Origin of the sequence: Paenibacillus sp. (assembly GCF_035645195.1) — a bacterium.
Lineage (GTDB): Bacteria > Bacillota > Bacilli > Paenibacillales > YIM-B00363 > Paenibacillus_AE.
Genome location: NZ_DASQNA010000017.1, coordinates 57672 through 115342 on the forward strand (window position 1 = coordinate 57672; position 57671 = coordinate 115342).

Here is a 57671-nt window from a genome sequence, read left to right on the forward strand (position 1 = left end):
ATCAGCTACATGCCGCAGCACGACAGCATGTTTCCGTGGCGGACGGTGCTCGATAACGTCATCCTGTCGCAGGAAATCGCCGGCGTGCCGAAAGCCGAAGCGCGAAGGACGGCCGCGGAATGGCTGCATCGCGTCGGCTTGGGCGGCTACGAAGGGGCGCTGCCTCATCAGCTGTCGGGCGGCATGCGGCAGCGGGCGTCGTTCCTGCGCGCGCTGTTAAGCCCGAGGGAGCTCATGTGCTTGGACGAGCCGTTCGGCGCGCTGGACGCGCTGACCCGGCTCGACATGCAGCAGTGGCTGCTTCGCATGTGGGAGGAGACGCGCCGCTCCGTGCTGTTCGTGACGCACAGCATCGAGGAGGCGCTGCTGCTGTCGGATCGCGTCTACGTGCTCGCCGGCCGGCCCGCCGTCGTGGCGGACGTCGTCGACGTGCCGTTCGGGCGGCCGCGGGACGAGACGGTGACGTCCGAGCGGGCGTTCCTCGACTTGAAGAAACGGATTTACGAAACGCTTCGGGGAGGGCGGCTGCACGTATGAGCGCGCCCTATTGCTGGGATACGCATATTCACCTGGAACAGTACGGGGAGCGGGCGGACGCGCTCGTGCGCGAAAGTGCCGCGGCCGGCGTCGAGGCGATAGTCGCCGTCTCGATGGACCTCGCCTCGTGCGAGCGCACCGCCGCCTTGGCCGCCGCGCACCCGGGCGTCGTCCGGCCGGCGTACGGCTTCCATCCGGAGCAGCCGCTGCCGGATGATGCCGCCCTGGACCGTCTGTTCGACTGGATGGAGCGGCTCGCGGCCCGCGGCGAACGGTTCGCCGTCGGCGAGGTCGGGCTGCCGTATTACACCCGCACGGAGGCGGAGCACTCAGGCTCGGCGTTCGACGAAGGGCCGTATGTCAGGTTGCTCGAACGGTTCGTCGCGTTCGCCGCGCGGCGGAACCTCGCGATCGCGCTGCACGCGGTGTACGAGGATGCGCATAAGGCGCTGGACGTGCTGGAGAAGCACGGCGCGCGGCGGGCGCATTTCCATTGGTTCAAGGGCGACGCGGAGGCGGTGCGCCGCATCGTGCGGCTCGGGGCGATGGTATCGTTCACGCCCGACTGCTTGTACGACGACGAGACGCGGTCGCTGCTTCGGGCGTTCCCGCTGTCCGCGATGCTGACGGAGACGGACGGGCCTTGGCCGTTCGAGGGGCCTTACGAGGGCCGCGCCACGCATCCGGCGATGACGCGCGACGTCGTCGCCGCCATCGCCGAGGCGCACGGGATCGCGCCCGAGGAGGCCGCCGCGGCGCTTCGCCGCAACGCCGAGCGTCTGTACGGCGATTCATGAAGCAGGGCTTCCCGCGCCGCTTGGCGGCGCAGGAAGCCCTTTGGTTTTTGCGCGAGCCGGCCGGGCTGGCGGCGGTTTCTCCGGCGCCCGCGGCCGGGAATAGTCGGATTATCTCCGACTAAATCGTCCCAACCAGCGCCCGCGGCGGGAATAGTCGGAGTATCTCCGACTAAATCGCCTCAACCGGCGCCCGCGTCCGGAATAGTCGGAGTTTTTCCGACTAAATCGCCTCAACCGGCGCCCGCGTCCGGAATAGTCGGAGTTTCTCCGACTAAATCGCCTCAACCGGCACCCGCGTCCGGAATAGTCGGAGTTTCTCCGACTAAATCGCCCCAACCGCCGCCCGCGTCCGGAATAGTCGGAGTATCTCCGACTAAATCGCTCCAACCGGCGCCCGCGGCCGGAATAGTCGGAGTCTCTCCGACTAAATCGCCTCAACCGGCGCCCGCGTCCGGAATAGTCGGAGTTTCTCCGACTAAATCGCCCGAACCGCCGCCCGCGTCCGGAATAGTCGGAGTTTCTCCGACTAAATCGCCCGAACCGCCGCCCGCGACCGCAATAGTCGGAGTTTCTCCGACGAAATCGCCCCAACCGGCGCCTGCGGCCGGAATAGTCGGAGTTTCTCCGACTAAATCGCCCGAACCACCGCCCGCGGCCGCCCGTCGAAGTTTCGCTTATTCGTATCGATTATGGGATCGCCCGTAAGAGAACAACGAATGAAACCGGCTGCGCACGCCGTCGATGAACCGGGTCAGCCGGGCCTGCGCCTGCAGCCAATCCTCGGACCATTCCCGAACGGCCTCCTCTCGCGAGGATTGCCACTGCTCCATGGCGCGCCGGCGATATTCGGAATCGAAATCCATAGGCAAGCCCTCCCGTTATAAGAAGTCAGAAAATTCTGTCTTAACTAAAATGATAGCGCTTTCTCCACTATATGTCAATGCGCCGCCGTTGGTGCTTGTCCGTTCCCGACAGAAGCGAGCGAGACGGGCGTCGCAAAGCAAATGTAACCATCTCTCGACCGCGGGCAGGGATATCCCTTCCTCTCGGCGAATAGGATGTGGCGGGAACTTGCAGCCGCCGTGCTTCGTATTATTGGCAATGGAACCGAGAGGAGGACGCCTGCTTGGCTCGATTGGAATATCGGTTGTCGCATGCGACGGACGAATCCCCGCTGTTATACGTTTACAACTATATCGACAAAGACGAAATTTCGATGAGATTTGCCTGCGATTATTACGTCAAAGAAGGCGTCGTTTACGAAAAGCTGAGCGCCGCTTTCGTAAGAGGGCTGTATGTCATATACGTCCGAGTCGCGGCAGAGGAGAATGCGGCCGCGCCGGACGCCGCGGGAGGCTCTGCGCTCGGCCCGGGCATCCGCGTCGAGCTGCGGCACTTCCGGGAGGAGGCTGATGTTTATCCGCTGTTGCACACGTTCCGGTTTGCGGACGACGACGATGCGCTGCTGCTGCTCCAGACGGACGTCGTGGAGTGGAACGGGCGCGAATGGACGAAGTCGTCGACGGAGGTCGACGAGGATCGCGGCGTGTACGTGTATTACGCGATGGCGCCCGAAGCGGCGAGATAGAGAGGGGGAAGCGGCATGGAGAAGCTGGTGACGAAACGGATGGCGGGCTTATTTTTGGCGACGGCGCTGACGGTGTCGGGCTGTTCGTCTTCGGGCGCGCTGGACGACGACGAATGTTTCGACGACGACGCGAACGGATATTGCGACGACAACGGCGACGGCGCGTACGGGATGCACTACGTGAACGGGCGCAAGGCGTATTACCGCGCCGGCGTCGCCGACATCGACATCGACGGCAAGAAGAAAACGTCCGGCATTTCGAAGGGCGTATCCGGCTCGAAGGGCGGCATCGGCAGCTCGACGAGCAGCGGCGGGTGATCGACATGAACGCGACCGTATATGAGAAGCAGCGCGAGCGATTATACGCGCCTCTGCGCGAGACCGGTGAGTTCGTCTGGGAGACGATCGACGGGGACGAATACGCCTTGGCCGATCCGCAGCCGATTTCGCGCAGTCTTCGCCGAACGCTGCAGGAGGCGGCGGAACGATTAGGGCGCGTCTATGCTCGAGTCGTCGCCGTCGTGCGCGAATCCGACGACAAGCTGCTGCGGCAGCTGGGGCTGCCGGAAGCGACGCGCGGCGCGGTCCGCCTGCCGATGCTCGGCGGCGCCGCGACCGTGATCGGGCGGTTCGACTTCGCGGCGACGGACGACGGCGTCAAGATGCTCGAATGGAACAGCGATACGCCGACCAGCGTCGTCGAAGCGTTCCGCGTCAACGGCGCCGTCTGCCGCGCGCTCGGCTTGGCGGATCCGAACGAGGGCATGGCTTCGGGCATCGGCGCCGCCTTCCGCGCGGCCGTAGACGCCTATCGCGACGCGGGCTGGCGCATCGACGCGGACCGCATCGCGTTCGCGGCGCTCGATTGGCACGAGGAAGACGCGGGAACGACGCGCTACCTGCTCGAGGCGGCCGGCATCGGCGGGCGGTTCGTGCCGCTGTCTTCGCTGCGCGTCCACCGCGATCGGCTGTGCGTGCTCGAGGAGGATGGCGTCACGCATACGCCGATCGACCTGCTGTACCGCCTGCACGCGCTGGAGAAGCTGGCGGAGGAGCGCGACCATGACGGGTACCCCACCGGCGCGCACGTGCTCGATTTGGTCGCGCGCCGGAAGCTGGCGCTGATCAATCCGCCGTCCGCCTTCATCGCGCAGACGAAGGCGCTGCAGGCGCTCATCTGGAGCCTGCACGAGCAGCGCACGTTCTTCACCCGCGAAGAACACGACGCGATCGAGGCGTTCATGCTGCCGACGTACATGGACAACGTCTTCCACGGGTCGACTCCGTACGTTTGCAAGCCGATTTTCGGCAGGGAAGGCGGCGCTGTTGTCCTGTACGACGCGAACGGCGAAGCGGCGGAGCGCGACGGCGAATCACTGTATTGGGATCAGCCGTCGGTCTACCAGCGCCGCGTGGAGCTGCCCCCCGTCCGCGTCAGGACGCTGCGGGGCGAAGTCGAAGGGCGGCTGCTGTGGGGCGCCTTCCTCGTCGGCGGACGGCCGTCGGCGATCGTCGCCCGCGTCGGCGGGCGCATTACCGGCAACGCGGCGTTCTATGCGCCTGTTGCGCTGCAGGATTGAAGCGAACCGATACACGGATAAGGAGCGTGAACGAACATGAGTCAGTGGGAATTTATTACGAATTTCTTCCTGTATTTGATCGTGGCGGTGCCGATGATGGGCGTCGGCATCTTGGTGTTCCAATTGACGACGCCCTACAACGAGTTCGCGTTGATTCGCGAGGGTGCGGATCCGAACGACCCGACGAAGCAAGCGGCGGCGAAAGCCGCGGCGCACGACCTGGGCGGCAAAATCATCGGCCTTGCCATCGTGCTCGCGTCGGCGGTGTACCATTCGATCGGGTTGTGGGACCTCGCGCTGTGGGGATTGATCGGCGTAGCGGCCCAGGTCGGCGTGTTTTATTTGTTCGAATGGCTGACGCCGTTCCGGGTCGTCAGCGAAATTCCGAAGGGCAACGTGTCCGTCGGCTTGTTCGCTTCCCGTCTCAGCATCGCTACGGGCGTGCTCCTGGCGGCGCTCATCAGCTATTGACGAACAACGAAAAAAATCTTCAAAATAGGGGTTGAAAAAAATCGAGTTACCGAATATAATAAATTTCGTTGACTCGAAAGATTCGCTGATGTAGCTCAGCTGGTAGAGCAACGCATTCGTAATGCGTAGGTCGGGGGTTCGAATCCCTTCATCAGCACCATCCCATTAAATATGACGCGCGGTTCCCATGGGGGCCGCGTTTTTTGCGCCTATCGAGCGCCGGTCGGAAGGTTCCCGCCCGGCGTTTTTTGATGCAGGGAAAATTTTTTCTTAATTTTCGGCGACTCCGGGGATACTACGGGAAACTTGCGACGTTCGGAGGGAGTCGTCTATGAAGGAGCACCACATTCCGTTAACCGCCGGGGAAATCGCCGCCTTGTGGACGGGGTATATGAGCGACGAGATGAGCCATTGCGTGCTTCGCCACTTCGCGGCCACCGTGGAGGACGCGCAAATTCGATCGGTCGTGGAGTATGCGCTCACGTTAACGGAAGAGCATCTTGCGTTCAAAAGGGAGCGGTTCGATCGCGAGCGGTTTCCGACGCCGAGGGGGTTCGGGGACGGGGACGTCAATCTGGAAGCGCCGCGTCTGTTCTCCGACAAGTTCATGCTGTTTTATTTGCGGCAAATGGGCATCACAGGGCTCTCGGCGTACGGGGTGGCGTGCGGATGCTCGCCGCGGGCGGATGTGCGCGCGTTTTACTCGCATAACGTCCATACGACGTTGGAGCTGTTAAACCGGTCGACGGATTTGCTGCTCGAGAAAGGCATATTCGTGCGCGCTCCGCAGTTCCCGTTTCCCGAAACGCCGGAATTCGTCGAGAACGCGGGATGGCTCTCGGGGTGGTTCGGCGACCGGCGCCCGCTCAACGCCGTCGAGGTGACGCATTTGTGGCTGAACACCCTGACCAACGCCTTGGGCCGATCGTTGATGCTCGGATTCGCGCAGGTGGCGTCCTCGGCCGACATTCGGAAATATTTCATCCGCGGCATGGAAATCTCCCGCAAGCATATCGATGTGTTCAGCTCGCGGCTGGAACAGGATCAGCTGCCGCCGCCGATGACGTACGACGTGGAGGTGACAACCTCGAAAGAGCCGCCGTTTTCCGAAAAGCTGATGCTGTTCCATACCATCTCGCTGTGCGGGGTTGGACTCGCGAACTACGGCGCGGCGATCGGGTCGAGTCCGAGAAGGGATTTGGCGATGGATTACGCAAGGCTGGCGAGCGAAGTCGGAACGTATGCCGACGACGGCGCGGAGCTGATGATCGCGCGAGGGTGGATGGAGAAAATCCCCAGCGTTCCGGAGCGCGAGGCGCTCGTCAACTCCTGACGCCGGTGGGTCACGTTTCGATTCTGCAGTCTCGGTGCGTATGGCGATTGGACCTCATTAAGAAAACTGTGAAATCGCGAAGGTCTCGCGAACTTCGCCCTGCAGTTTCTCGTGATAACGCCGTCTACGGCACCGAGACCCTTAGCGGAATGTTGCTGAGTACACAGAATGGCATGCACGTAAGCGCCTCCAGAACATTTCGGCAACCGCTCCTCAGTGGAATACTGGGAAACGATCGCCGCCAAACATACTCAGTACCTTACCTCTAATTGACGGTGCTATGCCCAGAGTTTTCGCGAGGTACCCAAGTTCCTTATTTTAACAATCCAATTTTTGTCGAATTTTGTATTCAGATTGTGTATTATTACACTAATATACAATTTGTTCTATTAGTACGACTGGTCTTTCCGGACTACTCCAAAGTTCATGTTTATCTACGCGACGATTCTAAATCGTCCCGAAATGAGAGAGTTGGCTGAAAAATTAGGCGTGGATTATGTGCCATTTCTCATCTACGCTCGTCCTGACGTTCGATGTGGATATGATTCCAATGCAAAGCTTCTTAGGAGTCTGGGGCCCCTGCTTTTTACCGCAGCAGAATAGGTTCGCATTCGTCCAGAGTAAGTTTACGGGGTTGACGAACAAGAAAGTCATCGCGGACAGATGAGATAGTCCTCCGGTATTCGCCTCAGGTTGTTTTCTATTTGGTGGCCACAAGTATATTCCGTTCATGGAGCTACTCCAGCAGAAGCGTTGAAAAACAATGTCTTCGGGACAAATACGGGTAGATGTTTCGTGAGAAAGCGTTCAATCCGACGAGCGCGATGAGCGCGTCGAAACATATGTACATACGATCAGCAACCAAATACGTTGCCGTCCGCAGCAACATACTCGGCAGACGGTGCAGCGTGATTCTCAGGTTCGAGGAGCAATCACGGCCGGCGGTTCGGTGAGGGTGACGTGCAATTCGAGATGGTTCGGTACATAATGACGATGCCTGTGGAGTCGTGCAGCTTGTAATTCAAAGCGGTTCATTCACTAAAGGAGGCGAAATTTTCGTGCCCGATATGGGAAAGTCGGTGAAAATAGTAACGCTTGCTGAAAATTGATTCGCCTGTCCGGCTTTACGCCGTAACGGAGATCGGTCAACTCCGCGCATCATATTATGTAAAATAGGAAATTCGAACTCGGAATGGTAATTAAGCACTAGGAAAAAAGGAATAACGGAGGGGCAGGAATCGATCCGGGATGTAATTGACAGCAGTAGTATTGTAGTATTAAACCTTCTGCAAGCATGTGCCTTGAGTTATACTTATAAAGGCGGAATCAACATGAAAGTACGAAAAGCCATCATTCCTGCCCCGGTCTCTGTACAAGATTTTGCCTAGGACAAAAACAATGCCGTTTCGACAACTCTATTAGATTTGAGCACAACTTGTACTACAAAGGGATGATGGACTTGTTGCAGGAAGTGCAAAGGTCCTCAAAAATGATAAACATTCGTTACATTTGCCAGAAGGAAGACCACGCTGTCTGGTGCGCTCGGAGTTTACCGGGGAAGAACCGTTCGTCGTGTTGATGGGTAATGATGTCGTACAAGCGTTAACTATCAGTAGTACATAACGATTTTAGTTAGTGGTTTAGTAGTTGGTTAGGGGTAGCTTCTAATCTACTCTAAAATATTAACTTAACAAGGAAGGAAGCCTAGAGGATGGAGTCGACAAAAGTAAAAAAAAGAATATTTCTCTCTTCCCCACATATGAGTGATGAAGGGTATGAAATGCAATATATAAAGGAAGCTTTCGATACAAACTGGATTGCACCCCTTGGCGAAAACGTAAATGAATTTGAAAGGGAGCTTGCTGAGAAGGTTGGTTCTAAAGCTGCTGCAGCACTGTCTTCAGGAACAGCTGCTATTCATCTAGCTCTTAAGGCGGCAGGAGTCGGAGAAGGGGATATTGTATTCTGTCCAACACTTACTTTCGCTGCCACTGCAAATCCGATCATCTATCAAAATGCTATTCCAGTATTTATCGATAGTGATTATGAAACTTGGAATATGAGCCCAAAAGCATTAGAAGAAGCCTTTGAAAAGTATCCAGAAGTGAAGGCGGTACTGGTCGTTCATTTATACGGTTTGTCAGCAGATATGGACAAAATTATGAAGATTTGTAAGGGACATAACGTTACGGTTATTGAAGATGCTGCTGAGTCTCTGGGTACTTACTATAAAGGTAAGCATACTGGAACTTTCGGTGATTATGGCATCTTTTCTTTTAATGGAAACAAGATTATCACAACTTCCGGGGGTGGAATGCTTGTTTCGGATAATGAGGAAAAAATTGCTAAGGTAAGATATTGGGCCACTCAATCCCGGGATCAAGCAAGACATTTCCAGCATAGTGAATTAGGATTTAATTATCGGATGAGTAACATTGTTGCTGGGATTGGTAGAGGTCAGCTTAAAGTATTAAATCAAAGAATTTCCAAGAAGTACTACATTTTTGAGTTTTATAAAAGAGAACTTGATGGGCTTGAAGGCATTCAATTCATGCCGAGCAATGAATGGGATGAACCAAATTATTGGTTAAGCTCAATAACATTGTCTGGAAAAGTAAGGCCTATTAATATTTTTAAAGCGTTGGATGCTGAAAACATTGAGTCAAGACCAGTATGGAAACCAATGCATATGCAACCTTTCTTTGAGAAATATGACTTTATTGGTGAAGGTGTATCAGAGAAACTGTTCCAGAATGGTGTATGTTTGCCATCTGATACGAAAATGACGGATGAGGACTTAGAAAGAGTCGTTAAGACTATTAAAGGGTTGTGGTTAGATTAAATGAAGAATTCCAAAGGTGGCATTTATAGAAGGTTTGTAAAAAGACCAATGGATCTTATACTCTCTTTAATAGCTATTACTGTTTTGAGTCCGGTATTACTAATAGTTGCATTACTTGTTAGGACGAAGTTAGGTAGCCCTGTGCTATTTAAGCAGAAAAGACCAGGGTTAAATGAAGAGATTTTTATGATGTATAAGTTTAGGACGATGACGGATGAGAGAGACGAGAATGGTGAGTTACTTCCGGATAAAGTTAGGTTGACGAAGTTTGGTAGAATACTACGTTCTACATCCCTTGATGAACTACCGGAACTCTTTAATATTTTAAAGGGTGATATGTCTATTATTGGGCCTAGACCATTATTGGTGCAGTATTTACCGTTGTATAACAATCATCAAAAACGACGTCACGAAGTCAGGCCGGGGCTATCTGGGTTGGCTCAGGTGAGTGGGAGGAATGCGATTAGTTGGGAAGATAAATTTAATCTAGATGTTGAATATGTGGACAATGTAAGTTTTATCGAGGATTGGAAAATAATTTTAACGACGATTAAGAAAGTCTTTGTCAGAGAAGGTATTAGTTCAGAAAATGCATCCACAATGGAGCCTTTTAAGGGGACAAACAAAGAAAGAAGATTGGAACTATGAAAAACAAACTTCTTATTGTAGGTGCTAGTGGACACGGGAAAGTAGTTGCCGATATTGCATTAAAAATGGATAAATGGCAGAACGTTCATTTTTTAGATGATGACACAAGAATTAAATCAGCTATGGGCTTAGAAGTCATTGGAACGTCAGACGATGTTTTTACGCATATAGGTGAGTACGAAATATTTGTCGGTATCGGAAATAATGCTAACAGACAGAAGATTCACGAAATACTTGAAACTTTTGGGGCTAGTATTCCGGTATTAATTCACCCGAATGCAGTTATAGGGTCATTAGTAGATATAGGAATTGGGACTGCTGTTATGGCTGGAGCAATTGTTAACAGCTGTACCAAAATAGGTAAAGGTTGCATCGTTAATACAGGTTGTACAATTGACCATGATAATGATATTGAAGATTTTGTTCATATATCACCAGGAGCCCATTTAGCAGGTACGGTCAAAGTTGGAAAAGGCTCTTGGTTAGGTATTGGCAGTGTAGTTAGTAATAATATAAACATCACCAGCGGATGTAAAGTTGGTGCTGGTTCTGTTGTGGTCAAGGACATAACCGAACCTGGTGTATATGTTGGTGTTCCAGTAAGGAGAATTTAGGATATGAATATCTTATTTTTAACACTATTAGATTTTTCAACGCTTGATGAAAATGGTATATATACAGACCTAATGAGAGAGTTTATAAAAGACAACCATAAAGTGTATATTATTTCGCCAACAGAAAAGAGAAAACAACAACCTACGAGATTAATCGAGAATGGCAGCTATAAGATATTAAAATTACAGATAGGTAACACACAAAAAACTAATGTAATAGTAAAAGGGATTTCGACACTTACTCTTGAGTCTAAATTTCTGAGGGGAATTAAAAATTATTTTTCAGATGTTAAATTTGATTTAGTTATTTATACAACACCTCCAATAACATTGCAAAAGGCAATATATTATGTGAAAAAGAGAGATAAAGCAATAACCTATCTATTATTAAAGGATATATTCCCGCAAAATGCTGTAGATCTTGGAATGCTACGGAAAACTGGGATCGGAGGTTTATTATATAGATATTTTAAATCCAAGGAAAAAAGGCTTTATGAACTATCTGATTATATTGGATGCATGTCTCAAGCGAATGTGGATTTTTTATTAAAACAAAATCCTGAAATCTCTCCTAACATAGTTGAAGTGTGCCCTAATAGTATAGAACCTAAAGTAATAGAGAAAAATCAACAAAAGGTAAATATAGTTAAGGGAAAATATAAGATTCCATATGACCGTACTGTGTTCATCTATGGTGGAAATCTTGGTAAACCACAAGGTATTGATTTCTTAATAGAGTGTTTAAAGGCAAATAAAGATAATGAACAGGTTTATTTTGTAATAGCTGGTTCAGGAACTGAGTTTAATAAGCTAAAGGAGTTTTTTGATAGTGAAAAGCTTAAGAATGCAAAGTTATTTGCTCAACTTCCCAAAGAGGATTATGAAATTCTAGCAAGTTCATGTGATGTTGGACTTATTTTCTTAGATAAACGTTTTACAATACCGAATTTCCCATCAAGAATACTTTCATATATGCAAGCGTCAATGCCTGTATTAGCAGCAACAGATGTGAACACAGATATCGGTCAAGTTATTGAAAAAGGGAAATTTGGCCTTTGGTGTGAGAGTGATAGTGTTGAACAATTTAATTATAAATTACAGCAATTATGCAATATGGAATTAAGAAAAGAAATGGGCGTTAATGCCAGGAGTTATTTGGAAACCAACTATACAAGCAGGGACTCGTATGAAATTATAATGAGTCATTTTAAATAAAACGGCAAGAGAGGTACACACATGTTCAAGGGGAAGACTTTATTAATAACTGGTGGTACTGGATCATTTGGTAATGCGGTAATGAAAAGATTTTTAGATACAGATTTGAAGGAAATTCGCATCTTTTCTCGTGATGAGAAGAAACAGGATGATATGCGAAAACTCTATAAAAACGACAAGTTGAAATTTTACCTTGGTGATGTAAGGGACTTGGCTAGCGTAAAAAATGCTATGCATGGTGTGGACTATATTTTCCATGCTGCTGCGCTCAAGCAAGTCCCTTCTTGTGAGTTTTTTCCGTTGGAAGCAGTTAAAACAAACATTATAGGTACGGATAATGTTTTAACCGCAGGTATTGAATATGGAGTTAAAAAGGTTATCTGTCTCTCAACTGATAAAGCGGCCTATCCAATCAATGCTATGGGTATTTCTAAAGCAATGATGGAAAAGGTATTTGTTGCAAAATCAAAAACTGTATCTTCAGATAGAACTCTAATTTGTGGAACGAGATATGGAAATGTAATGGCATCACGTGGGTCGGTCATTCCTTTATTTATTGAACAAATAAAAAATGGACAACCATTAACCGTTACAGACCCTTCGATGACAAGGTTTTTAATGAGCCTTGAAGAAGCGGTAGAACTAGTTGTGTTTGCTTTTCAAAATGCACAAGCTGGAGATATTATGGTACAGAAATCACCAGCAAGTACAATCGGTGATTTAGCACAAGCAATTAAGGAATTATTTGATGTAGATAATGAAATAAAAATAATTGGTACCCGTCATGGAGAAAAACATTATGAAACGCTACTTACAAAGGAAGAATATGTAGTGGCTGAAGATATGGGTGGTTTCTATCGTGTTCCTGCTGACCAAAGAGACTTGAATTATGATAAATACTTTGAAGATGGTGACAGCAGATTGTCAACATTTGAAGAGTACCATTCTTCTAATACGAAAATATTAACTGTGGAAGAAATTAAAGGGAAATTATTAGAACTAGATTATGTGCAAAGTGCATTAAAGGAATGGAATGTTATGAAATGAACAAAAGGCGGTATTATTTATGAGAATTCTGGTAACAGGTGCAAAGGGCTTTGTTGGGAAGAACCTTGTCGCAGAGCTTAAAAATAGGGGATTTAACGATATATTTGAGTTTACTAGAGAAAGTGATCTTTCAATTCTTGAAAAATATACAAAAGAATGTGATTTTGTCTTTCATTTAGCTGGAGTAAACAGACCGCAAGACGAAGAGGAATTTATGGAAGGTAACTTTGGTTTAACTTCTCAATTACTAGCTCTACTAAAGAAACATGACAATAAAGCTCCTGTTCTTCTTACTTCTTCTATTCAAGCAGAAAAGGATAATCCTTATGGAAGGAGTAAGAAGGCTGGAGAGGATTTATTATTTAAATATTATTATGAAACTGGTACGAAAGTTTATGTATATCGACTACCAAATTTATTTGGTAAGTGGAGTAAGCCAAACTATAATACTGTAGTGGCTACATTCTGTCACAATATCGCTAGAGGGATTGATATTCATATAAACAATCCAGGGGCAGAACTTACTCTTTGCTATATTGATGATGTATTAGAAGAGTTTTTGAGCGCTCTTGCGGGGAAGCCGACTATGCAAGAAGACTTATGTGTAGTACCTATAACACATAATATTAAACTAGGAGAATTGGCCGAACTTATAAAAAGTTTCAAAGAAACTAGAACAAATCTAAGTGTTCCTAATATGGAGGACGCTCTAACTAAAAAGCTCTATAGTACTTATTTGAGTTTTTTACCTGAAGAACAGTTTTCATATGATCTTAAAATGAATAGTGATCACAGAGGCTCTTTTACAGAATTTATGAGAACACCTGAAAGAGGACAAGTTTCTGTAAATGTATCTAAACCTGGCATTACAAAAGGAAACCATTGGCATCATACTAAAAATGAGAAGTTCTTAGTTGTTAGTGGTGAAGGTTTAATTCGCTTTAGGAAGATAGATTCTGATGAAATTATTGAGTATAGAGTAAGTGGAGAAAAGTTAAAGGTTGTAGATGTTCCTACTGGATATACTCATTCCATTGTAAATGTAGGAGATAATGACCTAGTAACAGTAATGTGGGCAAATGAATGCTTTGATCCAGAAAGGCCGGACACATATTTTGTGGAGGTATAATTAATGAAGAAATTAAAAGTCATGACAGTCGTCGGAACTAGACCTGAGATTATAAGGTTGTCAGCTGTTATTAATAAATTTGAAGAATCATCAGCAATTGAGCATACGCTTGTTCATACGGGACAAAATTATGATTACGAATTAAATGAAGTATTTTTTAACGATTTTAATTTGAAAAAACCTGACTATTTTCTCGATGCAGCTACTGGAACAGCGGTAGAAACTATAGGAAATATATTGGTCAAAATAGATCCTATAATGGAAGAAGTAAAACCAGATGCATTTTTAGTGCTAGGAGATACAAATAGCTGTCTATGTGCTATTGCTGCAAAAAGGCGCCAAATTCCGATATTTCATATGGAAGCAGGAAATAGATGCTTTGACCAAAGAGTGCCGGAAGAAATTAATAGAAAGATTGTAGATCATACAGCAGATATTAATTTGACCTACAGTGATATTGCAAGAGAATATCTTCTTAGGGAAGGCTTTCCTGCAGACAGGATTGTTAAAACAGGAAGCCCTATGTTCGAAGTTCTTAATTCTAGAAAAATCGAAATAGAGAATTCTGATGTATTAGAAAGATTAGATTTAGAAGAAGGAAACTATTTTGTAGTATCATCTCATAGAGAAGAAAATATTAATTTAGAAATTAATTTCTTAGATTTGGTTGAAAGTATAAATTCGATTGCAGAAAAATTTAAAATTCCTGTAATTGTGAGCACACATCCTAGAACTAGAAAGATGATTGAGTCTAAAGGAGTAAAATTTAATCCTTTAGTAAGAATTTTGAAGCCATTAGGTTTTAATGACTATGTGAAATTGCAAATTAAGGCGAAGGCGGTTCTAAGTGATAGTGGAACAATTAGCGAAGAATCTTCAATTCTTGGGTTTAGAGCGCTTAATATAAGACAAGCTCATGAAAGACCAGAAGCAATGGAAGAAGCAACTGTAATGATGGTAGGACTAAAGAAAGAAAGGATATTACAGGGATTAGAAATCCTCGATTCACAAAAAACAGGAGAGTTAAGGCTTGTCGCGGATTACAGTATGCCTAATGTATCAGATAAAGTCTTGAGAATTATTTTATCGTATACTGATTATGTGAATAGAGTCGTATGGGGGAAGATTTAGTGAAAGTATTACAAATAAATTCAGTATGCGGAACAGGAAGTACTGGGAGGATAGCGACCGATATCCATAGCTTATTGGAGAAAAATGGATACGAGAGTATCATCGCATTTGGAAGGGGTGTGCCACAAAAATGTGACAATACTATCAAAATTGGTAGTAATCTTGATAATTATAAACATGTAGCAATCACTAGACTATTTGATAAGCATGGTTTTGGATCAAGGAAATCAACACAGGTATTAATTAAAAAAATTAAAGTCCTAAATCCAGATGTTATCCATTTACATAACATCCATGGATATTATATCAATATACAAGTTTTGTTTGATTTCTTAAAAGAGATCAATAAACCTGTTGTTTGGACCTTGCATGATTGTTGGCCGTTTACTGGACATTGTGCGCACTTTGATTATATTAACTGCTCCAAATGGAAAACAGAATGTAACAGATGCCCTCAGAAGAAAGTTTATCCCCGGAGTTTATTAGTAGACAGTTCCAGGGGGAATTTTAAGAGCAAAAGGAACATTTTTACTAAATTGGACAAGTTAACAATAGTAACTCCCTCAATATGGTTAGCTGAACTAGTCGCAGAATCTTTTCTAAAAGAATATTCAGTGAGGGTAATAAATAACGGTATTGACTTGAACATATTTCAGCCGGTTAATAGCGATTTTAGGAAAAAATATAACCTAGAAAATAAATTTGTTATTTTAGGAGTGGCTAATATATGGAGTGCAAAAAAGGGTTTTAATTATTTAGTTGATTTGTCTAAATTATTGACAAAAGATGAAATTATTGTTGTTGTGGGCTTATCTGAGACTCAAGTAAACGAACTTCAAACTAATAATATTATTGGAATTCCTAGAACTAATAATGCGAAAGAGTTGGCTGAAATTTATTCTGCATCGGATGTTTTTGTTAATCCCTCTTTAGAGGAGAATTTTCCAACAGTAAACTTAGAATCAATATCAACAGGTACCCCAATTGTTACCTTTGATGTTGGAGGATCTTCTGAAATTTTTAATAATAATATTGGTTTTTACGTGGAGAAAGGAAATGTAAGGTCCATGTATAACAAAATAAATATAATAAAAAAAGAAGGGAAATCGAAATACATTGATAATTGTATAGAGACATCCAAGAAATATGACTCCTTACTAAAATATTCAGAATATATCCAGCTTTATGAAGAGTTATCATTATAGCGTCTGTTATTTGGTTATAATGTTCTTGATCGTATTTTAAAAAAGCAGGGAATGGTTATCTTGTATATAAAAAAAATATCTTTTTCTAAATTATTAAAAGTTTATTTTTTTCTAATAATAATTGTATATATTACCTATTGTAATATCTCAAATTATAACCTTTCTATGGTTATTTCACCATATTTAGTAGTTATTTTTTCGTTCGTATTCTTTTTAAGAACCCGCCATAAGCCGCACCATTTAATATTAAGTTTTTTTATATTCATTTCAAACCTAAGTATAGTAGTTTCAGAGTATTTTTATAGTGGATTAGTTACAACTCATACATTTGCAAAAAACGAAGAAACATATAGCGTGTTGATTAACATATTGCTTTTGTTTATCGCTGTTATAGCTATTTTTTATAAAAGTAATAAATCTAGTTATGAAAATATAATCCAATTAAAGATTAAAGATAATAATATTATTTTTACTATAATGGTGTGCTTATTATTATTTATAGTAATTACTGGTATAAATAATAGAGGTAGTTTTGATGGTTATAGAGTAGCAATTACATCATATTATAGCTATGGATTAATTGCTATTTTAATTGGTTATGCTAATACAGGGAATTCTATTATTAAAAAAAACATTTTATACTTTTTAGCTTCTCTCTATGTCATTCAGGATTTAATTTATGGCGGAAGAAAAACATTATTTGAACTTGCAGTTTTGATGATAATATTAAAATTTGGTAATAAAATTAAACCCTTAAAAGTATTATTATTTGGGTTAGTTGGCTATGTTTTATATACAGCTGTAGGGGTTTATAGAAGCCATTATGATATTAATATGGTGAGTTTTGATTCAGTACTACAAGTATTAATCGGTAGAAAGTTTGTCTTTGATACACCAGTAGGAGCATACTATGCTTCTGCAACACATGTTTATGCATCTTCAATAATGGACTTTAGTTTCAAAATAAGATCATTTATTGATTTTGTTTTACAGATTATATTTGGTGGTTCTTCTACTGGAATAGGTACATTATCTGCATATATCTCTCGGAATCTTACAGGTAATATGGGTGGAGGGATACTACCTACTCACTTCTTTTTTTGGTTCGGTTGGTTGGGTGTAGTTTTAATAGCATCAATTATTACATTATTGCTTAATCTTTCTCTAAATAATGAGTATAAAAAATACTTGTCATTAGTCTTTACATGTAGTATTACTAACTGGTATTTATACACACCTTTAGTTTTGTTTAGAATGGATATTTTTGCTGTAACAGTAATATACTTTATGACAGTATTTGTTAGTCAGGTTTTTTCTAAAAATCAAATAAGTTCAGTCAAACCATCTGTTAAGTATTAAATAATACTATTTAAATTGATCAAAAGATGACGTACATTAGTTTGTGTAACCAGAAGATGGAGTGTTAACAGACACGAAAAAGGTAGGGTACTCTCGGAAATGTAAATATCTACGAGAGGAAATACCCTACCAAGAATCAAAGTATACACAACTCCGACTTTCTTTAGCAAATGCTGTACTGGTTTTCGTTAAAGACAAGCTTGAGTGTTGCAAATGCGGGCAGAACCTCGCAACTTTCTCACCGTGGAAACCCGGAAACAAACAACACCCGTAACGGCTATTATACCCGGACGTTTGAAACGCAGTTTGGAAAGACCGGCGACCTTCGTGCCCCCGGGATCGCCAAGGCGAGTTCCAAAACGAACTGTTCGAGCCATACCAACTTCGCGACCACAAGTAACATTACAATACGGTACTGCAAGACGTTAATACTGGCAAAGCCAACCGCTTAAGAAGCGCTATTCCGTTCTTTACATTGACGACGGCATTCATTTCAGCTTGCGTCGCGATACCGTGGCGAGCGTTTATATTTATGTTGTTATGGCCACGACGAAGACGGCTACCGACAAATCCACGGCTTCCGCGTTGGAGGTAACGAGAGCGCTCACGGTTGGAAAGAGTTCCTCCAAGAGCTATACCAGCGCGGTGCAAGAGAAATCCTTCTTGGAGTATTCGAAGGCCTAGTCGGACTCGAGGAAGCCTTCCATAGCGTGTACTTGAAAGCCGATGTACAGCGTTGCCTCGTGCACAGATGCGTATTACGTTTCCCAAGATTCGAGTCTGAGGTAAAGGTCGAGTTCATGGGCGATTTTAAAAACGTGTACAATGAACTGTGCTACGAGGAAGCTGTTCGTCAGTTCCAAGCCGTAGAACTGAAATTGTCGAAGCAGTACCCCCGTCTTCCAGCGAGCAGATTTACCGGTACTGCTCACCTTCTAAAAGTATCCGGCAGACATCTGGAAATCGATTTACACCACCAATGCTATCGAACGAACGGTGAAGGAAATCCGTAAGCGACTTTAGTTGTGACGGACTACAACGATCGATGGAGCAAATGGATCATCCGTGGCTTCGGCATGGAAGAGACCAAGACAGTATTCGTATCAATGTACAGCAAGAGGTGCGGGGGCTAAGGAACTGCCCCCGCGCCTTCGCTTGGGCTATACCCGCCAATAAACTAATTTCCACAGAGTCCCTGAATTTTGGATACACAAACTTATTGACGCTACCGATCAACATTAATAGAGGGGGAAGGGATAGGTTGTCCGGAAAAATAGTTATAAATAATAATCAAATATCTAGTGATATTTTAATTAGTGTAATAATGAGTGTATATAATGAAAAAGAATCTGAGCTAAAACTAGCTATAGAGTCTATTCTTAATCAAACATTTAAAATGTTTGAGTTTATCATTATTTTGGATAATCCTACAAATAAGAGTGTTTTAAGATTGTTAAAACACTATAGTATGTATGATAAAAGAATTAATGTATTAGTTAATAAAAAAAATTTAGGACTTGCAAATAGTTTAAACAAAGGGATTAAAATTGCTAAAGGTAAGTATATAGCAAGGATGGACGCAGACGATATATCGGTTTTAAACCGACTTGAAAAACAATTTAACTTCTTAGAAGATAATAAAAATTATGATGTCGTTGCGACAGATAGACTGGATATTAATGAAAGTGGGGAACTGATAGATACAAGTTATTTAGTTGTAAATAGTTTTGATGACATCAAATCAATTCTTCCATTCGGATCAGTAATTACCCACCCTAGCGTACTAATGAGAAAAAGCTTTATCTTATCAATGAATGGCTATAGGAATTTTAAAGCTGCACAAGATTATGATTTATGGCTTAGACTTATAACCTCAGGATATAAAGTTAAAGTTTTACCCGATAAACTTATTTATTACCGTATAAGGAATAGTGGTATTTCTCTAAGTAACCCATATAAGAGGTATTTATATAGTAAGTATGCAAGAAAATTATATTTACAACGAAGAAAAAGTGGGCAGGATGACTATTCTGAAGATAATTTAAGTGAATTTCTATTGCGAAAAAAGTTCTTTAATCAAGATTATACTGATCGTTATAATAAGGCCTACAATTATTTATTTCTAGGTGTAAATAAAATAAAAAAACGAGAGGTAATTAAAGGTATAACTATGATTATATTTGCATTATTTATGCATCGAGAAATGTTTGAAACCTTATATTTAGCATCAAAATTTAGTGCAAAATTAAAAGATATTAGCGCCCATTCTATAAAGAAAAATTGATCCGTTATTTCGTCCATAATAATGGAGTGAATAAAAGGGAGCCCAATTAATGAAAAGAACAGTATTAAGAATTTTAACTTTAATATTTGGTAAGAAGCACTTGCACTATCTTATTAGTACTTTATTAAGAGTGTTACATCACCAAAAAGAAAAAATAAAGTTAAATGATAAAGTTTTATCGTTGGAAAATTTTTCTGTTGACGGATACGATTGCTTTTTTGGATATTATGATTTAAGTTCTATAAATGAAAAAAAGGATAAACTATTAAGTATTGCTGTTGATAAGTCTAAAGAAGGTAAAGTTGGATTCTTTAATATCTTAACTAAGGAGTTTAATCAGATAGCTACAACTAATGCATGGAACTGGCAAATGGGGAGTCGACTTAGATGGTTTGAGGATGATAGAAGTGTTTTATTTAATGATTATATTGATGGGCAATTTGTATCAAGAGTTTGTGAACTAGATGGTACAGAAGTTAAGCGTTTTGATTATCCTTTATTTGATATTGATCACTCTAAATCTTATGGATATTATACAGATTTTTCAATACTTGATTATTTAAGAAACGGTTATGGTTATTCGAATAAGAACATTAATTTCAAACAGTATTATAATACAAATAATAATGGTCTTTTTCAAGTTAACCTAAGTACTGGGAAGTCTACATTACTTATTTCCGTAGATGACATAGTTAATCATAAATCTAATGAAACAATGGAAAGTTGTTACCATTACTTTAATCATATCTCTGTTAATCCTTATAGTGGTGTAATAATGTTCTTTCATATTTGGACAGACTATAAGCTATCTGACTGGAAGTGTAGGATGGTGCTAGTTAAAAATGATGGCGAATTAATCAATATTATAGGTGATTTTGATAAAGTTTCGCATTATACGTGGAAGAATGAAACTGAAATATTGGCTACAGTAGTATCGAAAGGGAAGGTTGAATACAGGTTGTATAACATAAATAAAATCAATCCAATTCATATAAATGAGAGGCTTAATACCGATGGTCACCCAACCTATATTGACAATGATACTTTTATCACGGATACATATCCAAATAAGTTTTCTATGCAAAAATTACTGTGGTGTAATGAAAAAGATCTGACAGACCAGTTACTAGAAATATACCATCAACCTAAAAAAATTAATGCGCTCAGATGTGATTTACATCCAAGATACAAAGATGGACTAGTTAATTTCGATAGTAATGTGCATGGAAGACGTAGTCAATTTTTAATAACAATAGATAAAAATAATAATTAAGATGTTATCATTTTACTAAACTCAAATGTTAATTATTTTGAAATTGATAGGAGAGAGGATTAAATGAATCATATAATATTCGGGGGAAGTTTGGATATCAGGAAGGGTGGAAGTGCAGGGTATTTAGCTAATTTAAAAGTTGGACTAGATAATATAAATGCTACTGAAACTACAATTATATCAAATCAGAATACAAATACTACTAAAATCCCAAGCGGAGCAAAAAGTAGATTTTCACCTCAGAATCTTGACAGTAGAGTAAGGGATTTTTACGAAGCATTCTTTGTGTTCAATTATTTCAGAAGACAAAAACATTTAGATAGATTAACTTCTAATATTACCATTAAAAATGAGGATAAATTACACTTTCATAATATATTTGATTACTACTACTCTGAAAAAAGATTTATGAGTAATAAGAAATATTTAACTACCCACACACCTGAGAGTATAGCTATAGAATATACAAATCGACTTAAAGGACAACATGATACTGAATATGATTTTCATATAATAAAAAATAAAATTAGGAAGATTGAAAAGAAAGTATTACAAAATTGCAAAAATTTTATATACCCTTCTAAAGAGTCACTTGAACCATACTATGAAACGATACCTGATTTTGATAAGTTTATAGATGGGAAAAACATACATTTTAACATGACTGGTTGCAAGGAATTAAAATATAAGACAGATAAAAAAACATTTTTAAAACTGAATAATATCGAGGAAGATGCTTTTATTGTGTCCTTTGTAGGAAGACATAATAAAGTAAAAGGTTATGACGTATTTTGTGAGGCTTTTAATAGAATAAATAAAATAGATAAAAAAATTATATTTATATCCGCAGGTAAAGGGGACATAGATTCACCATCTAATAAACAATTCATTGATTTGGGTTGGACGGATGACCCGGGATCGCTAATTAATGCTTCTGATGTATTTGTATTACCTAATAATCGAACCTTTTTTGACTTAATATTGCTAGAGGTTCTTTCTTTGGGGAAAGCTGTTATTGCTTCCAAAACAGGAGGTAATAAAACAATAGCCCAACTCGAAAATACTGGGCTTGATTTATTTGAAAAGGGAGATATAGATGAGTTAGTTAAAAAGTTAATCCACTATAAAGAAAATAAAAATAAATTAGATGAAATGGGTAAATTTAATAGAGAGCTTTATTTGAAATATTTCACTCTAGAGAAATTTGCCGAAAGATATCAAAAAATTTTAGGAACCTAATACCTAAACAAATATTCCACAAGTAGAGCATTTTATTATTCTAATCTGCTTTACAAAAAAAGGTAGTGTTAAGAAGTATGTGTAAGGAGTTGTAGGAAATCCATCAGTACGTTGGATTCGCCAATTAGATTTAACTTTCTGAACTTTGATCTTGTGGAGAACGTAGCCGAAGCGAAACGCGGGGTTGGTTTTTTATTTCAACACCTCTGGGCGTTTGAAGGATGCGTTCCCCAAACACAATCAGTTTGTTCTTCGCGACAGGATCACTGTAACCCGAATTGAACGGTTTGCAGAACGTTCGTTGTAGTGGATAGAGTCGAAATATACAATTATCTTCAGCAGCATCTATGTTCGTTAAGCTGTTCATTAGCTTGAGGCAATTACAATTTCTTTGTCACCCGCTCTATCGGGTTCGAGGTGTGTATTCCATCATTGACTGTCGCTGGGGACTTGTTAAACGTAAGATAAGCAGTGTACTGCTCTTCCCACGACTTGATTTCCTTGGGGTACAGCTTATTCGTCTTGGCTTTTACTGTGATGTACGCAGCAAATGCTAAGTCGTGCTCATGCGAGTTGTTATCTATTTCAGATTATCCATGAAGTCGGCCTTGTGCTAGGATTTCGGGCAGAAGAGCTACAAAAGTTAATACCGCGAAAGCCTTTACGTGAAGCTTAAGCGCAGCAGCACGCTCGAGCTGGACTGGCGACCGGCGAAGCCCGAGTAGACTTTGGCGAAACAGATTTCTACGACGCTAGCGGGGAAAAACGGATGTACAAGTTCCTCTGAGTCAGCTCTTCCTACAGCAATACCGGTTAAGTGCAGCTCTTCGGCGGAGAAACGGCAGAATGCGTCGCCCATGGCCTGCAAGATTTGTTCCACCGCATCGGTGGCGTTCCGACGCGTCTCATCTTCGATAACGCCGGCGACGTAGGCCAACGCGTCAACGAGAACGTGCGGATGGCGGAGGTGTTTCTGCGTTTGAACGCATTACGCTTACAAATTAGGTACTGCAATCCTTACGCCGGTCACGAGAAAGGCAACGTGGTGAACAAGGTCGGCTACATGCGGCGGAACCTGTTCGTCCCTTTGCCGACCGTAACCGACGCGAGCACTACAAGAAAGGCATCTCCTGACCAAACACTATGAAGACGACAAGAAGACGTTCCTTTACCAGCCCAAGTATCCCTTCGCTGCCTGCCGCTACATGCGTGTAAAGACCGACGGCTACGACAAGTTCTTAATTTAAAGCAAACACTTCTACTCCTCCTCGCAGGAACGGGCCGGACGGGAACTGATCGTGCGGATCGGTGCTCACACGGTCGAGCCGTTGGCGCTTAATGGCGATCCAATTAATACACACATTCGCGTATTCTGCAAGCAACACCGACAACGTCGATATGTGGACGACTGGGGGTACGACTTCGACACGGCCATTCAGGCAATGGAGCAAGCGGTGGAGCTCGGACGGCTGACGAGTGCGAACAGCAACGTGCTTGCTGTTAGGCTGTCTAGTTTCGATCCGGAGGAAGGCAGCAGCGTTAATCTGGGCATCTACGGCAGTTTGCTTGAGCATGTGGAAGGTGCATTGCAATGATCCTGATCCGCGAACGCGAGACGCTCTGAAGATTTCCGCTTCCTGCAAGAAGCTCGTGCTTAGCCAACGTGCGGTAACGCTATGCGAGACGGAAGCTACGCCCAAGCAAGAGGAGTTTCCACACCGTGTGCTCGCCGGAAAATTAAAAGCCGGGAACGAAGCCGCCGCAGCCGACTCATGAGTCGGGCCGGATTTACAAGACGCTCGACGGCTATGATCGGCATAACGTGAAACTGCCATCGTCGCTGCAATGGAGTGATTTGGCGGAAGGTACCTTCATTCAGGGCTGTCGTAACCTCGTGCTTTATGGCCCACCGGAAAGACGCACCTTGCGATTGCGATAGGGATCCGCGCGTGCGAACTCGGCATGACCGTAAAATTTAACACCGTGGCCGAACTTGTGATGCGACTGGCCGAAGCAAAAAGGGCAGGCACGCTCGAGGGGCTCATGATCGAGATTCAATAGACCCAGCTGCTCATTCTGGGCGAATGGGGATATATCCGTGTCTACAAGGAGGAAGTCTCGCAGTTACTCTTCCGCGTCATTGCCGACAGTTACGAGAGCCGTAGCCTTGTCATCACCACCAATCTCGATTTCTCCAAGTGGGGCTCCGTCTTTACCGACGACAGATGGCCGCGGCTATGATCGACCGGTTGGTGCTCGCCATCTGCTCGTATTTGAAGAAGAAAGTTACCGGATAAAGCATGCACTGATGAAAGAACGCTAGGAGGCGACTTTGTTGATCCGACAAGAGGATAGCGATAGTCTCGCTGAAATGGAAGCAGCCATTGAGCGCTTGCGAGAAGAGAACCGGTAACCGAAAGAGCAAAGCGACGCTCTCGGACAAGGAAATTTAGTACTGTACCGAACGCTCATAGGATCAAATTATTGAAGCCAAAACCGAAGAAAAATACCCACGAGAATGGTGGGGAAAAATGCACGATTTTTTCGGGGGAATTTTGTTTGACGAAATACAGCGGTCAGGAAAGTTCCAACGGTACCTTTACCGTCGTGGTGCGCAAGAGGTACTGCTGGTGTGTTCGCTAGGCTGCCAGGGTTGAACGACGCCTATCGATTGAAGTATCCGAAGGCTGATGTACAGTAACCGCCTCTTCCAACCATCCGTCTGGTAGTCATCGAGCAGGGTTCTTTTTTTGGTGACGTCACAGCAATCCCTAGAAGAATATTATACTCTTTTGTGATTGAATAGGCCAAACTTTGATACGAAAGCAATTTTACGTCATCAAAAAAGAAGGACAATGTAGTCATGAGAGCAAAAAAAGCGTTATATTGTACTATTACATCTTTCGCGTTTCAATTTTTGGCAATTATAGTTGGTTTTATACAACCTAGAATCCTAATTGAAGTGTATGGCTCTTCGACAAATGGACTAGTAATGGCAATTGCACAGTTTATTAGATATTTTAGTGTATTAGAGTTAGGATTGGCTGGTGCAGTTATATATAAACTTTATAAGCCATTAGAAGTTGAGGATAACAATGATATTAATAAAATATTGTCATCAACTAAACATTATTATTGGAGAATTGGAATTGTTTATTCAACTTTAGTGATTGGCTTTTCTTCTATATATCCTTTTATTATAAATGCAGAAGAGATTCCAAAAATTACTGTATTTTTGTTAGTATTAATTGTGGGTTGTTCAGGTTCAATTGAATTCTTTTTGTTATCAAAATATCGCGTTTTATTAGTAGCAGATCAAAGAAGTTATGTTATCAATTTAGTTTCAATATTAGTTTTAATCATAAATTCAATAATTATAATTGGTATGGCATTATTAGATTTTAATATTGCATTAGTGCAGTCAACAGCTCTTTCAACTTACTTCATAAGGTTTGCAATAATTTATTTTTATATTAAGAGAAAATATCCAAATGTTAATTATAATTTTAAGGGGCATTATATATCATTTGATAATAGGAACGATGTCTTGATAATGCAAGTGGCCGGACTTTTAATTTGGAACAGTCCATTTTTTATTATTTCAATACTTATAGGAGTAACTGAAGTAAGTATATACGCAATTTATAACTTGGTTTTTAGTGGACTTGATGGAGTATTAAGTTCATTAAATAATGGATTACAGGCTGGTTTTGGCAGGTTGTTAGCTACCCAAAAAAGAAATATTTTTATAAAAGCATATAAAGAATATGAATTAATAAGTTTCACCATTTCTAGCTGGATGTTTTCATGTTCGGCAATTTTAATTCTGCCATTTATAAATGTATATACTAAGGGAATAACAGATGCCAATTATATTAATCCCATTCTAGCATTTTTATTTGTTATTACGTATTTTGTCGGAAAAGGTCTTACAATGCCTTACATGACAATAGTTAATTCTGCTGGCTTATTTAAAGAGGTAAGTAAACCACTCCTAATTACAAGTATAACTAGTATTTTACTCTCGATATTATTTGCGATGTTATATAGAATTGAAGGGATATTAGTTATAACATTTTTTACTGTAACTATTGTTCTCGTGATATTCATAAAAGTTGCTACCACTAAAGTAACAGAAATAGCTATAAGGGCAACTATTTTTAATATTTTAAAAACATTGTCGATCAGTATTATAGGTATAGTAACATTTGATTATATATGTCCATTAGATATATCTAACTATAAAGATTGGGTAATCACGGCGATAATAGCAACATTTTGGATAGGGTTTGTGTTAATTGTTGGAAACCTTCTATTAAATAGAACGGCTTTTTTAGAAGTATTAAAGAGAGTGAAAGCCGTTATGAAAAAATAAGGAGATACGGTGCTGATGCATATCGCAATGGCGAGTGATGATAATTATGTGCAGCATATGGCGGTTGCTATATGTTCTGTATTGGAAAATAATAAAGATACAAATTTGGTCACTTTTCATATTTTGGATAATGGCATTCGTATAGAAAATAAAAAAAGATTATTAAATTTGGTGAATTCATACAAAAGAGAAATTGTCTTTTATGACTTCAGTAATATGGAGGAGAAATTTGGGTTTATAGCTGAATTATCCGAACCTCCATTGCCAATTGTTACTTATGCTAGAATTTTTTTGCCTGAGATTTTACCAAAAAATATATGTAAAGTACTTTATATGGATGTTGATATGGTTTGTGCAGGGTCATTAAAAGAATTATGGAATACTGAATTTAAAGGGAATTTAATAGCAGGAGTTCTAGACACAGCACCACCGGACACAAAACTAAAAGTAGGTTTAGATAAGGATAGTGTTTACGTTAATGCTGGGATGCTAATGATTAATATAGAGCAATGGCGTAGGGAGGAAATAACAAAACAATTAGTAGAATTTATTGAATTACATAAAGGTAAGGTTTTCCATAATGATCAAGGGACAATTAACGGAATTATGTCAAATAGAACATTAGTATTACATCCAAGATATAATGTTTTAACAACCTATTTTATGATATCTTATAAAAAAATGGTAAAAAGATTTAAGTTAGAAAAGTTTTATAGCCCTGGTGAAATAAGGGGTGCTATCGAAAGACCGATTATTATACATTTTGTTGTATTTACTACGACTCGCCCATGGGAAGAGAATTGCAGACATCCTAAACAATCATTATACAAGTATTATCTTAATATGACTGAATGGAAAAATGAAAAGTTAAAAAAGGACAAACGGTCTATTAAAAATAGAATGGTCCATCTTCTTTATGAGAAAACTCCAATTTTTTTATATGATAACATTTTAAAATTGTATCAAAAAATCAAGAATTAGATAAATAGAAAGGAAAGGAAATGAATATGAAAAGCAAATATGATTTCCTCATTGTTGGAGCAGGTTTATTTGGTGCAACTTTTGCTTTTGAGGCAAATAAACGTGGGAAAAAATGTTTGGTCATTGATCGAAGAAATCATATCGGTGGGAATGTTTACTGTGAAAATATTGAAGGAATAAATGTTCACAAGTATGGTGCACATATATTTCATACAAATAGTAAGGAAATTTGGGAATACGTAAATCAATTTGCAGAATTTAATAGATATACGAATTCCCCGATAGCTAATTATAAGGGAGAGATTTTCAATCTTCCATTTAATATGAATACCTTTAATAAACTTTGGGGGGTAGTTACCCCCAAGGAAGCAATGGATAAAATTAACGAACAGAGAGCCGAAGCTGGTATAATAGAACCTAAAAATTTAGAGGAACAAGCTATATCATTAGTTGGCACAGATATTTATGAAAAGTTGATTAAGGGCTATACTGAAAAACAATGGGGAAGAAGTGCTAGTGAGTTGCCTGCATTTATAATTAAGAGATTACCGGTAAGGTTTAATTATGATAATAATTATTTTAATGATAAATATCAAGGTATACCGGAAGGTGGATATAATAAAATTATTGAGAAAATGTTGGAAGGTATTGATGTAAAACTTAATATTGATTTCTTTAGAGAAAGAAATGATCTAGAAACTCAGGCCGAGAAGATTGTATTTACAGGAATGATAGATGAATTCTTTAATTATCAGTTTGGAAAATTGGAATATAGAAGCTTGCAATTTGAAAATGAAATTCATCAAACGGACAATTATCAGGGGAATGCAGTTGTTAATTATACTGATAGCAAAACACCTTACACACGAATAATAGAGCATAAACATTTTGAATTTGGTACACAAGATAAAACAGTTATTACTAAAGAATATCCAGTTGAATGGGCTCCTGGTGATGAACCATACTACCCAATTAACAATGATAAAAATAACCTGATTTACAAAAAGTATAGAGAGTTATCAGAGAAACAAAATAATATTATCTTTGGTGGTAGACTAGCTACGTACAAATATTATGATATGCACCAAGTAATTGGAGCTGCCCTTAAAGCAGTTGAAAAAGAATTTGATACTTCTTTACTTAATGAATAGTTTAGATTTAAGAGAAAACTATTTTCCATAACACCCCTACGAGTTTTTTTAGCTTGTTTTAAGTGATAGAGAAAAAGGCAGGTGCAATTTCCTTGTATAAAATAACAGTTGCAGGTACTGGTTATGTTGGCATAGTGGCAGGTGTATGTTTTGCTGAAGTGGGTCATAAGGTAACTTGTGTTGATATAGATGAAAAAAAAGTAGAATTAATGAGGTCGGGAGTTCCCCCCATTTATGAAACAGGTTTAGAAGATTTAATGAAAAAAAATTATTCTGCTGGAAGGATTGAGTATACAACAGACTTCAAGTCAGCCTACAAAGATGCCGATGCAATTTTTATAGGTGTAGGCACCCCGGAACAACCTGATGGCTCTGCAAATTTATCATACATTGCTACAGTCGCTAGGCAAATTGCTGAATCAGTAGAAAAAGATTGTCTAGTAGTAGTTAAATCGACAGTTCCAGTTGGAACGAATGACAAAGTGGAGCAGTTTATTCAGGACTTCTTAATTAAAGATGTGAAAGTTGAAGTAGCATCAAACCCTGAATTCCTAGCGCAAGGATCTGCAGTACATGATACCCTTCATGCTGAGAGAATCATTGTTGGGACAGAAAGTAAGTGGGCTGAGGAATTATTAACGAAGATCTATGAACCGTTTCATTTACCGATTGTTTCAGTAAATAGAAGATCGGCAGAAATGATAAAATATGCATCCAATGATTTCCTTGCATTAAAAATTTCGTATATGAACGACATAGCTAATCTTTGTGAATTGGTTGGAGCGGATATTCAGGATGTAGCTAAGGGAATGAGCTATGATGAGCGTATTGGAAGTAAGTTCTTAAATGCAGGGGTTGGCTTTGGTGGATCGTGCTTCCCTAAGGATACAAAAGCGCTTGAATATATTGCTAAACAGAACGGTTATGAGCTCAAAACGGTAAAAGCGGCTATTGATGTAAACAAAGAACAAAAAACAATACTTTATAAGAAGGCTAGTAAGAGACTCATCACATTTAATGGTCTTAAGGTTGCGGTGTTAGGATTAACTTTTAAGCCTGGAACGGATGATTTAAGAGAGGCAGCATCTCTTAAGAATGTGCCCTTATTATTAGAACAAGGTGCAGAAATTTATGCTTATGATCCCGTTGGTGCGGAAAAATTCGCCGAAGTTTATCCAGGGGGTAAGAATGGAAAAGGGAGCATCACTTATGTTTCCAACATCGAGAATGCTTTGGAAGGTGCAAATGTCTGTTTTATATTTACCGAGTGGGGGGAAATAAAAAAAGTAATACCTGAAACCTATAAGAAATTAATGCGGACACCATTAGTATATGATGGTAGAAACATATATGCTGTTGAGGATATGCAAGAAGCAGGAGTAGAGTATCACTCAATCGGAAGAAAACCTGCAATTAGAGCAGCTGTTAAGGAGTCGAAGAATCTTGAATTACAAAACTCTTGATCTTAGTAAAACATATATGATTACTGGAGCAGCAGGTTTTATTGGATATCACTTATCTAAAAAACTTTTAGAACAGGGTTGCCAAGTGGTTGGTATTGATAACATCAATGACTACTATGATGTGTACCTTAAACATACTCGTTTAGGGATTTTGGAACCTTACGAGAAGTTTACTTTTATTAAAGGTGACATATCAGACAAAGATTTGGTAATGAAGGCCTTTGAAGAGTATAAGCCTAATATTGTAGTAAACCTCGCTGCTCAAGCAGGAGTAAGGTATTCAATAGAGAATCCGGATGTCTATATTCAAAGTAATATCATTGGCTTTTACAATATCCTTGAGGCATGTAGATACAATCCAGTGGACCATCTTGTATATGCATCGTCTAGTTCAGTTTATGGAGCCAATAAGAAGGTTCCGTTTGAAGAAACAGATTTTGTTGACAATCCAGTTTCATTATATGCAGCTACTAAGAAATCAAACGAATTAATGGCACATACATATAGCCATCTTTATAAGATTCCAGCTACAGGGCTTCGATTCTTCACTGTTTATGGACCAATGGGTCGACCAGATATGGCCTATTTTGGATTTACAAATAAGTATTTTGCAGGTGAACCAATAAGAATATTTAATAATGGTGATTTTGAAAATGACCTCTATCGTGACTTTACTTATATAGATGACATCGTTGAGGGAATCGAACGACTATTAAGTAATCCACCAGAAGGTGAAGTTCGACATAAAGTTTACAATATCGGAAACAACAGCCCAGAGAAGTTGATGCGGTTTATTGAAACACTTGAGAAAGCATTAAGTAATGCATTAGGCAAAGAAGTGCAATTTCAAAAGATATTTGAGCTTATTAAGTCAGGTGATGTACCGGCTACTTATGCTTCGACCGATCAATTGCAGGAAGCTGTGGGCTTTAGACCAGCGACTACTATTGAAGAGGGTCTACAAAAGTTTGCGGAATGGTATGTGGATTATTATAAGGTGAAGTGACTTCTTAAAAGCAAGCTTCCCCGCTGGTCCTCAAAGTTTAGCGGGCTAATTTAATCTTTAAATCCTCCAGAAAAAGGACCATTCATTACTGGTGTCGCGTATTTAATACGGTAACAACAAGCAATTCCTGCAAAGGATAATGGCATCAAGTTTTTCGGGAGAGGTTGATTCAAGCTATCGGACATAATCGAGAAGGGGATACAACGTTTACTGTATAGCGAGAACGATAATCTGCCCAAACCCATCGCGCCGCACCGGTGGGGCGAAAAATTGCATATTACGACTATGTAATGACGAACTTCGGTTCAGAGGTTATCCAAATACGTCTTCCGTTGCTTTCGCGGTATAGTTTTAGATTGTTCCTTCCTTTTCGCTTGGCATGGAACAAGGCAAAATCCGTATGCTGTATCAATGCTTCTGAATGTACGTCGTCCTAGGGGATGACGATTCTGGAAGAGGAAAGTGGATCCTCCACGGTTTACTTAATGCTTGCTTTCTAAATTTTTTCACAACTCTAGTGACTCTCTACTCATTTCGGATCTCCGTAAGCACATTGTTGAATTCGTCTCCTCCAAACCTGGTTGCCGTATCCAAATCCATGTATAGAACGATCGGCCAGCATGCGTTGAAAGCTTGGCTTCGGCAATTAATTCCTCCAAAACTCGCTGGCTGGTATAATCTGCAATGGGCAGCCCGTCAAAAGATCGTGGAAAGTCCATGCTTCAATTGCTTCTCGTAATAATTACTTTCGGAAATTTACGCGCCGTAATCAGAATTTTGTGGCGTTCCCTTAGCCGTTCTGGACAGGAGGAGCAAGCGACTCGAACCGAATCATTCCCGACCCAATGTGCCGTCGTGTTTCCCGTTCCGAACCAGAAACCAGTGGCCAGAAACTGTCTCTTACCCGGTCCATTTTAAAGTACAGCCAAAAGGTATAAAAGGAAAATCCGACGGCAATCGACGACGAGAAAATAGTCCTATTAATTTCGTTTAAACAATATAATTTTATGCTACATTGGACGCTTTTATATATATCCCTTATCTATTTTATGGCCATTATCTCTTCAACCTTCATGCTGCGCCACCAGGCTTCGATCCCGTACAAAGAACGTCACGTTCTCCAACGCGTCGAAATCTCCTGGTAACAGCGCTGTACAAAAATTCTTCAGTAGTACATTTCCGCACGTATACGCTGGCGCCGGCCTTGAGCGTCGACGTGCCGCCGAACAGAATGCCCACGATCATGGCCGAAATCGTATTGCCGGCTTCCAGCTGCACACCGCTTCGTTTCGGTAAAACACGATATTGTTTTTCGAATACAATTGCTCAAGGGTGGATGGAAAAAATCCCCGGCGTTCCGGAGCGCGAGGCGCTCGTCAACTCGTAACGACCCGCGCGGAGGGGGACGCCTCGACGATGTTCAAATCCGGAGAACGGGCTAAATCGATGAACCGTTCGCCCCGCATGACGAGCGGATTGGCCGGGTCGTTCGCGTTCACCCGCACGATGCGGGCCCGCCGGCCGTCGGACAACAGCACCTCGTTGCCGATCAGCGCTTCCATCGCTTTGCGCGTGAACAAATCGACGATCAACGGATCGAATTGGCCGAAGGCGCCGTTCGACATTTCCTTCACGACTATGTAGAAAGGCTGAGCGCGTTTGTAAGGCCGATGCGAAAGCATGGCGTGGAACACGTCCGCGACGGCTACGATCCGGCTGAACCGGTGCGTCTCGCCCGTAAGGCCGTGCGGATACCCGCTGCCGTCCATCCGTTCGTGATGCTGCAGGGCGGCGATCGCATGCGTTTCGGAGAAGCCCGGCACGTTCCGGATGAATTCGTACCCGAGCACGGTATGTTTTTTGATGAGCTCGAACTCTTCCGGACTCAATTTGCCCGTTTTCGTCAGCAGCTCGGCCGGCAGCTGGGCTTTGCCGACGTCGTGGAGAAGGGCGGCGCCCGACAGCAGCTCCAGTTCGTCCTTCCCGAAGCGCAGCCATTTTCCGATCAGAGAGGACAGCACGGCGACGGCGATGCTGTGCTTATGCGTGTAATCGTCCTTCTCCTGCAAGGCGGAGAGGACGTGGTACAGCGTGCAGGTTTCCGTCAGCTTGCGGATCGTCGGGAGGACGCGCCTGCGGATTTGATCGAAGTAGACCGTCTCCGCGTTGGCCGCGCTGCGAAACAGTTCGCTTACCTCCGCCATCGCTTCGTCGACCATGCGCCGCGCGGGAGCGGGATCGTCCACGTCGCCGTCCCGCACATCGACATTCAGGCGGCTGAAGACGATCGCATGCCGTTCCGTCAGCACTTCTTCCGCCTTGAGCAGCAAAGAGCCGCCGGGCGCAATCATGTTTTTGTTCAACTTTTTCCCTACATACTTCATGATGGATTCCGGGATGCCGCGATTCGACATGGCGTTCACCCTCAAACCTCGTGCTGCGCCACCAGGCGTTGATCCCGAACGAAGAACTTCATGTTCTCCACCGTGTCGAGAATCTCCTGGGAATAGCGCTGCACGAAAATTCTTCCGTCGTACATTTTCCGCACGTATACGCTGGCGCCGGCCTTGAGCGTCGACGCGCCGCCGGACAGCCCGCCCACGATCATGGCCGAAATCGTATTGCCGGCTTCCAGCTGCGAGCCTTTGCACACCGCTTCGTTTTGGTAAAACACGATATTGTTTTTCGAATACAGCTGGCTCTGGAGCACGCCCTCTTTCCGGATCAGAATATCCCCGTTGGACATGACCGTGGACAGCTGGCATTTCGGAATATCCATCTGCACGACGGTTTCCTCGCTCCGTTTGATCGTTTCGGACGTTTCGCCGAGCATCTGCTGAAGCTCGTTCAAGAACGCGATCGGATCGACCTGAAGGAAGCAGGAGGGACGAAGGAGCGCGAGCAGCCGCTGCTTCAGCGTCTCCAAATGTCCGCTTTGAATGTTCTGGATCGTCGCGATGCAGCCCAGTATCTCCTTCGCGCATACCGGGATGTCCTTGAATTTCGTGTCCGCCAGCAGCTGGAGCGATTGCCCGGAGGGAACCGACGCCCCGCGGGAAGCGAGCGTGTCGGTGAGCATTTTCCACGCGTTGCGCAGCGAGAGCAGCTGCTCGTTCAATTTTTTCGTGAAGTTGTACAGCCGGTTGTACAGCACGCCGAAGTGGCCGGAGTACAGCTTGCCGCCGATGACGTTGCCTTTGATGAAAATGCTGCCGGTCGCCGTGACCGTGGCGTTATACACGCTGCCGAACACATGGACGTTGCCCAGCGCTTCGACGACCATGCCGTCCGTGACGTCGCCGTAGACGTACACGTCGCCGGAGAAAAAGATGTTGCCCGTCTTCAAGTCGACGTTCCCCGGAACGACGTAAAACGGGTTGATGCTGACCAGCTTGATGCGTCCTCCGCCCGTAATGCGCGGACGGCCTTCTTTCAACGCGATGACGTTCGTGCCGTCCACGATCTGCGTGTGGTCCTTGGCGACGAGGATCAAATCCTTCGCTGGTCTCGGCTCGATGACCGAGCCGAAAATATCATAACCGGCCTCCCCTGCGATCATAGGTATTTTGCGGGCGACGGTTTCGCCCTTCTGCGCGGATGGGATCTTCAAATGATTGCGGAAGTCGATCGAGCCGTTCACTTCCTCGAAACTGCTTTCTACCTTCTCGTTGAAGAGCAGTTCGATTTGGGCGTCTCGGCTTTGTACCGGGGGACGGCCCTCCGCGATGACGACCGGCTTGTGCGTCGGCTGCAGCAGCTCCGCTTCGATCGCCCTGCGGTTGTACGAGAACAATTTTTTTTCGTGGAGTACGGTTTGGACGTCGCTCAGCTCGAGCTCCTGCACGACGCGTTCGGGGTCTTCGACGGCTTCGACGACGAGCTCGCCGCTCGCTTCTTGGTCCAGCAGTTTCCAGGCGAAGCGCCGCTTCGCGAAGAGATGAAACCATGCAGTCATGCGGTCGTCGGCGATTTCGATTCGAAACAGGGGCTCCGGCGCGACGGACCATTCGATCTCGTCATCCGGATGAACGACGACGCGCCCCTTCCTCGGCACGCCATTGACGCGAAGCTCGACCGGATCGACGGCTTCGAGGATGACGGGGCTGTTCTGTTCGTCGGGGACGAGGCGAATGTCCCCGTTCTCGATTTTGGCGGCGCTCATGCCGAAGCGGAGGGAGGGATCGTCGGGCGCGCTTTCCTCCGCTTCGAGGCCGCCGAGATCCAGCTTGTTGATCAGCCGGATCATGTCCTGTTCCGATAAGGCCATAGGGCATATACCTTCCTTTCCGAAAATAAAAGAAACTACCCCAGCGGGATAGTTTCTGCCCTAATCCCTACTTTTCGGTAACCCGGCCACCATAGATTCGTCATCCTTAGGTCCGAGGCTTTGCGTCTCCGCCTTTCGACGGATTTGCCATTATCGAAGCAGTGATATATTTGGTTGATAGAGCGATTTCGAATGTTGTCGATTTTTTGTAGGTAATGTTGATTATAAGCGCATTTTATTCGACAGTCAACAATTGGTATTTTAGAGCGGAAGTATGAAGATAGACGTGGAAAAATCGGGCGTTGGCATTATTTTTGCGGGATGAAAGCGCTGGTTTTCAGGGTCTTATTTCCTATTTACATGGGGGTTGTCCGTCATGCTCCGGCGGGGGACGGCGGTGTCGAATTTTGCAATCGAACGCTCGCCGGGGGGTTACCCCAGCGAGTCGAGCAATTGCGCGAGCGGCTTCTCCTCGAACGACCGGAGCCGGGCGTCGTAGCGCTCGAACTGCAGCGCCTCCGTCATCGGGTTCGGCACGATGACGCAGCGGACGCCGGCCGCGACCGCGGACCGCGCGCCGTTGGCGGAATCCTCGAAGGCGACCGCTTCTTCCGGCGCGACGCCGAGCCGCTCCGCGGCGAGCCGGTATAAGGCCGGGTCGGGCTTCACCCGTTCGACGTCGTCTTGGGTGCACAGCGTTTCGAAAAAGTCGGCCAACTCATGCGTTTCCAGGAAAGGTTCGACCCAAGAACGCGGGCTGCTCGTGGCGAGCCCGATCCGCAGCCCGAGCTCGCGCGCCTCCCGCAAATAGCTAACGACGCCTTCCCTCGGCCGCAGCGCGGCCGCTTTCTCGTGGTGGCGCAGAATCGCGGCCTTCTTGATGCCGTCCAACACTTCCTCCGAACCGACCTTCTCCATGATATAGCGGAACATGCCGTCGTCGTAGGTGCCGATGCCTTGGGCGAAGACGGACAGCGGCAGCTCGACGCCGTGTTCGGCGAGCGTTTCCCTGAAGCTCTCGTACCATACGGATTCCGTATCCAAAATCGTACCGTCGAAATCGAAAATTACGGCTCGAATCATCAGCTTTTCTCTCCTCCGATTATGCGCAAAACTGAGCAAAACAAGTCTTTCTCTCTCGCTTCTCGTTTGTTAGGATGGTAAAGTATAAGGCGCGTTACACGCCCGGCGAGTTACTGGCATTTTACCATACATGCGCGGCAAAATCTTGAAGGCAGGTGATTTCCGTGTCGTTATCGCGAACCGTCGTCAAACGGCAAATTCGGGACCGGCGGAGAAGGTGGCTGAAGCGGGCGTTTTGGCTCCTTGCGACGGCAACGCTCGCGGGGACGCTGGGTTCGTGGCTTTGGGATTGGACCGGCACGCCGGTCTATTTAGAATAGGAGGCTGCGACGGATGGGCATTTTGCGGAACGATTGGGAGCAGCAGGTAGGCGACCAATTCGAGCAGCCGTACTATTTGCGGCTTCGAGCATTTCTCAAAGAGGAATATCGAACGAAGACGATTTATCCGGAACCGCACGACATTTTCAATGCGCTGCACGCGACGCCGTACGGATCGACCAAGGTCGTCATCCTCGGGCAGGACCCGTATCACGGGCCGGGGCAGGCGCACGGGCTTAGCTTTTCCGTGAAGCCCGGCGTGCCGTCGCCGCCGTCGCTGCAAAATATTTTCAAAGAGTTGAGAGACGACGTCGGCGCGCCGATCCCGAATCACGGCCACTTGGCTTCGTGGGCGGAGCAGGGCGTGCTGCTGCTCAACGCGGTGCTGACCGTGCGCGAAGGGGAGCCGAACTCGCATAAGGGACAAGGCTGGGAGACGTTCACGGACCGCGTCGTCGAGGCGCTCAACGCGCGCGAGGAGCCGCTCGCGTTCGTCCTCTGGGGAAGCCACGCCCAGGCGAAAGGCGCCCGCATCGACGGCGGGAAGCATCTCGTCATCCGTTCGCCGCACCCGAGCCCGCTGTCGGCGCATCGCGGGTTTTTCGGCAGCAAGCCGTTTTCCCGCATCAACGCGTGGCTTTCCGCCCAGGGGCGCGAGCCGATCGATTGGACGATCCGGAATCTTTAAGCGGCGCCTTCGCCGTCACATCGCTTGGTCCGCCGGCGTCGTGACGGGATAGGGCCGCTTTTTCACTTTAATCGTAACGACGCCGCCTTTGCCGAACACCTTCGTTTCCGCATGGAACGCCGCCTCGAACATTTTTTTCTTCTCTTCGAATTGGGCGACCGACATGCCCGGCCTCAGGCGGTAACGGAACACATAGTACAGGTCGTCCTCCGTGGCGGACAGCGACAGCAGCAGCGGGAACAGCTTGTCTTTGCGGGGCCTCACGTACAGGTTCGTCAGTTCGAACGTTTGCCGCATGCGGCGAACGTACCGGCTGCGCCAATGCGAGCGCCACGCCCCGTACGCGATCAAGCCGGCCGCGGCGAGCCACCACCACCGCTCCGCGAAGCCGCTCGCCCCGGCCAGCCACGAGCCCCCGCCGGGAAACAACGCCTCGAACATGCGCCTCTCCTCCTTTGCGACCGCAACCGGTCTCTTTGTCCCATTGTATTCGCCCTCACCCCGGGGTTATGCTTGCGCTCCCAGCGGGCCTTCTGGCCCCGCCGCAGAAGGTGTTTCCCGCACCAAAGTTTGGTACAATGATCAAGTAAAGTCAGGATACGTATCGGAGGTGCCGAAGAGAAGTGAAAATGAGAGTTTCCAGTGTGCAGTACCATCTGCATACGATCCAGAGCTTCGACGAGTTCCGCGCGCAGGTGGAGCATTATGTGAAAACGGCGCAAGAGTTCGGCACGGAGTTTTTACTGTTTCCCGAGTTTTTCACGACCCAGCTGCTGTCGATCCCGAACGCGGCCGGAACCGCGAGCGGCATCGAAGAGCTGCCGAAATATACGGAAGCGTACCGCGAGCTGTTCGTCCGCTTAGCGAAAGAAACCGGCATGTATATTATCGCCGGCACGCACGTGTTGGAGCGCGGCGGTTATTTGTATAACACGGCGCATTTGTTCAAACCCGACGGGACGGTCGGGGAGCAGCCGAAGCTGCACATCACGCCGACCGAGGTGACGGAGTGGAACGTGCGCGGCGGCGATTCGTTCCAAGTGTTCGAGACGGAGAAAGGGACGATTGCGATCCTTACGTGCTACGACATCGAATTTCCGGAAATTGTCCGGATGGCGAAGGCGCGGGGGGCGGACGTCATTTTTTGCCCGTCGTGCACGGACGACCGCCATGGGTTTTACCGCGTCCGGTACACGAGTCACGCGCGCGCCGTCGAGAATCAAGTGTACGTCGTGACGGCCGGCACGGTCGGCAGCCTGCCGACGGTCGACTTCATGCGGCTCAATTACGGCCAATCGGCGATTCTTGCGCCGAACGACATCCCGTTCCCGCCGGCCGGCATCATTGCCGAGGGCGTCGTGAACGACGACATGATCGTGACCGGCGATTTGAATCTGCAGCTGCTTTACGAGGTGCGCGAGCGGGGCAGCGTCACGACGTGGCGCGACCGCCGCACAGATTTGTACACCGACTGGAAGTGAGGCGAGCGTAATGGCGGCATATCGCTCCGAATATTTCGCGTTCGATCGGGAGGGCCGGCCGATGAAGGCGGTCATCCGCAATTACGGGCCGGACGATTTCGACGCGCTGATCGACATTCAGCGGGAATGTTTCCCGCCGCCGTTCCCTTCGGAGCTGTGGTGGACGAAGGAGCAGCTCGCGTCCCACGTGCGCTTGTTCCCCGAAGGCGCGGTGTGCGTCGAGGCGGACGGCAAGCTCGTCGGCTCGATGACCGGCCTCATCGTCCAATACGACCCTGCGGAGGCGGCGCACACGTGGGCGGAGACGACGGGCGAGGGCACGATTTCGACGCACGACCCGAACGGGGACACGCTGTACATCGTCGACGTCAGCGTCCGCCCCGGGTACCGCCAGTACGGGTTCGGCAAAGCGATGGCGTACGCGCTGTACCACCTGGTCGTCGAGAAGAAGCTTAAGCGGCTGCTCGGCGGCGGGCGCATGTCGGGGTATCATCGGTACGCGGACGAGCTGTCGGCGGAGGAATACGCGGAGGCCGTCGTCGCGGGGCGCCTCAAGGATCCCGTCATCACGTTCCTCCTGCGCTGCGGCCGGACGCCCGTGCGCGTCGTGCCGAACTACTTGGAAGACGAAGAATCGCGTAATTACGCACTGTTGATGGAGTGGAAAAATCCGTTCATTCGAGAGTAGAGGAGATAGAGATATGGAATATATCCGCATTCAAAGCATCGAAGACCCGCTGTTCGCCAAAATGCACGCGCTGATGGGCACCATTTTCCCGCCGGAGGAAGTGCTCGAGTTTTCGCTGTGGGAAGAGCCGCTCAAGGATCAAGGCTTGCGCGTGTACGTCGCCGTGCACGAGGGCGAAGTCGTCGGCGCGACGGAGTACCGGTACTACCCGGAGATGCGCGTCGCGATGACCGACTTTACGATTATCGGGCGCGAAGGGCTCGGCATCGGGCCGTTCCTTGTCAAGCATCGATCCGCTGATTTGGCGGAATGGGTGAAGCGGACGGAAGGGCCGATGCTCGGTATGTTCGCGGAAATTTACAACCCTTACGCGGTCGAGGATCTCGGGTTCGGCGGCGTCAAGCCGATGAACCCGTACGTTCGCCGCGAGGTGCTCGCGCATCTCGGCTACAAGCGATTGGACATGGACTACGTGCATCCGTCCTGGCAGGGCGACGGCGAGGCGGTCGGCGGGTTGAACTTGGGCTTCCAGCCTGCCGACGACAGCATGGACAGCCTGCCGGGTTCGTTGATCGCGCGCTTCCTGCGCACGTATTATGAGATTTTGAACCCGAAGCCCGCCGCGTGGCTTTCGATGGTCGACGCGGTGGAGAAGCGGGACAAGGTCGCGCTGCTGCCGCTGTAACCGGCGGGCGGCCATCGTTCGGCGCCGTCGCGGATCGTTCCGCGGCGGCGCTTGTTTGCGTTTGGGCCGGAGCTGGGCGCCGCTTGTCAGCTGGGCTTCTTCGTGCCCGACGTGGATAGCCTCTACGGTTTGCTGCATTCGCCAGCGATCGAAATTTCGGAAACCTTTTTCGGCTCCGACTCGTATGATTGTGTAAGAACGCGATACATATAGGAGGATGGTTGGGATGTCGTTTTTCAATCGGGTCATGGCGAGCATCGGCATCGGCGCGGCGCAGGTCGATACGGTGCTGGAGAAAAACCGGTACGCCCCGGGCGAGCTCGTCCGCGGCGTCGTTAAAATCAAAGGCGGCAACGTCGAACAGCAGGTCGATTCGATCTACATTTCGGTCATGACGCAGTACGTGAAAGAAGTCGACGACCGGAAAGTGTACCAGAGCGCGGAAGTCGCCAAAACGCGCGTCTCCGAGCCGTTCCTCGTGAAGCCCCAGGCCGCTTCGGAAATTCCGTTCTCGTTCGAGCTGCCGCTCACGACGCCGCTGTCCGTCGGACGGACGCCGGTTTGGCTGAAAACCGGGCTCGACATCAAGAGCGCAGTCGACCCGACCGACGACGACAAAATCGAAGTCGTGCCGAACGCGGCAATGCAGGCGGTGCTCGACGGCGTCTCCGAGCTCGGCTTCCGCCTCCGCAACGCGGACTGCGAATATGCTCCGCGCTTCGGCTACGGCGCGTTCGTCCAAGAGCTCGAATTCGTCCCGATGTCCGGTCCGTACCGCGGCCGGTTGGACGAACTCGAAGTCATCATGCACCCGAGAGGCGACTCCATCGATTTGTTCCTCCAAGTCGACCGCCGGGCTCGCGGGCTGGCCGGCCTGTTCTCCGAAGCGCTCGAGATGGACGAAACGAACGTGCGCTTCACGCTCGACGCCGCGACGCTGTCGCGGGGCGCCGGCGCCGTCGCCGCGCAGCTCGACGCCGTGATCCGGCGTTACTCGTAAGCCGGTTCGGATGAGGCCGTTCTTATGATACGAGCGATCATTTTCGATTTGGACGGGACGATCGGGGATACGCTGCCGCTGTGCATCGCCGCGTTCCGGAAGTCGATCGAGCCGCTCGCGGGCAGGGCCGTGTCCGACGAGGAGATCGTCGCGACGTTCGGCCCTTCGGAGGAAGGGACGATCCGGGCGCTCGTTCCCGATCATTACGAAGAAGGCGTCGAACGGTATTTGGCCCATTACCGCGAATTGCATCCGATGTGCGGCCGCCCGTTCGACGGCATCGCCGACATTCTCGATTTCGCGAGAGCGCGCGGCGTCCGGCTGGCGATGGTGACGGGCAAAGGCGCGAGAAGCACGGACATTACGCTGGAGGCGTTCGGCCTGCGGCACGCGTTCGAAATCGTCGAAACCGGCTCGCCGCACGGTCCGCGGAAGGCGGAAGGCATCCGCAGCGTGCTGGACCGGTTCGAGATCGAGGCTGGGGAAGCCGTGTACGTCGGCGACGCGCCCAGCGATATCGAGGCGTCGCGGAAGGTCGGCGTCGCGATCGTCTCCGCCGCGTGGGCCGGCACCGCCGACCCCGAGGCGCTGCGGGCGCTTGCGCCCGACGAGCTGTTTACGGACGTGGCCGGCTTCCGGCAGTATCTCGAACGGGTATGCTGATGTCGTCAGTTGAATGGAACTCCCCCGCTTCGGCGCTCGCGCCGGGGCGGGGGTTTGCTTGCGTCGGGGGAGGAGGGCAGTTGCGTTGCTGGGGGGCCGGGCCGCCCGTGGCTCCGCCGCTGCCCGCAATCCTCGCCCGCAGCCGCTCTCTGGAAACCGCTCCCTTGGAACTAGGTTTCCGCGTCCGCTTCCCGCACCGCGCTTCCGCGTCTGGCCATCTGCACCCGCATCCCCACCCGGCAACCGCGCCCCGCAATCCAGCCCGGCCATCCGCGCCCGCATCCGCGCCCCGTATCCGCACCCCGTATCCGTGCCCCGCAATCCATTCCCGACCATACGCGCTCGCATCAGCGCCCCGCAATCCAGCCCGGCCATCCGGGCCCGCATCCGCGCCCCGTATCCGCTCCCAGCATTAGTGCCCCGCCATCCGCGCCCCGCATGGATAGTACCCCCTGCACATTAATGCCCTGTCCCTTCGTGACACCGGGTTCCGCTAGGTACCGAATACCCGGTAATGCGCCGATTCGTCGGGCGATGCGGAAGGAGCGATCCGTCGTGCGCCAGCTTTTGCAGCCATAAATAAGCCGTTTTTCGAGTAACGCCGAACCGTTGAGAGACATGCTGCACTTTAATGATCCCGCGTTGGACGGCGAGCGAAACGATCTCGGATTTCCGTTTCGCCCAGAGGTGATCGACCGTGGAGATTTGGCAGTGGTGGGCGACGATCAAACATTTGCCCACCGCTTGCACGAGCTGCCTTCTGCAAAGCATCGGCTTCTTCATCACCATGTTCGCGGTAAACCGGACTAGGATCCATCGACCGCTTAAGACGAGGTCGTTTTGCCTCTCTTGATGGTCGTCGTACTGCTGCGCGGTTAAACCGTCGACGTGATACCTATAGCCATCGATTTCAATGATGATACGGATGTCGCCGGATTCGTAATAGAAATCGAGAAACCGGTTGCCTCCTTTGTAGTCTTTGACGCGAAACTGGGCGTGGAGCCCGTTGAAATTGAACGAAAACTCGGGTCCGAAGACTTGGTCTAGAAACATGCATTCGATTTCGTTCAACCGCGTGTCGATTCCGCCGCGCCGGAACTTCTCCTCCACGGACTCCACGTACTTTCTGACCTCGGGGTGCATTCGCCTACCTCCTCTAACAAATAAAAAAAGCACGCATGGATCCGGTTAGGTTCCATGTGTGCTTCACATTTAGTTTTATTGTAGTAGGGCGGGCGGAGGTTGTCTAGAGCAAAATCCGTTCGTCGCGCCGTGGCAAGCGGAATGGCGGGCTGCGTCGAGGAATATGGGTAGGAGGTACGCGAAATAGCGGAAGGGTAGTTACATAAGTTGGGTAGGAGGTACACATAATGGCGGCGGGGAGTGCGGTGGAAGCGCAGGAGCCGGCGGTTATGGGTACGAGGTACACAAAATAGCGGAAGGGTAGTTACATAAGTGGGGCAGGAGGTACACATAATGGCGGCGGGGAGTGCGGGGAGAGCGCGGGAGCGGGCGGTTATGGCTAGGAGGTACGCAAAATAGCGGCAGGGTGGTTACATAAGTGAGGCAGGAGATTCCCATAATGGCGGCGGGGAGCACGGGGGGAGAGCGTGTGCGGGCGGTTATGGGTAGGAGGTACGCAAAATAGCGGAAGGGTAGTTACATAAGTGGGGCAGGAGGCACACATAATGGCGGCGGGGGGTGCGGTGGAAGCGCCGGAGCGGGCGGTTATGGGCAGGAAGTATGCATAATAGCGGAAGGGTAGTTACATAAGTAGGGTAGGAGGTACACATAATGGCGGCGGGGAGTGCGGGGAGAGCGCCGGAGCGGGCGGTTATGGGCAGGAGGTAGGCATAATAGCGGAAGGGTAGTTACATAAGTGGGGCAGGAGGTACACATAATGGCGGCGGGGGGCCAGAAAGAGAGCGCCAAAGCGGCGAATGGACGAGCCGAATTTTGCTTCCGATCGAGCTTTTCGGGTAAGATGTGAGTGAACGCAGGGAGGGACCTCACCATGAACGTTACGATCGGCGCCCGGGTCGTCAAGACGGGCATCGCCGTCGCATTGGCCTTATATATCGCGCGGCTCGCGTTCCCCGAAAGCGTCACGATCGCGGGGGTCGCGGCCATTTTCGCCATCCAGCCGTCCGTGTACCGCTCCTGGCAGCATCTGCTCGAGCAAATGCAAACGAACACGCTCGGCGCCATGCTGGCGCTCGGCGTCAGCCTCGTCCTGCCGGTCAACGAGGTCGTCGTCGGGCTGACGTGCATCGCGGTCATCCTCATCACGCTGGCGCTGCGGATGGAAACGACCGTAGCGCTGACGCTCGTCACGACGATCGTCGTGCTCGAGGCCGGCGGCGAGTGGATGTATGCGCTGGAGCGGTTCGGCACGATTCTCATCGGCATCGGCGCCGCGTTCCTCGTGAACGCGATCGTCATGCCGCCGAATCATAAGAAGCAGTTCCTCGACAGCTACCGCGACGCGCTCGGCATCATGTCGCTGCTCATTCGCACGGCCGTCAGCGACGAGCTGAAGGAGCGGGAAGCGAAGGCGCAGCGCGACCGCCTGAACGATATCGTGCGCAAGCTCAACGAGCGATACGGCATGCTGGAGGAGGAATGGCGCAAATGGCGGCGATTCCGCTCGCAGCCGAGCCGGCACCTCGTCGTTCACAAGCAGATGGTGCGCGCCATGACGATCGGGCAGCTCGTGCTGGACGCGGTGGAGACGCACTATTTTCCGCAGCGGAAGGACGAATCGGCGGATCGGGAATTCGACGACCGGCTCGAAGAGCTCATTCGGTACCACGAGTATACGCTGCTGAAGTACGAGGGGAAAATGAAGCCGGGCGACCAGCTGTACGAGCGGATCGGCGAGCAGACGGAGAAGCTGCTGCGGGACGCGATCAAGCAAACGGAAGGCGAGGCGAACGGCAGCGTCTCGCTCGTCGTCGTCGCGTCGGCGGTATACGAGTACGGACGGCAGCTGCGCCGGCTCGACAAGATGATCGGCAACGTGCAGCACTCGGAAGACGGAATAGGCGAATAGCACGAAAGAAGAGCCCCGGACAGCCCGCCGACAGGAACATCGGCAGCCTTCCGCGGGCTCTTGCTGTACGTTCGGGATTACCGGTTCCCGCGGTGCAGGCGATGCTGCAGCTGACGAACATGGCTGCGCTCCGCCTTCTCCTCGTTGGCGCCGGATACCGGAATATGCGCCTCCGCAGCCGCCGTCCGGTCGCCGTGCACGTCGTCCGGCCACTCGGCGTAAGATAGCGCCGTCATTTCGTACTCGACCTTGCCGAGCTGCGGGTCCATCGGGAACGTTTCGCCGGCCTTCAGCTCCACTTCGTGGCCGTAAGGGTCTTTGTATACGGCGTTCGTTTCGACGCGATCGCCGGACATCGGATGCATATGCTTTTCGTTTGCCAAGGGAAAGTCCTCCTTTGCGAAATCGGCCGTATCGGACTTAACTTTCCCCGGGCGGACGGTTTTCATTACGCCGGCGCCGGCTCGACGATAGGAATGTACAGATCAATCACCGAACATTCGTCGTCGGGACCGTAAAACCGCTCGTCGTACCATTCGAAATCGATGCCTTCCGTCGGCTGCAGACCCTGCGCCGGCAGCCATGTGTCGTGAATGCGGGCGAACGTTTCGGAAATGCGGCTTACCGGGCCGCGGTGCGGGAACACCGCGTACGTTTGGGCGGGTACGTCGATGACGTCGAAGCCGTCCGGCAGCCCGTCCGTCGACGAGACGCCAACGCAGGCCGCGTAGGTAATTCGTTCACCGTCGAAATCGTAGCATAGCCCAAAGCTGACGTTCGGATTCGCGCGATGCGGGATCGCGCCTTCCTGCGGCAAAAAACGCGCCCACACCTGACCGAACGTCGGCGACGCGCATACGTCTCGCACCGCGATGCCCGCCGTCTTGAATCCATCGAGTTTCACAATGTTCGCTTCCATCGCTCTTCCTCCCGAAATGTCGGATGCGGAAGCTTCCCAGCGTTCGAGTTCCGCGTCGATGCGCCGGAGCAGCTCCGTCTGCGCGTCGATCGTCGAGCGGACCCGGTTCGCCTGCTCCCGCAGGACGGGGGCGAGCCTGCTGTGGTCCGACAACGTGCCGCCGGCCGAGAGCTCGCGGATCGTCTCGAGGCCGATGCCGAAATCCCGCAAAAACAAAATCGATCGCAGCCGATGAAGTTGATCCGGCGTATAGTATCGATACTGGTTTTCCGGATGCACCTCCGCAGGCACGAACAGCCCGATGTCCTCGTAATGGCGCAGCGTTTTCGGCGTGACGCCGCATAGCCGCGCCATTTGGCCGATCGTCAATTTCGTCATGAACCGTCGGTCCCCTCTCGTACGAATCGACTTGCAAGAGCATCGTACAACATTTCCCCAAGGGCAAAGTCAAGCGATCCCGAGCGAAAAAGTTCCCGCTATTTCATCACGTCGAGCAGCAGCGCCTCCGCGGCGTCGTCCCGTCCGTCCCAAGCGGCCGCGAAGCGCACCTCGTGGGACACGCCCATGATGTCGTAGGGCGCGATTTTGTGCTGGCGGGCGGAGCCGACGATCAAGGTGTGGAGCCGAAGCGACACGGCGCTGCCGAGCTCCGCCAGCTCCTCGCGGACGGGGGGCGACACGGCGCCGATGCCGTCGGTGACCATGACGAGGTCCGCGTCCGCGAACGCGCGCCCTTCGCGCACGAGCTGCATGCCGCGCCGCAGCGGGGCGTCGAAGTGCGTGCCGCCGCCGAAGGCGAGCTGGGACAGCTTGTAAAACGATTCCCAATCGGGGCGGCGGTGGAACAACGGCCGCTCGACGAGCTCGCCCTTCGCGCCGAACAGCAGCAGGATGAAGTCGCGCGATTCCGACAGCGTCAGCGCCGCGAACGTCATGACGAAGATTTGCGCAAGCCGCAGCTTCGCGCCGCGCATCGAATGCGAAGAATCGAGCAGACAGATGACGGGACCTTTGCCGTGCTCCTTGGAAGGGGAACGGGCGCTGTATGTCATCAGCTTGCCGTCGAGCCATTTTTGCAGAAAATAGGCTTCGTAATCCGGATCGGCGAGCAGCGAAGCTTCGCTCGGCAGCATATGCGCGAGGTCGCCGGAGAGGCCGAGCTCGTCGTACCGGTCCGGCGCGGTGCGCGTCCTTATTTCGCGCCGGATCCGATGGAACCGCTCGGCGCTGCGCCCGACCTCCTGCGCCATGGCGATCAGATCGGGATGCCGCTTCAGCCGCTCGACCCACTCGAGATAGCGGCCGTACGACTGGCGGCGCAGCTTGCCGAGATCGCTGCCCCAGCGGCGATTCGCGAAGCGCAGGCTCGCCTGGATGAGCTCGTCGAGCGCTTTCGTCTCGCGTTCCTCTTCGCCGAGCGACTGCTGCAGGGAACCGTTCAGCCACGCGCCGAGCTCGCGGTCGAGCGTGTCGAACGCCGCTTTCTCCGCCGCTTCGAGCCGATCGAGCGCCTTCTGCCGGCCGGCGAGCTCTTCCTCGGCTTTCTCTAGCTTCTTCTTCCATTTCTCGCGGCGGACGAAGTCGGTGCGCATCGCCTCCCGCAGCTCGAGAATGCGCTCGCGCAGCTCGGCGATTTCCGCCTCCGCGAGCGGCTTCGCGTCCGCGGCCGACTGCCGCTTCTCGGCTTCGTGCTTCGCTTCCTCGAGCCGATAGCCGATCCGCTTCAGCCGCTCGAGCTGCTCCGCGTCCATGCGCTCCGCGAGCGTCGCCTCCCGGCCCGCCTCCGACGAACGGCGTCCGTCCTTCTTGCGCCCCGACGAAGAGGAGGCGTTGTCGCCGAAATCCATGCCCGCGCCGCCGGAGGCGCCCGGCGTTTCGCCGGCGCCGGGCAGCTCCCGCTCCGCGAGCGCCGGCATCTCGCGCCGGTCTTGCTTGCGCCGGGCGGCCTCCTCGGCGTATTTCGCGCTCAGCCATAACACAGCCTTGAGCGCCGTTCGGAACGAAGCGGGCGCCGACCCTTCCGTTCGCGGGCGCAGCACGGCGTACAAATATTGCCGCATCAGCGTCTTCACGAGCCAGCGGTGGAACGGCGGCGCGTCGCCGCCGCCCGCCTCCTCCGACGGATGCGGGAGATAGAAGCAATAGAAGACGTCGGCGAACAGCTCGTCCGTCAGCCAAGGCGCCTGCTTGCGCGCCGTGCGGACCCGCTCGCGGGCGTCGGCGTCCGCTCCCAGCTGCCGCTCGAACACGTACCGGTCGACGCCGGCGTGCCGGATCATAACGTAAAGTCGTAGTCGACGCCCGGCATCGGCGCGTCGAACAACGAACGATACAATTCCATCATATCGTGCAGCACGCGCTCCCCGCGGAGGCGGGCGCTCACATATTTCGCCGCGGCCGCGTTCGGATCGGGCAGCAGCGCGTTCAGCCGCCGCAGCTCGTCCGCGCGTCCGCGTTCGCGTTCATGAAAGCGGACGAGCGCGCGTCGCAGCGACTGCCCCTGCGTTTCGAGCTCGTCTCGGCATTCGGCGAGCAGCGCGTCGGCCGCCTCGGGACGGGAATCGGCCTTCCCGGATTTCATTTCCTTTTTAAACTGATATCCGTAAAGCTCCTGCTTCCGCGCGGACCAGCGCGCAAGCGTGGCGGCGTATTTGTCGAGGGCGAGCTCCGCTTCCGACTCGACGGCGAGCGCGGCGTCGAACGCCTCCTCGAACCATTCCCGGACGGCGGGCAGCGCCTCGGGCACGTCCCACAGCATATGCGGCGTAAATACCGTATCCCAGATGGACACGGCGTCCCGGCCGTTGAGCGCCGCGGAGACGCGCCAGACGTCCCCGATTTTGCGCAAGCGGCGGTCGGAGACGGGCATGTCCCGCTCCTCGGCGGCCGTCTTCAGCCGATATAGGAAGAGCACCATCGGCTCGGGGAGCGCGACGCGGCGCGAACGCTCGCGCAGCGCTTCGACGTCGGCGGCCGACAGCAGCGCGGGCACCGGCTCCTGCGGCAGCGAAAACATGCGCTCGTAGCTCGAGAGATGCTTAAGATAGTCGACCTCGTACCGGATCAGGAACCGATCGTACAGCGCCGACAGCCCCTCGGACGCCTCCGGCAGCTCGTTGGACGCCGCGATCAGGCACAGCAGGGGAGACGTTTCCTTCATCTGTCCGTTATAAAACACTCGTTCGTTCAACAAAGAGAGGAGCGCGTTCAAAATCGCGCTGCCGGATTTGAAAATCTCATCGAGGAAGGCGAACCGCGCCGCGGGCAAAAATCCTTCCGTTTGGCGGACGTAACGGTCCCGTTTCAGCTCCTGCAAGGAGACCGGGCCGAACACTTCGTCCGGCGTCGTAAAGCGGGTCAGCAAATATTCGAACCAGCCTTCGCCGCCGAACAGGCTCGAGAGCGCCCGCGCCAGCTGCGATTTCGCGGTGCCGGGAGGTCCGAGCAGCAGCACGTTCTCCCCGGCGAGCACGCCGAGCAGCGCCAGCCGGATCAGCTCCTCGCGCTCTAGAAATCTCGCTTCGAGCTCCGCGATCGCCGTTACCGTGTTTCGTTTGACAAGTTCCATTCGGTCAGCCCCCATTCGCATTCGCAACATTGCCGCACGCTATCCATTGTAGCAAACCGAACGCCGTTGCGCTTCCCCGGAGACGCGGCGAACGCTCATCGGGGAGGGGATGGGCGGCCTGAGGTTCTCGAAATGCGAACCCTAGGTCACAAAAATGCCGATCCGCTGATCACGTCGAACAAATCCAACCATACCACCGTAAACACGACGGACAATCCGTACGTCAGCAGCGGATGGCGTTCGTGGAGCAGCAGCATCGGAAACAGCACGCAATCGAACAGGATCGACCAGCCCATGCTCCATCCGTACTGATGGCGAATCAAGCCGATCTCCAAATAACACCATTCGACGACGCTGTAAATCACGATCCACTGCGCGACGTGCAGCGCGAGCCTGCCCGGGTGCCCCCGGGGCGCCCGCGAAAGGAACAGCAGGACGGTGGCGGGGAAAATGTAAAACGTGTAGAGGGATTCGGCCAGCGCGTGGTGAGCGACGATCCGGTCGCCGTGCAGCGCCCAAAGCAGACGGCCTTGGTTCAAGTAATGGTACAGCAAATTGCAGACGCAAAAATACAAGATTGTTGCATGATACCGCCGCCAGTGTCGAAGGTCGGCCCATTTCCACAATGCGAAGGTGACTGCACCTGCGATGGCTAGGTGCACAGGGAACATCTCCTTTGTATTCCTCTAATTACCAGTACCATTATTTTGAAATAAAACCAGTAAAATTATACTCATGGGCCTTTGGCGCGTCGGGAAACGGTCCGTCCGGCATGATTCAGTTCTCAAGCCATATATTTAAGGAGGGAAAGCGCGGAAAGGGGGATACGGCATGTTCGAGCGGGACGAAGAATGGAGGGAAGCGGCGGCGCTGGCAAGCGCATACGGCATGCTGGCCCGGTATTACGAGCATCGGGACGAGACGGCGTACGGGTATTATTTCCAGAAGCATCGGCGCTATGTGGAACGGCTGGCGGCGCTGGCGGAGCGCCGCGATCCTCCCGGCGGGCGCGCGGACCGATCCGCCGCCCTCGCCGAAGGCGCCTCGGCGGACGCCTCTCCGGACGCCTCTCCGGGCGCCGACACCGCTCCGGTCGATACGTGCCGGGTGAGGGCGTTCCATGCCGTCGCGGGCGGGGGGGCGGCCGATGTGTCGTTGAACGGCAAGCGGTGGCTGCAGGCGATATCGCCCCAGGCGTGCACCGACTATTTCACGGTGCCGGCCGGGCAGTACCGCGTCGAATGGAAGGCCGGCGGAATCGCGTCGTCCTTCGTTTGGAAGGCGGCGGCGGGCGCGTCGTACACGATCGCGGCGACGGGCGCCTCCGACGCGCCGTCGTTGTTCGCGTACGCGGATTTCCCGTACGCGCCCCCGGCTACGGCGCGCGTCCGGTTCGCGCATTGGTCGCCGGGCGCGCCCGCGCTCGACGTCGCCGCCGTCGGCGGCCCGTCGCTATGGTCGAACGTCCGATTCGGGCAGGCGACCGGCTACGTGGCGCTGCCGCCGCGGACGTACGAGTTGGAAGCGCGCGAGGCGGGCGGCGGGCGCGTCGTCCTCCGGGCGCCGGGGCTGAAGCTGGCGGCGGGCGTCGCGTACACGCTCGCCGCCGTCGGCTCCGGGGACGGAGCGGCGCTGGACGCGAGGCTGCTTCGGGGCTGACCGTGCAGGGAGACGAAACGCGCGAAGGCGCATCCTCCTTCCGGAGCGATGCGCCTTCGTGCGTTCCGACATTATTGGAGCAGTTTCGACGGAAACCACAAATAGAACAAGCCGATGAACAGAAACAGCGCGGCGCTCACGAGGAACGGCACGGACAGCCCGAACGAGTCGGCGATGATGCCGCCGATGACCGGACCGATCATGACGCCGATGCCTTCGACGGTGGAGAAGAGCCCCCAGCCGACGCCCTTCTGCTGCGGCGGGACGAACTGCGCGAGCAGCGCGTTCCATGCGGGCAGCACGGCCGCGTACGAAACGCCGAGCACGATCGCCCAGAACAGGCAGACCCACAGCGTTTCGATCGTCGTGATCGTGTACAGCGCGAACGCGAAGCTGATGAACCCGGCGATCAGGAACCACTTCTTGCCGAGCTTGTCGCTGAGCCGCCCCATCGGCACTAACGCGATGACGGCGCACGCGCCGCCCGTCAGCAGGAAGAACGAATACTGCGAGTTCGTCAGCAGCAGGTTGTCCTCGGCGAACGTCGGCAAAATCGGAAGCAGCATGCTCGCCCCGAGCGTCTGCAAAATCATGCCCGGCAGCAGCGGCTTCACGGCCTTCATATGGTGCGCCATGCCGCGGAGCTGCTCCGCGAACGGCACGGTATGCGCTTCGATCCGCCGGTTCGGCAGTCCCCACGATACGATCCAGGCGAGCACCGTCATGCCGAGCAGAATGAGGAACGAGCTGCCGTATCCGAACCAGTCGAGGAAAAAGTTAAGCAGCACGGGACCGAGGCCGAGACCGAGCATCCATGCCATGTACAGCATGCCCATCTGCTTGCCGCGCTCTTCTTCCGTCACGCTGCTCATGCCGACGATCCAAATCGGCGAGGCGCCGATCCCGAACAGGACGGAGCCGACGACGAGCATCCACGCGTGCACCGAATATTGCAGCATCAGCAGGCCGGCGACGGACAAGGCGTAGCACGATTGCAAAATCCATTGCAGGGGCAGCCGGTCCAGCAAATAGCCCATGCCGAGCTTCGCGACCGTATCGGCGACGTAATGCATCGTCACCGCGAAGCCGACCGTCGTCACGGTCAGGTACAATTCGTCCACCGCGAACTTCGGGATATAGCTGATCAGGACCGCGCCTCGCACGAATTCCACCAGAAAAAATATAAAGGCGAGGCGCGCGAGCGTCGCCGGAATCGCTAGTTTACGAAATGGACTCACTGGATACCCTCCTTCTTCCGAAGGTCGGGACCGCCGCCGCGGGATAACCGTCCATCGTATCGCGAATGTCGCGTACGATCGTTTCGGCCGAGTCCTGCTTCCTCAGGGCCGCGATCGCCCGCAGGGCGCGTTCCCGCCGCTCGGGCTGCTCCAGCAGGTCGCGCACCGCTTGCGCCGCCTCGGCGTCGGTATGCGCGACGATCGCGGCGCCGCGGCCGGCGAGGTATTCGGCGTTGTCCCGCTCTTGTCCGGGCACCGGACGCAGCAGGACGACCGGGAGGCCGCATTGGAGCGACTCGGTCAGCGTAATGCCGCCGGGCTTCGTGATCATCGTGTCGGACAGCGACATCAGCTCGTGCATCTCCTTCGCAAACCCGAGTACGCGAATGTTCGGGGCGTCCTCCGCGTATTCGCGCATCGTTGCGTACAGCGTTTCGTTTTTGCCGCAGACGACGATCAGCTGCGCGTCGGGGAGCGCGGCCAAAGCGCTGCACGTTTCTTGAAGGCCGCGCAGCACGCCGTACGAGCCCGCCATCAGCAGCACCGTTTTCTTCCCGGAGTCGAGGCCGTATTTGGCGTACAGCTCGCCGGACCGTTCGAGCGGACGGAAGCTGCGCTTCAGCGGAATGCCCGTCGCGCGGATGCGCGTCTCCGGCACGCCCGCGGCGATCATGTCCGCCTTCAGATCGTCCGTCGCGACGTAATACCGGTCGACGAGCGGATGCACCCAGCGGTGATGCAGCACGTAATCGGTCAGGACGGTGTAAATAGGAATCGCGATGCCGGTTTTGCGCCGCAGCTCCGGCATCGCGAGCATCGGGAACGTATTCACGACGGCGTCGGGCGCCTCGCGCTCCAAAATTTCCTTCAGCTTGGACATGCCCCAGCTGTGGAACCAAGCGGAGAACCACGTATCGTTCCGCATTTCCCTCGTGCTGTAATACGACCATCCGTACAGCTCAGGGAATAAAGAATAGCTTTTAATATATATGTATTTCGTCAGCTCGTTCAGCTTCGGATACGCCTCGGCGAACAAATCGACGAGCACCGTCGTGCAGCCGCCGATCGATTCGAAGCGTTCCTTCAGCGCGCTCGACACCTGGATGTGGCCGTCGCCGTAGCTGGCGTATAAGATCAGAACCTTCTTTTGGGCTAACGTCACGTCCGTCATTCAGCTCCTTGTCGTGTGGAACATGCATGGCTCCGTTGTTCATTGTAACTCGAACGGATCGGAATTGCACACGTCTCCCGGAGGCGCTCGCCCCCGTCTCGGGGCGGGGACGGGCGCCGCGCCGTCCGCGGCGAGCACGTAACGCTCGAATAGCGCGAGCGGATGCTTCCAGCGGCTCACCTTCGGTTCGCCCGCGAACGCCGCCACGAGCCGCCGCTCCGGCACGGCGAAGACGAGCTGCCCGCCGTGTCCGAGGGCGCAGCGGACGACGTCGCCCGTCGCGGCGCGGGCGATCCACCAATGCCCGCCGTAGCGGCCGAAGGCGGGCAGCCCCTCGCCGCGCGGCGTCCACGCGAGGCGCACGTAGTCGGCCGGCAGCAGCCGCCGGCCCTCCCATACGCCGCCGGTCGCGTGCAGCCAGCCGAATTTGGCGAGCGCCTCGCCCGTCAGGCGCAGGCCGATGTGGCCGACCGTATGCCCTTGGGGGTCGGCGTCCCAGCTAGGCGGCGCGATGCCGAGCGGCCCGAAGAAAGCTTCCTGCGCGATCTCCGCCGCAGGGCGGCCAGCGGCGGCGGTGACGGCCGCGGACAGCAGATGCGAATCGGCGCTTCGGTACAAGAAGACGCCTTGCAGCTCCGGCCGCACCGGCAGCCGCAGCGCGAACCGCACCCAATGGCGGGAGCGGTGCATGCGCGGCACGAGCGGCTCGCCGAGCCGCGGTCCGCTCGTCCAATGCAGGCCGGACGCCATCGCGAGCAGGTCGAGCGTCGTCGTCGCGAGCAGCGCCTTCGACGCGGCGCGGGGCGCATCGGCGGGGAACAGCTCGCCGATCGTCGGGGCCCGCGCGCCGAACAGCCCCGCGCAGGCGGCCGCGGCGGCGGTCGCGCTCTTCGTCGCGGAGCGCAGGTCGAAGGCGGTCGCCGCGTCCGCGCCGCCGTAATAGCGCTCGAAGACGAGCTGCGCGTCCTTCGCGACGACGAAGCAGCGGATCTTCGGATATGCCGAACGGATCGCTTCGTCCGCCAGCCGCAGCCGTTCCGCGTCCAAGCCCGCCTCCGCAGGCGACGCCCGCCCCCAAACGAGCGAGCCGGCGCGCGGGTCGAAGGAAGGCGCCTCCTCGACCGGCAATCGATTGCGCGGCGCATCCATGCTGCCTAGACACCTCCCGTAACGTCCTTTATATGGAAGAATGCCCAAAAACGCAAAGGTTTTTAATCCGTTCGCCCAATTTTTGAATCGTGAAAAATAAATTAAGGGACATAATAATCTGAATATTGTATTATGGATATATAGATGCATTACTGCCTGACCTACCTCGAGCGACAAACTACTGTTACGGAGAGGAGCAAGCTTATGGCTGCAAAAGGAAGTAATGAAGTGAAGGACAGTGTGAGAGAACTGGTTCGGATCTATAGGCCTGCTAATCCGCGTAAGTTTGTGAAAGACTACGTCAAGAAATATCGGATCCCGGGCGGATACGAGGACGTCTTGACGCGACTCGTAGAAGTTGAAATGTCGAAGCTGGGAGGATCGGTTTCTTAAATATAGCTGTACGAAAGACCGCCGAACGCATGCGTTCGGCGGTCTTTCGCGTTCATGAAGCGTCGAATGGTTTACATCGATGGCCGGGCGGCGCCGGCGTCGAGTTCCCCTGCTGCGGGGGGCCGAGGCTCTCGCTCCGGCGAGCCGTGCCGGTCGCCGCTGTACCGGAGGAACAGCGCGACGCCGGCGATCAGCAGCGTGCCCGCGAACGCTTGGAGCGGCGTCAGCCGTTCGCCGAGCAGCGTCCAGGCGAGCAGGGAGGCGCCGACGGGCTCGCCGAGCACCGCCATCGAGACGGTCGTGGCGCCCGCGTACTTCAGCAGCCAGTTGAACAGCAGATGACCGAACACGGTCGGGACGGCCGCCATCAGCAGGAAGACGACCCAGTCCCACTCAGCGTAACCGAAGAACGCGTAGCCGGCGGCTCCGTTGTAGGCCGCGAACGACAGCGCCGCGGCGAGGAACACCGTGTAGCTGTATAGGAAGGACGAAATGCGGCTGCGCAGCGCTTGGCCGAGCAGCATATGGACGACGACGGCGAGTGTGCCGAGAATCGACAGCAGGTCGCCGTACAGCGCCGTGCCGGACAAACGAAAATCGCCCCAGCCGATCAAGACGGCGCCGAGCAGCGCGACGCTCATGGCGATGACGGCGGAGCGGCGAATGCGCTCGTGGAAAAACACGAGCGCGCCGATCATGACGAGCACGGGCTCGAGCGTCATCAGCACGGTGGAGCTGGCGACGGTCGTGTACCGCAGCGAGCCCATCCAGAGCAGAAAATGCAGCGCGAGCATGAAGCCCGACAGCGCGAGCAGCGCCCAATCGCGTCCGGACACGCCGCGAAGCTCCTCGCGGTACCGGATCAGGAACGGCGTCATGCCGAGCAGCGTGAAGAACAGCCGGTACATGCCGATGACGGAGACGGGGGCGTCGGTCCATTTGACGAAAATCGCCGAGAACGAAATCGCGACGATGCCGACGAACAGCAGGCCCCATTGGAAGGCGCGGCTGCGAGATAAAGTCGATTCCAAAGCGGGCAATCCTTTCTGACCAAAGTTCAATTGTAAAAGCGACGTCCCCTAGTATAGCAGGAAGCTGACAGCCTGACTATCGGCATCGAACCTTCGCCGGTGACAAGTGGATGCGTCGGGGTAACGTGATCAAGTTCGCGAATATCGGCGAAGAGGGCGGGGCCCAAGCGCAAGGCAAGGCGGCAAGCTTGACCGGGCAGCGCAAACGTCGGAAGCGGAGCGGCGGCCGGGGCGAAAGGGGCGGGGAGCGGGAGCGTAAGCCGGATTGCGCAGCGCGGAACCGCGGCGCGAAGGCGAGGCGCCGCGCCGTCGCGTACCGGAAGCGCGCGCAGAAAAAACCGACCGGCATGGCCGGTCGGCCGAGGGAAGCTGCCGCCCGCTGGCAGCGCTGGCGGATTATGCGGACGCCTGTTTCGCGGCGTCCTTCTCCTTCTGCGGCTTCTCCTTCGCCGGGCGAAGCTCCCCGCCCCGCGGCTGCTCCATGGCGCATTGCCCGCGGAGCACGCCGCCTTCGGACACGTGCAGCGACCCGACGACGATATCGCCGTCGACGCGCCCTTTGCTCGTGATGGTCAGCTTTCCTTTCGTTAGGACGCTGCCTTCGATTTTGCCTGCGGCGAATACGCTGCGGGCGGCGATGATCGAGCGCACTTGAGCCTTTTCCCCGATGAAGACGTCCCCTTGGCACTCGATATCGCCGACGACGGTGCCCTCGATCCTGAGGCTCGCCGACGTGACGATTTTGCCCTCCACGACCGTGCCTTCCCCGATGAACGTATCGGTGGCGCTCACGTTCTTGGAGGCTTTGCGCGCGCCGAACATTACGCGTCAACCCCTCTCGATCGGATGGTTAGGTTCGTCTTAGAGACAAGATATGACGCGATCGGCGCGTTTAGACTTCTGGTGCGTTTTCCGCCTCGGGGGCGAATCGCGCTTTCGCTTCTTTGTAGCAGCGGCGGCATACCGGCAGGTAGCTTTCGTTGCCGCCGATTTGAATTTGTTCGCCGTGGAAAATCGGGGTACCGTCCTTATACCGCATGTTCATCAGCGCTTTGCGGTTGCAGTACCAGCAGATTGTCTTGATCTCCTCGATTTTGTCCGCCCAAGAAAACAGCGCGGTGCTGCCCGGGAACAGCCGGCCCAGGAAATCGGCGCGGAGGCCGTAGCACAGCACCGGAATTTTGAGCTTGTCCACGATTTCGGTCAGCTGTATCACCTGCGGCTCGGACAAAAACTGCGCTTCGTCCACGATGACGCAATCCGGCAACGCTTCGCGCGTCATGCCGATCATATCCGTTCGCTCGTCGACGACGATCGCTTCCTTGTGGAGCCCGATGCGGGACGTGAC

Annotated in this window: 56 protein-coding genes, 1 tRNA gene, 1 pseudogene and 1 riboswitch (2 of these 59 cut by a window edge); of the genes and pseudogenes, 39 read left to right on the forward strand and 19 right to left on the reverse strand. The window is 50.7% G+C overall.

Annotated elements, in window-relative coordinates:
* Both VE009_RS08630 and VE009_RS08635 read left to right on the forward strand, forming a co-directional pair.
* On the forward strand, positions 1-537 hold the 3' portion of the coding sequence (locus VE009_RS08630; RefSeq protein ID WP_325006985.1) for an ABC transporter ATP-binding protein. 261 nt of this gene lie to the left of the window's left edge; only the last 537 of its 798 coding nucleotides appear in the window; the start codon falls outside the window, past its left edge; its stop codon occupies positions 535-537.
* The gene (locus VE009_RS08635) at positions 534-1334 is read left to right on the forward strand and encodes a TatD family hydrolase (protein WP_325006986.1); all 801 of its coding nucleotides are present in this window, start codon (positions 534-536) and stop codon (positions 1332-1334) included. The genes VE009_RS08630 and VE009_RS08635 overlap by 4 nt, the downstream gene beginning before the upstream one ends.
* Before the next feature lie 674 nt (positions 1335-2008).
* On the opposite strand, the gene VE009_RS08640 is transcribed toward VE009_RS08635, so the two are convergent.
* Positions 2009-2197, reverse strand: coding sequence for a hypothetical protein (locus VE009_RS08640; RefSeq protein WP_325006987.1), 189 nt, complete (start codon positions 2195-2197; stop codon positions 2009-2011).
* A 263-nt stretch (positions 2198-2460) separates the two neighbouring features.
* Here VE009_RS08640 and VE009_RS08645 point away from each other — a divergent pair, with 263 nt between their 5' ends.
* The 20 genes from VE009_RS08645 to VE009_RS08735 all read left to right on the forward strand — a co-directional run bounded on the left by VE009_RS08645 (position 2461) and on the right by VE009_RS08735 (position 22292).
* Positions 2461-2922: a hypothetical protein gene (locus tag VE009_RS08645; RefSeq protein ID WP_325006988.1), complete on the forward strand. Its 462-nt coding sequence runs from the start codon at positions 2461-2463 to the stop codon at positions 2920-2922.
* A gap of 15 nt (positions 2923-2937) precedes the next feature.
* Positions 2938-3240: a hypothetical protein gene (locus VE009_RS08650; RefSeq protein WP_325006990.1), complete on the forward strand. Its 303-nt coding sequence runs from the start codon at positions 2938-2940 to the stop codon at positions 3238-3240.
* A gap of 5 nt (positions 3241-3245) precedes the next feature.
* Positions 3246-4502, forward strand: coding sequence for a glutathionylspermidine synthase family protein (locus tag VE009_RS08655; RefSeq protein ID WP_325006991.1), 1257 nt, complete (start codon positions 3246-3248; stop codon positions 4500-4502).
* Positions 4503-4538: 36 nt separating this feature from the next.
* Positions 4539-4973, forward strand: a complete 435-nt coding sequence (locus tag VE009_RS08660) for a DUF350 domain-containing protein (RefSeq protein ID WP_325006992.1) — start codon at positions 4539-4541, stop codon at positions 4971-4973.
* 84 nt (positions 4974-5057) lie between these two features.
* A tRNA-Thr gene (locus VE009_RS08665) sits at positions 5058-5133 on the forward strand.
* Between the two features lie 171 nt (positions 5134-5304).
* A complete protein-coding gene (locus VE009_RS08670; RefSeq protein WP_325006993.1) occupies positions 5305-6306 on the forward strand; it encodes a DUF3231 family protein in 1002 nt (333 codons plus the stop codon).
* A 1007-nt stretch (positions 6307-7313) separates the two neighbouring features.
* Positions 7314-7415, forward strand: coding sequence for a polysaccharide biosynthesis protein (locus VE009_RS08675; protein ID WP_325006994.1), 102 nt, complete (start codon positions 7314-7316; stop codon positions 7413-7415).
* Between the two features lie 602 nt (positions 7416-8017).
* A complete protein-coding gene (locus tag VE009_RS08680) occupies positions 8018-9148 on the forward strand; it encodes a DegT/DnrJ/EryC1/StrS family aminotransferase (protein ID WP_325006995.1) in 1131 nt (376 codons plus the stop codon).
* Entirely contained in the window at positions 9149-9796 is a 648-nt protein-coding gene (locus tag VE009_RS08685) for a sugar transferase (protein WP_325006996.1), read from the forward strand. It abuts the gene before it with no gap.
* A complete protein-coding gene (locus VE009_RS08690; protein WP_325006997.1) occupies positions 9793-10410 on the forward strand; it encodes an acetyltransferase in 618 nt (205 codons plus the stop codon). Before VE009_RS08685 ends, VE009_RS08690 begins: the two co-directional genes overlap by 4 nt.
* Positions 10411-10413: 3 nt before the next feature.
* Positions 10414-11625: a glycosyltransferase family 4 protein gene (locus tag VE009_RS08695; protein ID WP_325006998.1), complete on the forward strand. Its 1212-nt coding sequence runs from the start codon at positions 10414-10416 to the stop codon at positions 11623-11625.
* Between the two features lie 21 nt (positions 11626-11646).
* A complete protein-coding gene (locus VE009_RS08700) occupies positions 11647-12672 on the forward strand; it encodes a polysaccharide biosynthesis protein (RefSeq protein WP_325006999.1) in 1026 nt (341 codons plus the stop codon).
* 19 nt (positions 12673-12691) lie between these two features.
* The gene (locus VE009_RS08705) at positions 12692-13801 is read left to right on the forward strand and encodes a capsular polysaccharide biosynthesis protein CapF (RefSeq protein WP_325007000.1); all 1110 of its coding nucleotides are present in this window, start codon (positions 12692-12694) and stop codon (positions 13799-13801) included.
* A 3-nt stretch (positions 13802-13804) separates the two neighbouring features.
* On the forward strand, positions 13805-14932 hold the full coding sequence (wecB, locus tag VE009_RS08710; protein ID WP_325007001.1) for a non-hydrolyzing UDP-N-acetylglucosamine 2-epimerase: 1128 nt from the start codon (positions 13805-13807) through the stop codon (positions 14930-14932).
* Positions 14932-16137: a glycosyltransferase gene (locus VE009_RS08715; RefSeq protein WP_325007002.1), complete on the forward strand. Its 1206-nt coding sequence runs from the start codon at positions 14932-14934 to the stop codon at positions 16135-16137. The genes wecB and VE009_RS08715 overlap by 1 nt, the downstream gene beginning before the upstream one ends.
* Before the next feature lie 354 nt (positions 16138-16491).
* Positions 16492-17496: a hypothetical protein gene (locus VE009_RS08720; RefSeq protein WP_325007003.1), complete on the forward strand. Its 1005-nt coding sequence runs from the start codon at positions 16492-16494 to the stop codon at positions 17494-17496.
* A gap of 569 nt (positions 17497-18065) precedes the next feature.
* Positions 18066-18509, forward strand: a complete 444-nt coding sequence (locus tag VE009_RS27215; protein WP_414694806.1) for a transposase — start codon at positions 18066-18068, stop codon at positions 18507-18509.
* Between the two features lie 32 nt (positions 18510-18541).
* Positions 18542-19780, forward strand: coding sequence for a glycosyltransferase (locus tag VE009_RS08725; RefSeq protein WP_325007004.1), 1239 nt, complete (start codon positions 18542-18544; stop codon positions 19778-19780).
* 49 nt (positions 19781-19829) lie between these two features.
* Entirely contained in the window at positions 19830-21053 is a 1224-nt protein-coding gene (locus VE009_RS08730) for a hypothetical protein (protein ID WP_325007005.1), read from the forward strand.
* 63 nt (positions 21054-21116) lie between these two features.
* Entirely contained in the window at positions 21117-22292 is a 1176-nt protein-coding gene (locus VE009_RS08735) for a glycosyltransferase (protein WP_325007006.1), read from the forward strand.
* A 380-nt stretch (positions 22293-22672) separates the two neighbouring features.
* On the opposite strand, the gene VE009_RS27220 is transcribed toward VE009_RS08735, so the two are convergent.
* Entirely contained in the window at positions 22673-22876 is a 204-nt protein-coding gene (locus VE009_RS27220; RefSeq protein ID WP_414694807.1) for a transposase, read from the reverse strand.
* Positions 22877-22953: 77 nt separating this feature from the next.
* The gene (locus tag VE009_RS08740) at positions 22954-23160 is read right to left on the reverse strand and encodes a hypothetical protein (protein WP_325007007.1); all 207 of its coding nucleotides are present in this window, start codon (positions 23158-23160) and stop codon (positions 22954-22956) included.
* Positions 23161-23590: 430 nt separating this feature from the next.
* On the opposite strand from VE009_RS08740, the gene VE009_RS08745 reads away from it, so the two are divergent.
* The 7 genes and pseudogenes from VE009_RS08745 (at position 23591) to VE009_RS08775 (ending at position 31268) form a co-directional block, all read left to right on the forward strand.
* Complete coding sequence (locus VE009_RS08745) at positions 23591-23887, forward strand: hypothetical protein (protein ID WP_325007008.1); 297 nt, start codon at positions 23591-23593, stop codon at positions 23885-23887.
* 325 nt (positions 23888-24212) lie between these two features.
* Positions 24213-24533 (forward strand): annotated as a pseudogene (locus tag VE009_RS27225) (ATP-binding protein); the annotation flags it as partial.
* A 622-nt stretch (positions 24534-25155) separates the two neighbouring features.
* Positions 25156-26667 carry a hypothetical protein gene (locus tag VE009_RS08755; RefSeq protein WP_325007009.1) on the forward strand — a complete coding sequence of 504 codons (1512 nt, stop codon included), beginning with the start codon at positions 25156-25158 and terminating at the stop codon, positions 26665-26667.
* Between the two features lie 15 nt (positions 26668-26682).
* Complete coding sequence (locus VE009_RS08760) at positions 26683-27648, forward strand: glycosyltransferase family 8 protein (RefSeq protein WP_325007010.1); 966 nt, start codon at positions 26683-26685, stop codon at positions 27646-27648.
* A gap of 26 nt (positions 27649-27674) precedes the next feature.
* The gene (gene glf / locus VE009_RS08765) at positions 27675-28799 is read left to right on the forward strand and encodes a UDP-galactopyranose mutase (RefSeq protein ID WP_325007011.1); all 1125 of its coding nucleotides are present in this window, start codon (positions 27675-27677) and stop codon (positions 28797-28799) included.
* 92 nt (positions 28800-28891) lie between these two features.
* Positions 28892-30262: a UDP-glucose/GDP-mannose dehydrogenase family protein gene (locus tag VE009_RS08770; RefSeq protein ID WP_325007012.1), complete on the forward strand. Its 1371-nt coding sequence runs from the start codon at positions 28892-28894 to the stop codon at positions 30260-30262.
* On the forward strand, positions 30243-31268 hold the full coding sequence (locus VE009_RS08775) for an NAD-dependent epimerase/dehydratase family protein (protein ID WP_325007013.1): 1026 nt from the start codon (positions 30243-30245) through the stop codon (positions 31266-31268). Before VE009_RS08770 ends, VE009_RS08775 begins: the two co-directional genes overlap by 20 nt.
* Positions 31269-32644: 1376 nt before the next feature.
* Here the strand turns inward: VE009_RS08775 and VE009_RS08780 are convergent.
* From VE009_RS08780 to VE009_RS08790, 3 genes are all read right to left on the reverse strand, one after another.
* Positions 32645-33682: an HD-GYP domain-containing protein gene (locus VE009_RS08780; RefSeq protein WP_325007056.1), complete on the reverse strand. Its 1038-nt coding sequence runs from the start codon at positions 33680-33682 to the stop codon at positions 32645-32647.
* A gap of 11 nt (positions 33683-33693) precedes the next feature.
* Positions 33694-35535, reverse strand: coding sequence for a FapA family protein (locus VE009_RS08785; protein WP_325007014.1), 1842 nt, complete (start codon positions 35533-35535; stop codon positions 33694-33696).
* 73 nt (positions 35536-35608) lie between these two features.
* Positions 35609-35694, reverse strand: a riboswitch (cyclic di-GMP riboswitch).
* Between the two features lie 273 nt (positions 35695-35967).
* A complete protein-coding gene (locus VE009_RS08790; protein ID WP_325007015.1) occupies positions 35968-36618 on the reverse strand; it encodes an HAD family hydrolase in 651 nt (216 codons plus the stop codon).
* 164 nt (positions 36619-36782) lie between these two features.
* Between VE009_RS08790 and VE009_RS08795 the strand changes: the two genes are divergently transcribed.
* Positions 36783-36938, forward strand: a complete 156-nt coding sequence (locus tag VE009_RS08795) for a hypothetical protein (protein WP_325007016.1) — start codon at positions 36783-36785, stop codon at positions 36936-36938.
* Between the two features lie 13 nt (positions 36939-36951).
* Positions 36952-37626, forward strand: coding sequence for a uracil-DNA glycosylase (locus VE009_RS08800; protein WP_325007017.1), 675 nt, complete (start codon positions 36952-36954; stop codon positions 37624-37626).
* A gap of 15 nt (positions 37627-37641) precedes the next feature.
* Here VE009_RS08800 and VE009_RS08805 read toward each other — a convergent pair whose 3' ends face one another.
* The gene (locus tag VE009_RS08805) at positions 37642-38067 is read right to left on the reverse strand and encodes a hypothetical protein (RefSeq protein WP_325007018.1); all 426 of its coding nucleotides are present in this window, start codon (positions 38065-38067) and stop codon (positions 37642-37644) included.
* A 182-nt stretch (positions 38068-38249) separates the two neighbouring features.
* Between VE009_RS08805 and VE009_RS08810 the strand changes: the two genes are divergently transcribed.
* The 5 genes from VE009_RS08810 to VE009_RS08830 all read left to right on the forward strand — a co-directional run bounded on the left by VE009_RS08810 (position 38250) and on the right by VE009_RS08830 (position 42143).
* On the forward strand, positions 38250-39107 hold the full coding sequence (locus VE009_RS08810) for a carbon-nitrogen hydrolase family protein (RefSeq protein WP_325007019.1): 858 nt from the start codon (positions 38250-38252) through the stop codon (positions 39105-39107).
* Positions 39108-39117: 10 nt separating this feature from the next.
* Positions 39118-39795: a GNAT family N-acetyltransferase gene (locus tag VE009_RS08815; RefSeq protein ID WP_325007020.1), complete on the forward strand. Its 678-nt coding sequence runs from the start codon at positions 39118-39120 to the stop codon at positions 39793-39795.
* A 13-nt stretch (positions 39796-39808) separates the two neighbouring features.
* A complete protein-coding gene (locus VE009_RS08820) occupies positions 39809-40480 on the forward strand; it encodes a GNAT family N-acetyltransferase (RefSeq protein ID WP_325007021.1) in 672 nt (223 codons plus the stop codon).
* A 226-nt stretch (positions 40481-40706) separates the two neighbouring features.
* Entirely contained in the window at positions 40707-41480 is a 774-nt protein-coding gene (locus VE009_RS08825; protein WP_325007022.1) for a sporulation protein, read from the forward strand.
* A gap of 24 nt (positions 41481-41504) precedes the next feature.
* Positions 41505-42143 (forward strand): HAD family hydrolase, encoded by a 639-nt coding sequence (locus VE009_RS08830; protein ID WP_325007023.1) that lies wholly within the window; start codon positions 41505-41507, stop codon positions 42141-42143.
* A gap of 459 nt (positions 42144-42602) precedes the next feature.
* On the opposite strand, the gene VE009_RS08835 is transcribed toward VE009_RS08830, so the two are convergent.
* The gene (locus VE009_RS08835) at positions 42603-43286 is read right to left on the reverse strand and encodes a hypothetical protein (protein ID WP_325007024.1); all 684 of its coding nucleotides are present in this window, start codon (positions 43284-43286) and stop codon (positions 42603-42605) included.
* Between the two features lie 871 nt (positions 43287-44157).
* Here VE009_RS08835 and VE009_RS08840 point away from each other — a divergent pair.
* On the forward strand, positions 44158-45195 hold the full coding sequence (locus VE009_RS08840) for an FUSC family protein (RefSeq protein WP_325007025.1): 1038 nt from the start codon (positions 44158-44160) through the stop codon (positions 45193-45195).
* Positions 45196-45272: 77 nt separating this feature from the next.
* Here VE009_RS08840 and VE009_RS08845 read toward each other — a convergent pair whose 3' ends face one another.
* The 5 genes from VE009_RS08845 to VE009_RS08865 form a co-directional block, all read right to left on the reverse strand.
* On the reverse strand, positions 45273-45578 hold the full coding sequence (locus tag VE009_RS08845; RefSeq protein ID WP_325007026.1) for a hypothetical protein: 306 nt from the start codon (positions 45576-45578) through the stop codon (positions 45273-45275).
* 65 nt (positions 45579-45643) lie between these two features.
* Entirely contained in the window at positions 45644-46492 is an 849-nt protein-coding gene (locus VE009_RS08850) for a MerR family transcriptional regulator (RefSeq protein ID WP_325007027.1), read from the reverse strand.
* A 98-nt stretch (positions 46493-46590) separates the two neighbouring features.
* The gene (locus VE009_RS08855) at positions 46591-48393 is read right to left on the reverse strand and encodes a hypothetical protein (protein WP_325007028.1); all 1803 of its coding nucleotides are present in this window, start codon (positions 48391-48393) and stop codon (positions 46591-46593) included.
* Positions 48390-49682 carry an AAA family ATPase gene (locus VE009_RS08860; protein ID WP_325007029.1) on the reverse strand — a complete coding sequence of 431 codons (1293 nt, stop codon included), beginning with the start codon at positions 49680-49682 and terminating at the stop codon, positions 48390-48392. Before VE009_RS08860 ends, VE009_RS08855 begins: the two co-directional genes overlap by 4 nt.
* 146 nt (positions 49683-49828) lie before the next feature.
* Positions 49829-50344, reverse strand: coding sequence for a CBO0543 family protein (locus VE009_RS08865; protein ID WP_325007030.1), 516 nt, complete (start codon positions 50342-50344; stop codon positions 49829-49831).
* A 169-nt stretch (positions 50345-50513) separates the two neighbouring features.
* Here VE009_RS08865 and VE009_RS08870 point away from each other — a divergent pair, with 169 nt between their 5' ends.
* Positions 50514-51341 carry a DUF4397 domain-containing protein gene (locus VE009_RS08870; protein ID WP_325007031.1) on the forward strand — a complete coding sequence of 276 codons (828 nt, stop codon included), beginning with the start codon at positions 50514-50516 and terminating at the stop codon, positions 51339-51341.
* Positions 51342-51412: 71 nt separating this feature from the next.
* Here the strand turns inward: VE009_RS08870 and VE009_RS08875 are convergent, their stop codons facing one another.
* Genes VE009_RS08875 through VE009_RS08885 form a run of 3 tightly spaced genes read right to left on the reverse strand, consistent with a single transcriptional unit; the run spans position 51413 to position 54899 of the window.
* Positions 51413-52579 carry an MFS transporter gene (locus tag VE009_RS08875; RefSeq protein ID WP_325007032.1) on the reverse strand — a complete coding sequence of 389 codons (1167 nt, stop codon included), beginning with the start codon at positions 52577-52579 and terminating at the stop codon, positions 51413-51415.
* Positions 52563-53741, reverse strand: coding sequence for an MGDG synthase family glycosyltransferase (locus tag VE009_RS08880; protein ID WP_325007033.1), 1179 nt, complete (start codon positions 53739-53741; stop codon positions 52563-52565). Before VE009_RS08880 ends, VE009_RS08875 begins: the two co-directional genes overlap by 17 nt.
* Before the next feature lie 48 nt (positions 53742-53789).
* Positions 53790-54899, reverse strand: coding sequence for a serine hydrolase domain-containing protein (locus VE009_RS08885; protein ID WP_325007034.1), 1110 nt, complete (start codon positions 54897-54899; stop codon positions 53790-53792).
* Positions 54900-55103: 204 nt separating this feature from the next.
* On the opposite strand from VE009_RS08885, the gene VE009_RS08890 reads away from it, so the two are divergent.
* Entirely contained in the window at positions 55104-55292 is a 189-nt protein-coding gene (locus tag VE009_RS08890) for a hypothetical protein (RefSeq protein WP_325007035.1), read from the forward strand.
* A gap of 71 nt (positions 55293-55363) precedes the next feature.
* Here the strand turns inward: VE009_RS08890 and VE009_RS08895 are convergent, their stop codons facing one another.
* The 3 genes from VE009_RS08895 to VE009_RS08905 form a co-directional block, all read right to left on the reverse strand.
* Positions 55364-56323: a DMT family transporter gene (locus VE009_RS08895; RefSeq protein WP_325007036.1), complete on the reverse strand. Its 960-nt coding sequence runs from the start codon at positions 56321-56323 to the stop codon at positions 55364-55366.
* Positions 56324-56719: 396 nt separating this feature from the next.
* Positions 56720-57145, reverse strand: coding sequence for a polymer-forming cytoskeletal protein (locus tag VE009_RS08900; protein WP_325007037.1), 426 nt, complete (start codon positions 57143-57145; stop codon positions 56720-56722).
* A gap of 70 nt (positions 57146-57215) precedes the next feature.
* A protein-coding gene (locus tag VE009_RS08905) for a thymidine kinase (RefSeq protein ID WP_325007038.1) crosses the window boundary here: on the reverse strand, positions 57216-57671 show its 3' portion. It continues 144 nt past the right edge of the window; the window shows 456 of its 600 coding nt (coding positions 145-600); the start codon falls outside the window, past its right edge; it ends in the stop codon at positions 57216-57218.

Coding starts and splice junctions, on each gene's coding strand:
- VE009_RS08635 (WP_325006986.1), top strand. CDS start 534: ATGAGCGCGCCCTATTGCTGGGATACGCATATTCACCTGGAACAGTAC.
- VE009_RS08640 (WP_325006987.1), bottom strand. CDS start 2,197: ATGGATTTCGATTCCGAATATCGCCGGCGCGCCATGGAGCAGTGGCAA.
- VE009_RS08650 (WP_325006990.1), top strand. CDS start 2,938: ATGGAGAAGCTGGTGACGAAACGGATGGCGGGCTTATTTTTGGCGACG.
- VE009_RS08655 (WP_325006991.1), top strand. CDS start 3,246: ATGAACGCGACCGTATATGAGAAGCAGCGCGAGCGATTATACGCGCCT.
- VE009_RS08660 (WP_325006992.1), top strand. CDS start 4,539: ATGAGTCAGTGGGAATTTATTACGAATTTCTTCCTGTATTTGATCGTG.
- VE009_RS08670 (WP_325006993.1), top strand. CDS start 5,305: ATGAAGGAGCACCACATTCCGTTAACCGCCGGGGAAATCGCCGCCTTG.
- VE009_RS08680 (WP_325006995.1), top strand. CDS start 8,018: ATGGAGTCGACAAAAGTAAAAAAAAGAATATTTCTCTCTTCCCCACAT.
- VE009_RS08685 (WP_325006996.1), top strand. CDS start 9,149: ATGAAGAATTCCAAAGGTGGCATTTATAGAAGGTTTGTAAAAAGACCA.
- VE009_RS08690 (WP_325006997.1), top strand. CDS start 9,793: ATGAAAAACAAACTTCTTATTGTAGGTGCTAGTGGACACGGGAAAGTA.
- VE009_RS08695 (WP_325006998.1), top strand. CDS start 10,414: ATGAATATCTTATTTTTAACACTATTAGATTTTTCAACGCTTGATGAA.
- VE009_RS08700 (WP_325006999.1), top strand. CDS start 11,647: ATGTTCAAGGGGAAGACTTTATTAATAACTGGTGGTACTGGATCATTT.
- VE009_RS08705 (WP_325007000.1), top strand. CDS start 12,692: ATGAGAATTCTGGTAACAGGTGCAAAGGGCTTTGTTGGGAAGAACCTT.
- wecB (WP_325007001.1), top strand. CDS start 13,805: ATGAAGAAATTAAAAGTCATGACAGTCGTCGGAACTAGACCTGAGATT.
- VE009_RS08725 (WP_325007004.1), top strand. CDS start 18,542: ATGGAGCAAATGGATCATCCGTGGCTTCGGCATGGAAGAGACCAAGAC.
- VE009_RS08730 (WP_325007005.1), top strand. CDS start 19,830: ATGAAAAGAACAGTATTAAGAATTTTAACTTTAATATTTGGTAAGAAG.
- VE009_RS08735 (WP_325007006.1), top strand. CDS start 21,117: ATGAATCATATAATATTCGGGGGAAGTTTGGATATCAGGAAGGGTGGA.
- VE009_RS08755 (WP_325007009.1), top strand. CDS start 25,156: ATGAGAGCAAAAAAAGCGTTATATTGTACTATTACATCTTTCGCGTTT.
- VE009_RS08760 (WP_325007010.1), top strand. CDS start 26,683: ATGCATATCGCAATGGCGAGTGATGATAATTATGTGCAGCATATGGCG.
- glf (WP_325007011.1), top strand. CDS start 27,675: ATGAAAAGCAAATATGATTTCCTCATTGTTGGAGCAGGTTTATTTGGT.
- VE009_RS08780 (WP_325007056.1), bottom strand. CDS start 33,682: ATGTCGAATCGCGGCATCCCGGAATCCATCATGAAGTATGTAGGGAAA.
- VE009_RS08785 (WP_325007014.1), bottom strand. CDS start 35,535: ATGGCCTTATCGGAACAGGACATGATCCGGCTGATCAACAAGCTGGAT.
- VE009_RS08790 (WP_325007015.1), bottom strand. CDS start 36,618: ATGATTCGAGCCGTAATTTTCGATTTCGACGGTACGATTTTGGATACG.
- VE009_RS08800 (WP_325007017.1), top strand. CDS start 36,952: ATGGGCATTTTGCGGAACGATTGGGAGCAGCAGGTAGGCGACCAATTC.
- VE009_RS08805 (WP_325007018.1), bottom strand. CDS start 38,067: ATGTTCGAGGCGTTGTTTCCCGGCGGGGGCTCGTGGCTGGCCGGGGCG.
- VE009_RS08815 (WP_325007020.1), top strand. CDS start 39,118: ATGGCGGCATATCGCTCCGAATATTTCGCGTTCGATCGGGAGGGCCGG.
- VE009_RS08820 (WP_325007021.1), top strand. CDS start 39,809: ATGGAATATATCCGCATTCAAAGCATCGAAGACCCGCTGTTCGCCAAA.
- VE009_RS08825 (WP_325007022.1), top strand. CDS start 40,707: ATGTCGTTTTTCAATCGGGTCATGGCGAGCATCGGCATCGGCGCGGCG.
- VE009_RS08830 (WP_325007023.1), top strand. CDS start 41,505: ATGATACGAGCGATCATTTTCGATTTGGACGGGACGATCGGGGATACG.
- VE009_RS08835 (WP_325007024.1), bottom strand. CDS start 43,286: ATGCACCCCGAGGTCAGAAAGTACGTGGAGTCCGTGGAGGAGAAGTTC.
- VE009_RS08840 (WP_325007025.1), top strand. CDS start 44,158: ATGAACGTTACGATCGGCGCCCGGGTCGTCAAGACGGGCATCGCCGTC.
- VE009_RS08850 (WP_325007027.1), bottom strand. CDS start 46,492: ATGACGAAATTGACGATCGGCCAAATGGCGCGGCTATGCGGCGTCACG.
- VE009_RS08855 (WP_325007028.1), bottom strand. CDS start 48,393: ATGATCCGGCACGCCGGCGTCGACCGGTACGTGTTCGAGCGGCAGCTG.
- VE009_RS08860 (WP_325007029.1), bottom strand. CDS start 49,682: ATGGAACTTGTCAAACGAAACACGGTAACGGCGATCGCGGAGCTCGAA.
- VE009_RS08870 (WP_325007031.1), top strand. CDS start 50,514: ATGTTCGAGCGGGACGAAGAATGGAGGGAAGCGGCGGCGCTGGCAAGC.
- VE009_RS08885 (WP_325007034.1), bottom strand. CDS start 54,899: ATGGATGCGCCGCGCAATCGATTGCCGGTCGAGGAGGCGCCTTCCTTC.
- VE009_RS08890 (WP_325007035.1), top strand. CDS start 55,104: ATGGCTGCAAAAGGAAGTAATGAAGTGAAGGACAGTGTGAGAGAACTG.
- VE009_RS08900 (WP_325007037.1), bottom strand. CDS start 57,145: ATGTTCGGCGCGCGCAAAGCCTCCAAGAACGTGAGCGCCACCGATACG.